55 protein-coding genes, 1 tRNA gene and 1 pseudogene are annotated in these 56,981 nt (G+C 62.1%); 19 read left to right on the top strand and 38 right to left on the bottom strand.

Annotated elements, in window-relative coordinates; genetic code table 11:
- Positions 1-58: 58 nt before the first annotated feature.
- The gene (locus AC1DCM_RS20840) at positions 59-604 is read right to left on the bottom strand and encodes a prepilin peptidase (protein WP_477519548.1); all 546 of its coding nucleotides are present in this window, start codon (positions 602-604) and stop codon (positions 59-61) included.
- 62 nt (positions 605-666) lie between these two features.
- Here AC1DCM_RS20840 and AC1DCM_RS20835 point away from each other — a divergent pair, with 62 nt between their 5' ends.
- Entirely contained in the window at positions 667-1,485 is an 819-nt protein-coding gene (locus AC1DCM_RS20835; RefSeq protein WP_477519547.1) for a hypothetical protein, read from the top strand.
- 75 nt (positions 1,486-1,560) lie between these two features.
- Positions 1,561-2,205, top strand: a complete 645-nt coding sequence (locus tag AC1DCM_RS20830; protein WP_477519546.1) for a GNAT family N-acetyltransferase — start codon at positions 1,561-1,563, stop codon at positions 2,203-2,205.
- A gap of 165 nt (positions 2,206-2,370) precedes the next feature.
- On the opposite strand, the gene AC1DCM_RS20825 is transcribed toward AC1DCM_RS20830, so the two are convergent.
- On the bottom strand, positions 2,371-3,738 hold the full coding sequence (locus AC1DCM_RS20825; RefSeq protein ID WP_442002709.1) for a PhoH family protein: 1,368 nt from the start codon (positions 3,736-3,738) through the stop codon (positions 2,371-2,373).
- Between the two features lie 263 nt (positions 3,739-4,001).
- A complete protein-coding gene (locus AC1DCM_RS20820) occupies positions 4,002-4,763 on the bottom strand; it encodes an isoprenyl transferase (RefSeq protein WP_442002663.1) in 762 nt (253 codons plus the stop codon).
- 152 nt (positions 4,764-4,915) lie between these two features.
- On the opposite strand from AC1DCM_RS20820, the gene trhA reads away from it, so the two are divergent.
- Positions 4,916-5,557, top strand: coding sequence for a PAQR family membrane homeostasis protein TrhA (trhA, locus tag AC1DCM_RS20815; protein ID WP_477519545.1), 642 nt, complete (start codon positions 4,916-4,918; stop codon positions 5,555-5,557).
- On the opposite strand, the gene AC1DCM_RS20810 is transcribed toward trhA, so the two are convergent.
- The 3 genes from AC1DCM_RS20810 to mca form a co-directional block, all read right to left on the bottom strand.
- A complete protein-coding gene (locus AC1DCM_RS20810; protein ID WP_477519544.1) occupies positions 5,550-7,709 on the bottom strand; it encodes a thioredoxin domain-containing protein in 2,160 nt (719 codons plus the stop codon). The genes trhA and AC1DCM_RS20810 overlap by 8 nt on opposite strands.
- On the bottom strand, positions 7,687-7,986 hold the full coding sequence (locus AC1DCM_RS20805) for a hypothetical protein (protein ID WP_477519543.1): 300 nt from the start codon (positions 7,984-7,986) through the stop codon (positions 7,687-7,689). The genes AC1DCM_RS20810 and AC1DCM_RS20805 overlap by 23 nt, the downstream gene beginning before the upstream one ends.
- Positions 7,987-8,090: 104 nt before the next feature.
- Positions 8,091-8,996: a mycothiol conjugate amidase Mca gene (gene mca, locus AC1DCM_RS20800; protein WP_477519542.1), complete on the bottom strand. Its 906-nt coding sequence runs from the start codon at positions 8,994-8,996 to the stop codon at positions 8,091-8,093.
- 76 nt (positions 8,997-9,072) lie between these two features.
- Between mca and AC1DCM_RS20795 the strand changes: the two genes are divergently transcribed.
- Together AC1DCM_RS20795 and greA are read left to right on the top strand one after the other, a co-directional pair.
- Positions 9,073-9,531, top strand: coding sequence for a DUF4307 domain-containing protein (locus AC1DCM_RS20795; RefSeq protein WP_442016742.1), 459 nt, complete (start codon positions 9,073-9,075; stop codon positions 9,529-9,531).
- A 151-nt stretch (positions 9,532-9,682) separates the two neighbouring features.
- Positions 9,683-10,177, top strand: a complete 495-nt coding sequence (gene greA, locus AC1DCM_RS20790; RefSeq protein WP_442002657.1) for a transcription elongation factor GreA — start codon at positions 9,683-9,685, stop codon at positions 10,175-10,177.
- Positions 10,178-10,309: 132 nt separating this feature from the next.
- Here the strand turns inward: greA and AC1DCM_RS20785 are convergent, their stop codons facing one another.
- Genes AC1DCM_RS20785 through AC1DCM_RS20770 form a run of 4 tightly spaced genes read right to left on the bottom strand, consistent with a single transcriptional unit; the run spans position 10,310 to position 14,483 of the window.
- Positions 10,310-10,924: a rhomboid family intramembrane serine protease gene (locus tag AC1DCM_RS20785; protein WP_442016741.1), complete on the bottom strand. Its 615-nt coding sequence runs from the start codon at positions 10,922-10,924 to the stop codon at positions 10,310-10,312.
- A 12-nt stretch (positions 10,925-10,936) separates the two neighbouring features.
- Positions 10,937-12,175: a threonine ammonia-lyase gene (gene ilvA, locus AC1DCM_RS20780; RefSeq protein ID WP_442002655.1), complete on the bottom strand. Its 1,239-nt coding sequence runs from the start codon at positions 12,173-12,175 to the stop codon at positions 10,937-10,939.
- Between the two features lie 3 nt (positions 12,176-12,178).
- The gene (locus AC1DCM_RS20775) at positions 12,179-13,459 is read right to left on the bottom strand and encodes an AI-2E family transporter (protein WP_477519541.1); all 1,281 of its coding nucleotides are present in this window, start codon (positions 13,457-13,459) and stop codon (positions 12,179-12,181) included.
- Positions 13,460-13,514: 55 nt separating this feature from the next.
- Positions 13,515-14,483 (bottom strand): aldose 1-epimerase family protein, encoded by a 969-nt coding sequence (locus tag AC1DCM_RS20770; protein WP_477519540.1) that lies wholly within the window; start codon positions 14,481-14,483, stop codon positions 13,515-13,517.
- 83 nt (positions 14,484-14,566) lie between these two features.
- Between AC1DCM_RS20770 and galT the strand changes: the two genes are divergently transcribed.
- From galT to AC1DCM_RS20755, 3 genes are read left to right on the top strand one after another with little or no spacing between them, the layout of a single operon-like run.
- Positions 14,567-15,727, top strand: coding sequence for a galactose-1-phosphate uridylyltransferase (galT, locus tag AC1DCM_RS20765; protein WP_477519539.1), 1,161 nt, complete (start codon positions 14,567-14,569; stop codon positions 15,725-15,727).
- Positions 15,724-16,884 (top strand): galactokinase, encoded by a 1,161-nt coding sequence (galK, locus tag AC1DCM_RS20760; protein ID WP_477519538.1) that lies wholly within the window; start codon positions 15,724-15,726, stop codon positions 16,882-16,884. Before galT ends, galK begins: the two co-directional genes overlap by 4 nt.
- Positions 16,885-16,937: 53 nt before the next feature.
- The gene (locus AC1DCM_RS20755; protein ID WP_477519537.1) at positions 16,938-18,176 is read left to right on the top strand and encodes an acetyl-CoA C-acetyltransferase; all 1,239 of its coding nucleotides are present in this window, start codon (positions 16,938-16,940) and stop codon (positions 18,174-18,176) included.
- Between the two features lie 97 nt (positions 18,177-18,273).
- On the opposite strand, the gene AC1DCM_RS20750 is transcribed toward AC1DCM_RS20755, so the two are convergent.
- Positions 18,274-19,197, bottom strand: a complete 924-nt coding sequence (locus AC1DCM_RS20750; RefSeq protein WP_477519536.1) for a Bax inhibitor-1/YccA family protein — start codon at positions 19,195-19,197, stop codon at positions 18,274-18,276.
- Between the two features lie 277 nt (positions 19,198-19,474).
- Here AC1DCM_RS20750 and AC1DCM_RS20745 point away from each other — a divergent pair, with 277 nt between their 5' ends.
- The 4 genes from AC1DCM_RS20745 to AC1DCM_RS20730 are packed head-to-tail and all read left to right on the top strand — an operon-like array spanning position 19,475 to position 23,678.
- Entirely contained in the window at positions 19,475-20,872 is a 1,398-nt protein-coding gene (locus AC1DCM_RS20745; RefSeq protein WP_477519535.1) for a branched-chain amino acid ABC transporter permease, read from the top strand.
- A 9-nt stretch (positions 20,873-20,881) separates the two neighbouring features.
- Positions 20,882-21,850, top strand: coding sequence for a branched-chain amino acid ABC transporter permease (locus tag AC1DCM_RS20740; RefSeq protein ID WP_477519534.1), 969 nt, complete (start codon positions 20,882-20,884; stop codon positions 21,848-21,850).
- Positions 21,847-22,911, top strand: a complete 1,065-nt coding sequence (locus AC1DCM_RS20735) for an ABC transporter ATP-binding protein (protein ID WP_477519533.1) — start codon at positions 21,847-21,849, stop codon at positions 22,909-22,911. The genes AC1DCM_RS20740 and AC1DCM_RS20735 overlap by 4 nt, the downstream gene beginning before the upstream one ends.
- The gene (locus AC1DCM_RS20730; RefSeq protein ID WP_431119032.1) at positions 22,908-23,678 is read left to right on the top strand and encodes an ABC transporter ATP-binding protein; all 771 of its coding nucleotides are present in this window, start codon (positions 22,908-22,910) and stop codon (positions 23,676-23,678) included. Before AC1DCM_RS20735 ends, AC1DCM_RS20730 begins: the two co-directional genes overlap by 4 nt.
- Positions 23,679-23,868: 190 nt before the next feature.
- Here AC1DCM_RS20730 and AC1DCM_RS20725 read toward each other — a convergent pair whose 3' ends face one another.
- The gene (locus AC1DCM_RS20725; protein ID WP_477519532.1) at positions 23,869-25,224 is read right to left on the bottom strand and encodes an ABC transporter substrate-binding protein; all 1,356 of its coding nucleotides are present in this window, start codon (positions 25,222-25,224) and stop codon (positions 23,869-23,871) included.
- A 403-nt stretch (positions 25,225-25,627) separates the two neighbouring features.
- Positions 25,628-26,227: a hypothetical protein gene (locus AC1DCM_RS20720; RefSeq protein ID WP_477519531.1), complete on the bottom strand. Its 600-nt coding sequence runs from the start codon at positions 26,225-26,227 to the stop codon at positions 25,628-25,630.
- A gap of 226 nt (positions 26,228-26,453) precedes the next feature.
- Between AC1DCM_RS20720 and AC1DCM_RS20715 the strand changes: the two genes are divergently transcribed.
- A complete protein-coding gene (locus AC1DCM_RS20715; protein ID WP_477519530.1) occupies positions 26,454-27,356 on the top strand; it encodes a hypothetical protein in 903 nt (300 codons plus the stop codon).
- A 165-nt stretch (positions 27,357-27,521) separates the two neighbouring features.
- Here AC1DCM_RS20715 and AC1DCM_RS20710 read toward each other — a convergent pair whose 3' ends face one another.
- Entirely contained in the window at positions 27,522-27,815 is a 294-nt protein-coding gene (locus AC1DCM_RS20710) for a hypothetical protein (protein WP_477519529.1), read from the bottom strand.
- Positions 27,816-27,848: 33 nt separating this feature from the next.
- Between AC1DCM_RS20710 and AC1DCM_RS20705 the strand changes: the two genes are divergently transcribed.
- Entirely contained in the window at positions 27,849-28,166 is a 318-nt protein-coding gene (locus AC1DCM_RS20705; RefSeq protein WP_477519528.1) for a DUF6221 family protein, read from the top strand.
- Positions 28,167-28,622: 456 nt separating this feature from the next.
- Here AC1DCM_RS20705 and AC1DCM_RS20700 read toward each other — a convergent pair.
- From AC1DCM_RS20700 to AC1DCM_RS20590, 23 genes are all read right to left on the bottom strand, one after another.
- A tRNA-Leu gene (locus AC1DCM_RS20700) sits at positions 28,623-28,696 on the bottom strand.
- Between the two features lie 38 nt (positions 28,697-28,734).
- A complete protein-coding gene (locus AC1DCM_RS20695; RefSeq protein ID WP_477519527.1) occupies positions 28,735-29,655 on the bottom strand; it encodes an N-acetyltransferase in 921 nt (306 codons plus the stop codon).
- Between the two features lie 64 nt (positions 29,656-29,719).
- Positions 29,720-31,177, bottom strand: a complete 1,458-nt coding sequence (locus AC1DCM_RS20690; protein ID WP_477519526.1) for an NAD(P)/FAD-dependent oxidoreductase — start codon at positions 31,175-31,177, stop codon at positions 29,720-29,722.
- Between the two features lie 38 nt (positions 31,178-31,215).
- Complete coding sequence (locus AC1DCM_RS20685; RefSeq protein WP_477519525.1) at positions 31,216-32,589, bottom strand: S8 family serine peptidase; 1,374 nt, start codon at positions 32,587-32,589, stop codon at positions 31,216-31,218.
- Positions 32,586-33,542 carry a Ppx/GppA phosphatase family protein gene (locus AC1DCM_RS20680; RefSeq protein WP_477519524.1) on the bottom strand — a complete coding sequence of 319 codons (957 nt, stop codon included), beginning with the start codon at positions 33,540-33,542 and terminating at the stop codon, positions 32,586-32,588. Before AC1DCM_RS20680 ends, AC1DCM_RS20685 begins: the two co-directional genes overlap by 4 nt.
- Complete coding sequence (locus AC1DCM_RS20675) at positions 33,539-34,222, bottom strand: DUF501 domain-containing protein (protein WP_477519523.1); 684 nt, start codon at positions 34,220-34,222, stop codon at positions 33,539-33,541. Before AC1DCM_RS20675 ends, AC1DCM_RS20680 begins: the two co-directional genes overlap by 4 nt.
- Positions 34,223-34,290: 68 nt before the next feature.
- Positions 34,291-35,109 (bottom strand): FtsB family cell division protein, encoded by an 819-nt coding sequence (locus AC1DCM_RS20670; RefSeq protein WP_477519522.1) that lies wholly within the window; start codon positions 35,107-35,109, stop codon positions 34,291-34,293.
- Positions 35,110-35,289: 180 nt separating this feature from the next.
- On the bottom strand, positions 35,290-36,570 hold the full coding sequence (eno, locus tag AC1DCM_RS20665; protein ID WP_477519521.1) for a phosphopyruvate hydratase: 1,281 nt from the start codon (positions 36,568-36,570) through the stop codon (positions 35,290-35,292).
- 116 nt (positions 36,571-36,686) lie between these two features.
- The gene (locus tag AC1DCM_RS20660; RefSeq protein WP_477519520.1) at positions 36,687-37,385 is read right to left on the bottom strand and encodes a MazG nucleotide pyrophosphohydrolase domain-containing protein; all 699 of its coding nucleotides are present in this window, start codon (positions 37,383-37,385) and stop codon (positions 36,687-36,689) included.
- Positions 37,363-38,505 carry an adenosine deaminase gene (locus AC1DCM_RS20655; protein ID WP_442016721.1) on the bottom strand — a complete coding sequence of 381 codons (1,143 nt, stop codon included), beginning with the start codon at positions 38,503-38,505 and terminating at the stop codon, positions 37,363-37,365. Before AC1DCM_RS20655 ends, AC1DCM_RS20660 begins: the two co-directional genes overlap by 23 nt.
- Positions 38,506-38,576: 71 nt before the next feature.
- A complete protein-coding gene (locus AC1DCM_RS20650; protein WP_477519572.1) occupies positions 38,577-39,299 on the bottom strand; it encodes a DedA family protein in 723 nt (240 codons plus the stop codon).
- Between the two features lie 193 nt (positions 39,300-39,492).
- Positions 39,493-40,161, bottom strand: a complete 669-nt coding sequence (locus AC1DCM_RS20645; protein ID WP_477519519.1) for a DedA family protein — start codon at positions 40,159-40,161, stop codon at positions 39,493-39,495.
- An 11-nt stretch (positions 40,162-40,172) separates the two neighbouring features.
- On the bottom strand, positions 40,173-41,483 hold the full coding sequence (locus tag AC1DCM_RS20640) for a thymidine phosphorylase (RefSeq protein ID WP_477519518.1): 1,311 nt from the start codon (positions 41,481-41,483) through the stop codon (positions 40,173-40,175).
- A complete protein-coding gene (locus AC1DCM_RS20635; RefSeq protein WP_442002632.1) occupies positions 41,480-41,884 on the bottom strand; it encodes a cytidine deaminase in 405 nt (134 codons plus the stop codon). Before AC1DCM_RS20635 ends, AC1DCM_RS20640 begins: the two co-directional genes overlap by 4 nt.
- Before the next feature lie 3 nt (positions 41,885-41,887).
- Positions 41,888-43,177: an ABC transporter permease gene (locus AC1DCM_RS20630; RefSeq protein WP_477519517.1), complete on the bottom strand. Its 1,290-nt coding sequence runs from the start codon at positions 43,175-43,177 to the stop codon at positions 41,888-41,890.
- Positions 43,174-44,535 carry an ABC transporter permease gene (locus AC1DCM_RS20625; protein ID WP_477519516.1) on the bottom strand — a complete coding sequence of 454 codons (1,362 nt, stop codon included), beginning with the start codon at positions 44,533-44,535 and terminating at the stop codon, positions 43,174-43,176. The genes AC1DCM_RS20630 and AC1DCM_RS20625 overlap by 4 nt, the downstream gene beginning before the upstream one ends.
- Positions 44,525-46,045, bottom strand: a complete 1,521-nt coding sequence (locus AC1DCM_RS20620) for an ABC transporter ATP-binding protein (RefSeq protein ID WP_477519515.1) — start codon at positions 46,043-46,045, stop codon at positions 44,525-44,527. Before AC1DCM_RS20620 ends, AC1DCM_RS20625 begins: the two co-directional genes overlap by 11 nt.
- Positions 46,046-46,251: 206 nt before the next feature.
- Positions 46,252-47,319, bottom strand: a complete 1,068-nt coding sequence (locus AC1DCM_RS20615) for a BMP family lipoprotein (protein WP_477519571.1) — start codon at positions 47,317-47,319, stop codon at positions 46,252-46,254.
- Positions 47,320-47,621: 302 nt separating this feature from the next.
- Positions 47,622-48,644 carry an NADP-dependent oxidoreductase gene (locus AC1DCM_RS20610; protein WP_477519514.1) on the bottom strand — a complete coding sequence of 341 codons (1,023 nt, stop codon included), beginning with the start codon at positions 48,642-48,644 and terminating at the stop codon, positions 47,622-47,624.
- Positions 48,641-49,072 (bottom strand): organic hydroperoxide resistance protein, encoded by a 432-nt coding sequence (locus AC1DCM_RS20605; RefSeq protein WP_400279360.1) that lies wholly within the window; start codon positions 49,070-49,072, stop codon positions 48,641-48,643. Before AC1DCM_RS20605 ends, AC1DCM_RS20610 begins: the two co-directional genes overlap by 4 nt.
- A gap of 54 nt (positions 49,073-49,126) precedes the next feature.
- The gene (locus AC1DCM_RS20600) at positions 49,127-49,561 is read right to left on the bottom strand and encodes a MarR family winged helix-turn-helix transcriptional regulator (RefSeq protein WP_477519513.1); all 435 of its coding nucleotides are present in this window, start codon (positions 49,559-49,561) and stop codon (positions 49,127-49,129) included.
- 113 nt (positions 49,562-49,674) lie between these two features.
- Positions 49,675-50,880: an amidohydrolase gene (locus AC1DCM_RS20595; RefSeq protein ID WP_442016712.1), complete on the bottom strand. Its 1,206-nt coding sequence runs from the start codon at positions 50,878-50,880 to the stop codon at positions 49,675-49,677.
- Between the two features lie 108 nt (positions 50,881-50,988).
- Positions 50,989-52,122: a mannose-1-phosphate guanylyltransferase gene (locus tag AC1DCM_RS20590; protein WP_442002623.1), complete on the bottom strand. Its 1,134-nt coding sequence runs from the start codon at positions 52,120-52,122 to the stop codon at positions 50,989-50,991.
- 264 nt (positions 52,123-52,386) lie between these two features.
- On the opposite strand from AC1DCM_RS20590, the gene sdhC reads away from it, so the two are divergent.
- The 5 genes from sdhC (at position 52,387) to AC1DCM_RS20565 (ending at position 56,829) form a co-directional block, all read left to right on the top strand.
- Complete coding sequence (sdhC, locus tag AC1DCM_RS20585; RefSeq protein WP_442002622.1) at positions 52,387-52,767, top strand: succinate dehydrogenase, cytochrome b556 subunit; 381 nt, start codon at positions 52,387-52,389, stop codon at positions 52,765-52,767.
- A gap of 3 nt (positions 52,768-52,770) precedes the next feature.
- On the top strand, positions 52,771-53,247 hold the full coding sequence (locus AC1DCM_RS20580) for a succinate dehydrogenase hydrophobic membrane anchor subunit (protein WP_442002621.1): 477 nt from the start codon (positions 52,771-52,773) through the stop codon (positions 53,245-53,247).
- Between the two features lie 98 nt (positions 53,248-53,345).
- Positions 53,346-55,145 carry a succinate dehydrogenase flavoprotein subunit gene (sdhA, locus tag AC1DCM_RS20575; RefSeq protein WP_477519512.1) on the top strand — a complete coding sequence of 600 codons (1,800 nt, stop codon included), beginning with the start codon at positions 53,346-53,348 and terminating at the stop codon, positions 55,143-55,145.
- Positions 55,145-55,927, top strand: coding sequence for a succinate dehydrogenase iron-sulfur subunit (locus AC1DCM_RS20570; protein WP_011773975.1), 783 nt, complete (start codon positions 55,145-55,147; stop codon positions 55,925-55,927). Before sdhA ends, AC1DCM_RS20570 begins: the two co-directional genes overlap by 1 nt.
- Positions 55,928-56,055: 128 nt before the next feature.
- Entirely contained in the window at positions 56,056-56,829 is a 774-nt protein-coding gene (locus tag AC1DCM_RS20565; protein ID WP_442016710.1) for an alpha/beta hydrolase, read from the top strand.
- Positions 56,830-56,857: 28 nt separating this feature from the next.
- On the opposite strand, the pseudogene AC1DCM_RS20560 reads toward AC1DCM_RS20565, so the two are convergent.
- A pseudogene (locus AC1DCM_RS20560) lies at positions 56,858-56,981 on the bottom strand (IS110 family transposase); the annotation flags it as partial.

Here is a 56,981-nt window from a genome sequence, read left to right as displayed (position 1 = left end):
TACGCAGAAGCGTTGCAGTTCGGCCGCAGTTGGCCCCGGCGGCCTCCGCCCGAACGGTTCAAGCAGGTAAAAGCACCATGCTCACCAGGGCTCCTGCCAGCATGAAGGGTCCGAACGGGATGGCTGAACCCAGCGTGCCGCGCCTGGACACGAGGATCACCAGGCTCCACAATCCGCCGAGCAGGAAGGCAGCGAACGTGCCCGCGAAGACATGGGTCCACCCAAGGTAGCCGAGGTAGAGTCCAAGCACCCCGGCCAGCTTCACGTCCCCGAACCCCATACCGGGTGGATAGACCAGGCGAAGCAGGAAGTAGAACAGCCATAGCACGCCGCCACCGGCCAGCACTCCGAGCCCAGGGATACCGAACATCGAGGCATCCAGCCCAGGGTCCGGGCCGCCAACGAACACCAGGACCGCAGCGCCCAGCAATAGGACGCCGCCCACCGCATAGGAGGGAAAGACGATCCGGTTCGGCAGTAGATGGCTCCGGACATCAATGATGGTCAGGCGTACCGCCATCACTACGAAGTACGCGCAGGCAAGAACCACCAGCCAGAAGCCCAGTGGGCTGGCGTTCCAGAGGTCGGCGAGTCGTCGGATCACCCTGCAGATGCTATCCCGAATTCGTCCAGGGGCCGGGTTGAACGCGTAGGTAAACTGTGGATATGGGGCGCTACAGTGCAGGTGGATCAGGTTTCGGACCGGACTTCGGGTCTGGTTTTGCGCCAGCTAACGGGCATGGCGGGCAGGCGCAGGACTTGTCCTCCACATTCCGCAATCTGTCCCGTTCTTCACCATGGAAGTGGACCAGCCTTCGTTTCGAATACCTCGAACGGCCTGGCACTGGCGCCAACATGGTCCGTGCATGGCTCAGGCGGCCCGGCGCGCTTCGTCTGGAGACTCCCGACGGAAAGCTGCTGCACAGCACCACGGGCATCAACGATTCCCGCGACGACTTTTACGTCAGTGCGACGCGACGCTCATGGTTGCTTCCGGCGCACCTCGTCACTCCGGTTTACGACGCCGCTGGCTTGGTCCGTAGGCGCCCTGAGGCGGCCTACGGCGAGCCCTCCTTTGGGAACGGACGGCTGGCCGCAGCACTGGATCCGGTGGAACTTGCCGGTAATGCTCCCGTCCCCCTGGAGTTCCCGGATTCCAATCCCGTGTCTCTTGAAGAGCCTCGGGAAGTTGACCATGAGGGACGGTTGGCCTTGGAAACTGTGGTTACCCGTGGGCGAACCTACGTGCCCTTGGATCCTTCCCAACCTTTGGCCCATCCGGGACGCACGCTCATCAGGGTGGATGCAGGGACCGGAGTCTGCGTCGCCAGCCAAAGCCTGGACGGCGATACCGCAGGCAAGGGTCATTGGCTGAAGATCCTGGCCGTTGACGAATACATGCTGGACGATCTCTTCCTTGCCGAATCGATGAACCTGACCGACGTTCGGCGCCATATCTCCTGGGACATTGGCCCAGCAGCCTGACATCCCCACGCTCCACCAAGACTGTCACCAGCTCTGTGACTCGCATGCCCTCGACGGCCGGGCTAAGCTGCACCGATGACCACGCTCGCGGAAATCTGGCCGCCCTTCGGACTCACGCTCACGACTCCCCGACTGACCCTCCGTCCAGTTCTCGACGCCGATATCCCGGCTGCCGTCGCGGCAGCCCGATCCGGCGTCCACGAACCCGGCAAGAGCCCGTTCAGCACCCCGTGGGCAGAACTCCCGGACGACGAGCTCGCACCCAACATGGCCCAGTGGTACTGGCGCTGCAGGGCCGGATTCACGCCTGAATCCTGGACACTGCTCCTCGGCGTCTGGCACAACGAGGACCTCCTGGGCGTCCAGGACATCGGCGCCAAGAATTTCAACACCCTCAAAACAGTCAGCACGGGCTCTTGGCTCAAGCAGTCCGCGCAAGGGCAAGGCTTCGGCAAGGAGATGCGTGCCGCCGTCGTGAGCTATGCGCTCGACTATCTGGAGGCGGAAGTGGCCGAGTCCGAAGCGGCCTCATGGAACAAGCAATCCCTGGGCGTCTCCCTGAGTCTCGGCTACGAACTCAACGGCCTCGTCCGCGATGGCTGGGGCGACAAAGTAGAAGAAGTCCAAAGAGTCCGCCTCACCCCGGAAACCTTCAACCGCCCCAACTGGACCCTCAAAGCCCAAGGCCACGAAGAGCTGAAAACATACCTCAAGCGCTAACCGCAGCTGAGCGGCTAGCGTGGCCGCGGGCTTCCGGGAAGGAGCGCATCGCGACGCATCGGACCCGAAGGTCGCCCAGCGACCTTCGGGTCCTTTTGCGTTGTGTCTAAGCGACGGCGGGAGGCCGTTGCCGCGCGGCAGTGACCACCGTTCGGGAAGGACCAGTTAGATTTCGGCCCCTTCGAGCAGCTCCGTCACCAAGGCTGCAATCGGCGACCGCTCGGACCTGGTGAGGGTGATGTGGCCAAACAGCGGATGACCTTTGAGGGTTTCGACGACGGCGGCCACGCCGTCGTGCCGACCAACACGGAGGTTGTCGCGCTGGGCGACGTCGTGGGTGAGCACGATCTTGGAGTTCTGGCCGATGCGGCTCATCACGGTCAGGAGGACGTTCTTCTCCAGGGACTGTGCCTCGTCCACGATGACAAAGGCGTCGTGCAGTGAGCGTCCGCGGATGTGGGTGAGCGGCATGACTTCGAGCATGCCGCGGTCCATGACTTCTTCCACGACTTCCTGGCTGACCAACGCACCGAGTGTGTCGAAAACGGCTTGAGCCCAAGGGTTCATCTTTTCCGCTTCAGACCCGGGGAGGTATCCCAGTTCCTGGCCTCCTACGGCGTAGAGGGGCCGGAAGACGATGACCTTGCGGTGTTCGCGCCGCTCCAGGACGGCCTCGAGGCCCGCACAGAGTGCCAGTGCGGATTTGCCCGTGCCAGCGCGCCCGCCGATGGAGACAATGCCCACTGCGGGATCCATGAGGAGATCGATGGCCAGCCGTTGTTCCGCCGAACGGCCATGGAGTCCGAAGACGTCACGGTCACCCTTGACCAGGCGGACCTGCTTGTCCGCCCCTACGCGGCCGAGCGCCGAGCCGCGGTTGGACAAGAGGACAAGCCCGGTGTTCACGGGAAGTTCCGCTGCGGCGGGGATGAAAACGGGCTCATGGCCATACAGAGTCGTGATTTCGTCTTCGCTGGCTTCCACTTCGGCTATGCCGGTCCAGCCTGAATCCTTGACGAGTTCGTTGCGGTATTCATCGGCGTGCAGTCCCATGGCAGAGGCTTTGACGCGCATGGGAAGGTCCTTGGACACCACGGTGACGTTGTGGCCCTCGTTTGCCAGGTTCTTGGCTACGGCCAGAATGCGGCTGTCGTTGTCGCCGCCACGGAAGCCTGCGGGAAGGACCTCTGTGGAAATATGGTTCATCTCGACCCGGAGCATGCCTCCGTCGGCACCAATGGGTATCGCGTGGTCCAGTCCGCCGTGTTCGATTCGGAGGTCATCCAGGAGCCGCAGGGCTTTGCGGGCAAAGTAACCTAGTTCGGGATCGTGGCGTTTGCCTTCGAGTTCGCTGATGACCACGATCGGGACGATCACCTCATGCTCGGCGAAGCGCAGCAGTGCGTGCGGGTCTGAGAGCAAGACGGATGTATCGATCACATAGCTGCGGCCCACTGCAGACGATGCTGTCCGTTCCCCCGATGAAACCCGTTTGGCGCGAGAGGTAGCTGCACTTTCCCCGTCAGAAACCATTGTGGGCAGTTGCTCAGAAATAGCCACATCGACTCCAGCCCCGGGCGGTCGCCCGGCCTAATGGTGAAGCGGCTCGGCCGGAAGGCCGGGCGTGGCCTCCCATGTAACTGGTGCGATAGTTCGCTCCATCTACTGGCCTCCCCGATCAGCGGGCGGTTTTGCCTGCTGATGGGATTAACGTAATCCCACTCACAGAAAATTCCGAAACCTGCGTCGGCAAGTCGCATTGCCAGCTGATTAATTCCTGGTTAACCGAAGCGCACCTAGGAGCCGAAGCGACGCTGGCGTCCGGCGTAGTCCCGGAGCGCCCGCAGAAAATCAACCTTGCGGAACGCCGGCCAGAGGGCTTCGCAGAAGTAGAACTCGCTGTAGGCGCTCTGCCACATCAGGAATCCGGAGAGCCGCTGCTCACCGGAAGTTCGGATGACAAGGTCCGGATCCGGCTGGCCGCGCGTGTAAAGGAACCTTGAGATGTCGTCCACCGAAAGTTCATCTGCGACGTCGGACATAGTCCGCCCTTTGGCGACCGCATCGCGGAGGAGTTCCTTCACGGCGTCGACGATTTCACGCCGCCCGCCATAGCCGACTGCCACGTTCACATGGATTTTTTCATGGACCGGGGTCCGGGCGGTCAGCTTGTTCAGGCGATCGGCCAGGTAGTCCGGGAGAAGCTCTGGTGCGCCCATTGCGTGCACAGAGACGTCCTCGTTTTCATCCAGCCGGTCCATGGTGTTGGCGATGATGCCCATGAGCAGGTCAAGCTCTTCGCCGGAGCGGTTCATGTTGTCCGTGGAGAGCATGTACAGCGTCACTACTTTGACGCCAAGCTCCTGGCACCAGCCAAGGAACTCGTGGATTTTGTCCGCCCCGGCCTGATGTCCCTGGCTGGTCGGCGCGTTGAATTGACGGGCCCATCTGCGGTTGCCGTCCACCATGACACCGATATGCCTGGGGATGCGGTCTTGCTTCAGGGAGCGAAGGAGTTGACGTTCGTAGTAGCCATAGAGGAAACCGGGCAGCTCCACCGGACTCTCACCTGACTTCCTTACTTTTACGACGACGGCGCACCTCCAAGGCTACCTTCCCGAGCTGCCCCACTGGTGCAGCGAGAGTCAAACTCCCATCGCGCGGGAGCTACTGATCAGTAACTTACTGAAGCGTAGGTTATTCTTTAACGATGGCCGAGCTGCTCACTATCAAGCCCGCATGGCGCGGTTGGATCCACGCCGTTGCCGCCCCTTTCGCCCTCGCGGCCGGAATCGTCCTGGTGTCACTTGCCCCCACGCCGGATCGAAAATTCACCTCCGCCATCTATGCGGTAACGGGCGTCCTTCTTTTCGGCGTCAGCGCCGTTTATCACCGCGGAAATTGGTCCCCGAAGACCCGGCTGGTGCTCAAGCGCCTGGACCACACCAACATCATGCTGGTGATCGCCGGAAGCTATACGCCGCTGGCTTGGTCGCTTCTGGAGCGATCCCAAGCCGTCACGTTGCTGTGGATTATCTGGTCCTCGGCCATTGCCGGCGTGCTGTTCCGGGTTCTCTGGACCGACGCCCCGCGTTGGTTATACGTCCCGATCTATATTGCGCTGGGCTGCGGGGCGCTCTTTTACCTTCCGCAGTTCTTCACAGCGAATGCCGCCTCTGCCACGCTCATTTGCGTGGGCGGCGCCCTCTACATAGCAGGCGCGGTCTTCTATGCCATCAAGAAGCCAAATTTCAGCGTTCAACACTTCGGGTTTCACGAACTCTTCCATGCCTTCACCGTCTTGGCGTTCGCGGCCCACTTCATCGCCATCATGATGGCTGTCCTCAGCTAGCGCCGGAGGTCATTCGCGCCAGCATTGATTGCACGTCCGCAACGGTCCCCACCGGTATCTCGCACACCATATCCCGGCACAAATACACTTGGGGCGAGCCATCAGGCGCACCCGTCCGATGAAGCAGCAACGGGACCTCGCCATCAACAGCCGGGGACACGGCGTCGTTCTCTCGCAACGCGACCACCAGCCCGGGGCTGGCAGACTTCAGGAGAGCTCCGTGCAGTTCCTGCCGCAAACGCGACCGGGGACCAACGACGGCGGCCTCCACCGGCCCTGCCAGCGCCGCTTGCGCCGTGGCCAGGAGCCAACCGGCAACACGGGGCGCGCGTGTGGCCAGCGAAGGAAGCAGGCCCAGGATATTCCCGGCCATGAGTCGGTGGGCGTGGGAGCCTGAGTACGCCGAATACGTCAGCAGCACTCCGGCAAATCCAGCAGCCCCGCTCGGCGTGGCATTGTCGAACGGATCAAGGGCAGCCCGCTGCCCTTGGGCGTTGAACACCTGGGCAGATTCCCCGGCCGAATCGGCGAGATGCCCGTCCTCGACAAAACGCGCTTCGGCGGCCCGGATGATGTGTTCCGCCAGTCGGTACCAGCGCTTTTTTCCCGTCACGGCGTACAGCGAGAACAGGCCCTCTGCACAGAATGCGTAGTCTTCCAGGAGTCCCCCGATCCCCCGCGCCCTGGAATCGTGCGAGACCCGGACCAGCAGTCCGTGTTCGGCGTTCCAATGCACCTTCTCGAGATACTCGGCAACGTTCTCAGCTGCAGCGGCGAGGTCCGGGCGATCCAGTATGGCTCCCGCCTCGGCAAGCCCGGCGATCGCGAGCCCGTTCCAACCCGCCACAACTTTCTCGTCCCTGGCAGGCTGGTTCCGGAGATCGCGCGAGGCCAGGAGTGATGGCCTGACGCGGCGCCAAAGCGCGGTTTCGGAAGCCGACAGGGGCCGGCCCGGATGCAGAGGCGAACCCAATTCCGAGACGGTCCCCTGCGCACCAATATTCATCATGCGTGCAACCTCCTCGGCGTCACCAGGGCCGAGGACTTCCAGCAAGGATGCCGGCGTCCAGAGGTACGCTGCGCCTTCATGGTGCACCCCGTCCACCACGGTATCCGCGTCCAGTGATGAAGCCAGTCCACCCCCGGGCAGCCCAAGGGAGGCCAGCATCCAGTCCGCACACCTGGACGCTACCTCCGCCGCTTCCTCAGCGGAGAACACGTCGTTGCCGCCAAGCCGCGACCAGTGCGCGTAGACGCGCAGGAGTTGGGCATTGTCGTAGAGCATCTTCTCGAAGTGCGGCACGGACCAATCCGCCGTGACCGAATACCGGGCAAAACCGCCGTCGATTTGGTCGCATAATGCCGAACGTGCCATTCCGGCCAGCGCGCGTGCGGCCATGTCACGCGCGGCCTCCGATGTCTCCGACCGTGCCGCTGCGTGACGGATGAGGAACTCAAGTACCGCCGACGGCGGGAACTTTGGGGCGCTGCCGAACCCACCGGCGTCGGGGTCTTCTGACCGGGCCAAAACCGTTACTGCATCCGAAAGCAGCTGTGCATCAAGTACCTCGGGCGGGCCGTCAAGCCGAACGGCAGATGACAGCTGGGCGTTTGCTATGTTCGCGGCCAGTCCCCTGGCGTTTTGCTCCACAGCCTCGCGGCGTTCAACCCACGCCTCGTGGACCGCTTCAAGCACGTTCCGGAAGGACGGCCGTCCGGGCAAGGGAACGGGCGGGAAGTATGTGCCCGCATGGAAGGCGAGGCCCTCCGAAGTCAGGAAAACGGACATTGGCCAGCCGCCTTCGCCGCTGATGGCCTGCGTGGCCGTCATATAGACGGAGTCGACGTCCGGTCGTTCTTCGCGGTCCACCTTGACGGGCACGAAGTGGACATTCAGGTAATCCGCAGTTTCCTGGTCCTCAAAGGATTCATGGGCCATGACATGGCACCAATGACATGCCGCATAGCCAATGGAGAGGAAGACGGGGACATCCCGGGCTGCGGCGAAGGCGAAAGCTTCGTCGCCGAAAGGACGCCAGAAGACCGGGTTACCTGCGTGTTGGCGCAAATAGGCAGACGGTTCCGAACCCAGGACGTTCGCAGCCCCGGGCCAGTTGTTTCCGCGTGGGTCAGCGGCTTCCGGGAGCGGCATCGCCGTTCTCATCCGTGGTGCCGGCGTCGCCGCCCGCAGTATCAAGGGTTCCGGCTTCTGCAGCCAAGCGTGCCTCCTCCACCTGCGCACGGTACCGAACCCGGCGGATACGGCGAACCATGTCCACGATGAGGAACGTCGAGAGGATCACGACGAAGGCCGTGAGGACGAAGCCCCAGGTCCCGGGTGTCACCTGGTCCTCGGACAGGCCAGGCCGCAGCGTCCCGGTGGGGTCCGGCGACGGAGTGACGGTCAGGGCGAGGATCAAGTAGTGCACGTTCAAACCTTCTATGGGAGCTGATGCATGTCGGCTGGCTTCAGCGCGAAGCTGTTCGATGGCCGCCGGCGATTTCTACAAACGATAGAAACTGGTGGCAACACCTATCTTATCCCCGCAAACAGGTCCTTTTCCGGCAACTCCGTAGACACCCTGGACTTGATCAGCGTGTAGTCCTCCCAAGGCCACGCCGTACGTTGCAAGTCAGGTGAGACCGCAAAGAAGAAGCCCATGGGATCGATCTGCGTCCGGTGCGCCCGGAGAGCGTCGTCGCGCGCCTCGAAGAAGTCGCCGCAGTCCACCTGCGTGGTGGTCTGGTGCGCGGGAGCGGGAGGAGTGTGGCCCTCGGCATCTGCTTCAAGCCACGCCGCGAGCCGCTCAGCATACGGCGACTGCAGCCCGGCCTCTTCCAGCGCAAAGTGCAGTGCACGGAAGCGTTCGGGGCTGAAGGCGCGATCGTAGTAGAGCTTGCTGGGCGCCCAGGGCTCCCCTGTTCCGGGATAGCGTGAGGCGTCACCCGCTGCCTCGAACGCCTCCACGGCAACCTTGTGGGCCATGATGTGGTCCGGGTGCGGATAGCCACCGTTTTCGTCATAGCTGATGATGACGTGGGGCTTGAAGTCGCGGACCAGACGGACCAGCGGAGCCGTAGCGCGTTCCAATGGCTGCAGGGCAAAGCATCCCGGCGGGAGAGGCGGAAGGGGATCACCCTCGGGCAGGCCAGAGTCAACGAAGCCAAGCCAGCGCTGCCGGATACCAAGCACAGCCGCCGCATTGGCCATTTCCAACCGGCGCGCACCTGCCATGTCGCGTTTGGGGTGCGGAGCGTCCACCATGCCAGGGTTCTGGATGTCGCCCCTGGATCCATCAGTGCAGGTGGCGACCATGACGTCTACTCCTGCAGCTGCGTACATCGCCATGGTCGCTGCACCCTTGCTGGACTCATCGTCCGGATGAGCGTGGACGGCGAGCAGCCGCAGCTGCTGCTCGGAACTGCTGGACGCTGTCACTTGACGGCTCCTCTTTCATGGATGGTGCAAATCAGGACTGTGCAGGAGGTGCCGGGATCCGCACTAAACTGGATAGGTGACTTCAGAGGACCTATCGGCCAACGAACTACCGGCAAGCAACAGCCTAGCCAATCGCTACGGTGGTCAAAAGCGCGGCTTGACCCGCGCATCGAAGCGGAACATCGTCATCGTGGCCCTGATCCTCGGAATTGTGTTCGCAGCATGGGTCGCAACGTCCTCTGCACAGGCTCCGGTGACCTTCAAGGACATCGGCTACAGCACTGTCGATGGCACCCAGGCCGAGGTCGACTACCAAGTCACCAAATACCCGGGAGCCACTGCCAAATGCGCCGTGAAGGCCATGGATTCCAAGTTCGCGGTGGTGGGCTGGAAAGTGGTGGTGATCGGCCCCAATGAGCCCAAGGACGGTGCCGATGGCGGGAGCACAACAGCCCAGCGCACGGTGCTGAGAACCGAGTCCCCCGCCGTCGCCGGCGTAGTGGATAATTGCTGGATCGTGGACAGCGGGAAATAACAATCGTGTGACCCACAACTCAACCAGTTTGGGTTCGTCCAGAGGATTTACTACAATGGATGAAACCTTCACCCCGTTAAGTTGGTTACTGAGTTTCACGAGTGGCCACCTCGGCGGGGTCTTTGCTTTGTCAGATCAAGAGGAGAAATCCGTGTCTACCACCAACAGCGCCACAGCAGCTTGGCTTACCCAGGAAGCTTTCGACCGCTTGAAGGCTGAGCTGGACCACCTTTCCGGCGCTGGCCGGGCGGAAATCGTCCAGAAGATCGAAGCCGCCCGCCAAGAAGGCGACCTCAAGGAAAACGGCGGATACCATGCAGCCAAGGAAGAGCAGGGCAAGATTGAAGCCCGCATCCGTCAGCTCACCGCGCTCCTGCGCGATGCCCAGGTTGGCGAAGCCCCTGCCGATGACGGAATCGTAGAGCCCGGCATGTTGGTTGTTGCCCGCATCGCCGGGGACGAAGAGACATTCCTGCTCGGCTCGCGTGAGATCGCCGGCGACTCCGACCTCGATGTCTTCAGCGAGAAGTCTCCGCTGGGTGCCTCCATCATCGGCCACAAGGAGGGCGACAAGCTCAGCTACACCGCCCCCAACGGCAAGGTAATTCCGGTGGAGATCGTCTCCGCCAAGCCGTACGTCGCCTAGGCAGCGCCAAGAACCCGACGCCGGTCCACCCCTTTGCGGGGTGGGCCGGCGTTTTTCGTGTGCGTGCCCAACTAAGTCGCAGCAGAGCGCGTTTTGAGGGCTCATAACGCGCACAACTGCGACTCACTTGGGTCAGAGTGCAGCCTGGGGTTTGGGACGCAACAGGATGGCCGCGATGATCCCCCCAATGGCCCCGCCCAGATGCGCCTGCCACGAAATAAAGCCCATGACGGTTGGCAGCACCCCGAAGAGGATGCTGCCGTACGCCATGAAGAGCACCACGGATAACAGAATCTGCCACCAGCTCCTGTTGAAGAAGCCCCTGACCAGCAGGAACGCAAAAAATCCGAACACCAGCCCTGACGCCCCCACTGTCACGCCTCCGCCACCGATAAGCCACACGGTCAGGCCCGAACCCAGCCAGCTGAAGGCCAAGGCTGTGAGGAAGACCCTGATACCGGCCAGGAAAACCAGGAAGCCGAAGATGATGAGGGGCAGGGTGTTGGACAGCAAATGGTTGAGGTTCGCGTGCAGCAGCGGAAACGTCAGGATGTCCAGCACGCCGTCCACGCTGCGGGATCGAAGTCCAAAAGTACTGTTAAGGCCGTGCCTCATCAGCGTGTTCAGGAACTCGATCACATACAGCAGGATCACGAAACTGCCCATGAACAGCAGGCCACCCTTGGCTCGGCCCGCGAGTGTCTCCTTGGCCTCGGCCTTGGATCCGTCAGGCGTTTCGAGCACCATATGCAACTCCCGTCAGTGCACCACGATCGGCTGGAAGCCTTCGGCCCTCAAGGCACCGAGGACCTGTTCGCCGTGTTCGTGGCCTTTCGTTTCCAGGTTTATGGTGATGGAGACGTCGCCCATGCTGATGGAGCCGCCCAGGCGCGTGTGGTCAAGGCCCGTGACGTTGGCGTCGTTTTCGGCAATGATGCGGGCAATAGTCGCCAGTGAGCCCGGGCGGTCATCCAGCATCATGCGGACTGTCATGAACCGGCCCGCGGCCGACAGACCACGCTGGATAACTTTGAGCATCAGCATCGGATCGATGTTGCCACCGGAAAGCACGACGGCGGTGTTCCCCGGGTTTTCGATTTTGCCATCCATCAGCGCGGCTACTCCCACGGCCCCTGCCGGCTCCACGACCATCTTGGCCCGTTCCAGCAGGAAGATCAGGGCCCGGGCAAGGGAATCCTCGCTCACAGTCACAACATCGTCCACGAGCTCGCGGATGATGCTGAAGGGGAGCTGCCCTGGGCGTCCCACTGCGATGCCGTCGGCCATGGTGGAGACCTTTTTGAGCGGCACCAAGGCGTCTGCAGCGAGGGACGGAGGGTAGGCAGCAGCGTTTTCCGCCTGTACCCCGATGACCCGGATCTCGCGTCCGAGCTCTTTGGCCCTGGCCTTGATCGCCACCGCGACGCCGGCAAGAAGCCCTCCGCCGCCCACGCCCATGAGGATGGTGTCTACGTCCGGGATCTGTTCCAGGATCTCCAGCCCGATGGTTCCCTGGCCCGCGACGACGTCCACGTTGTCAAAGGGGTGCACAAAGACTGCGCCCGTTTCGTTGGCGTAGCGCTGAGCTTCGGCCAGTGCTTCATCCACGTTGTGGCCGTGCAGGATAACTTCGGCACCATGGCTGCGCGTTGCTGCAAGCTTGGGCAGAGCGACACCGAGCGGCATATAAATGCGGGCGTTGATGCCCAGGCTCTTCGCGGCTACGGCTACGCCCTGAGCGTGGTTGCCTGCAGAGGCAGCCACCACGCCGCGCTTCTTCTCGGCATCAGTCAGGCGGGCCATCCGCACGTACGCGCCGCGGACCTTGAAGGATCCGGCACGCTGCAGGTTCTCGCATTTGAAGAAAACTTTGCCGCCCACGAGGCTGCCCAGCGCACGGGACGACTCCACCGGAGTCTTGGTAATAATGCCCTCGAGCAGCTCCTGCGCCTTGAGGACATCGTCCAGCGTGACGGGCAGGGTATCGAGGGTATTCACTGACTATTCTCCTTTGTTGGTGTCAACTGCAGGCTCCTGGACGGAGGTGTTATCTGCGGTCTTGGTTTTGCCGACGGCGCTGCTGCCGCTGCGGGATCCGGCTCCCGGAAGGTGGACTTCCTTGAAGTTGGAGTCGCCATCAGCTTCCGACGACGCGGCTCCAGGCTGCAGCTCGGCCGCGCCCAATCCTTCATCATGTTCCCACGTCCGGCCGGCAATGTAGCGAACCGCCGTGTTTACTACGGCGAGCAGCGGCACTGCGAACAGCGCTCCGGGGATGCCCGCGAGATATGATCCGGCAGCTACTGAAAGGATGACGGCCACGGGATGAAGCGCTACGGCCTTACCCATAACCAGCGGCTGCAGGATATGACTTTCAAGCTGCTGGACAAGCAGGACGATTGCCAGCATGATCAGCGCATTCACGGGTCCGTTCGCCACAAGGGCCAGCAGGACGGCGATCGCACCGGTAACAAGCGCACCCACCACGGGAATGAACGAACCAATGAACACCAGGACCGCAAGTGGAAGCGCGAGCGGAACCTGGATGATCGCGGCACCGGCTCCGATGCCCACGGCGTCCACGAAGGCAACGAACATCTGGATCCGAACATAGCTGACCATGGAGGTCCAGCCGCGGCGTCCGGCACCATCAGCGGCCCTCCGGGCTGTCTTGGGCAGCAGCCGTACCAGGAACGCCCATATGCGGCTGCCTTCCAGCAGGAAAAAGATCAGGATAAACAGGGCCAGGACCAGGCCGGCGGCAAAGTGTCCGGCCGTGCTGCCAAAGGACAGGGCACCGCTGAGGATGGTGCTGCTGTTGTCCTGCAGGGCCGTGACGCCGTCTGAAATGTACTGGTCAATTTGGTCGGCCGTCAGGTGCAGGGGGCCGGCAGCGAGCCAGTCCTGGATCTGCTGGATTCCCGTCAGCGCCTCCGTCCAAAGCTCCCCGAATCCTGAGACCAACTGCCTCCCGACCAGCGCAAGGGCACCCCCGATGACCCCGATGAAACCCAGCACTGTAATGGCCACAGCCGCACCGTTGGGCAGATTCCGCTGGCGCAGCCAGAGCACCACTGGGTAGAGGAGTCCGGCCAGCAGCGCCGCGACCATGACCGGAATGATGAGGAAGCTGACCTTGCCCAGCAACCAGACCAGGGCCCCGATCATCAGCAGGATCAGGCCCAGCCGCCACGACCACGCAGCCGCAATGCGCACTCCGTAGGGAATGTCTTGGGCAATTTGTCGGTCAGAACGTGATTTGGCGTCAGGTGTTGGCGTCATGAACCCATAATTCCGCAGCCCGCCCCGTATGGGAAACCGGCCCGCCGCGCATCGCCTAGAGGGAGGCCGTAATCCCCCACGTCATGGTCAACGTCTCCCCTGGCGCAAGCCAACGCAAACCATCCCCGCTGTTAAAGGCGTTGGCTGGACCGGTCATGGGCTCTATGGCGACTACTTTTGATCGGCCAGGGAAGGTGTCCGTGACGAACACGTGGACATATTGGCAGTTCTGGTCTTGCTCAAGTGACACGCTGCGTCCATCCGGCGCCGTCAACGTGTGGCGGGCCACGCCGCCGTCGAAAGTCAGGTCCGTCAAGGCGACGTCGATATCCAGGCCGCCCACAGAGCGACCTGAAGAAAGGTCAAAATCTCCCTCCACGGCAGCGGTGCTGCGTGGAATCAATCGTTCGTCCGCGACCAGGCGGGTGGCTGCCTTGACCGTCAGGACCAAATCTTCTGGCGTTACCTCGCCCAGCCGCAGGTAGGGGTGGGCGCCAAGGACGACGGGAGCAGCATCTTGTGAATCGTTGACCATCGTCTGCGAGACGCGAAGGTCCAGGTTTTCGTCGAGCTCATACTGAACGAGGTGACGGACAAGGAAGGGGTAGCCATGCTGTGGGAAGACGGTAGCTTCAAGGGTCACGGAGAACTCAGACTCGTCCACCAGGGCGTAACCGGCATTGCGGAGCAGTCCGTGACTGGCGTTGTTGCGTGAGACCTCCGTGATATCGAGCTGCTGCTTTTTGCCGTTGAGATACCAGACACCATCCTCCACCCGGTTGGCCCACGGGGCGAGGGTGATGCCCGTGGCGCCTGGCGGAATCTCGGCGTCACCGTAAGTTTCGGTGAGTTGGACGCCGCCGCGAGAGTACAGCCGAAGACCTGCCGCGAGTTCAGTGACGATGGCGAGCGCACCGTCCCGGCGAAGCTCGAATTGGCGGCCGGTGGCGAAGCGTCGGGGTGCTGATTCGAGCGGGCTTTGGGCAGATGGGGAAGAGGCAGACATGGCAATACCGTACTGCATGCCGTCCCGCTTGCAGCGAATCAGGGATGTTAGCTTTTGTTTGAAACTATGCGTTTTTGATTGCTTTGTGGGATGATGGACCCATGAGCCGTATGACCCGCACCCGCCTCGCTGACAACCGTGAGTTGATCTACTTTGATGACCCCGGAACTCCTGAGCGCACACCGGACTCGCTGGTGGACCACCGCGAGCTTCCGGCCCGTGGCGAGCCCGGCGAGGTCAGGTACGACGCCGTGTCCGGCGAATGGGTAGCAGTGGCCGCCCACCGCCAAAGCCGCACCCATCTCCCCCCGGCCGACCAGTGCCCTATCTGCCCCACGACAGCGGCGAATCCCTCGGAAATTCCGGCCTCCGACTATGACGTCGTGGTGTTTGAAAACAGATTCCCCTCACTGGGACCTGCGCTGGGCGACATCCCGCAGATCCCGGGTCATGGATTCGCCGGCCACGGCGTCACCGGGCCTGCCTTCGGTCGCTGCGAAGTTGTGGCCTTTACTCCCCAGCACACAGGATCCTTCGCGGAATTGGGAGAGACCCGCGCCCGCACCGTCATAGAAGCCTGGGCACAGCGCACAGAAGCATTGAGCGCCCTGCCCGGCATCAAGCAGGTCTTCCCGTTTGAGAACCGGGGCGCCGATATCGGAGTCACCCTGCACCACCCCCACGGCCAGATTTACGCCTACCCCTACGTCACGCCCCGGGCGGCCACCCTCGGCGCGGTTGCCCGCAAGTACTACGACGACGTCGACGCGAAAGAAACTCTTGGCGCGTCCCTCCTGAAGGCAGAACGCGAGGATGGCAGCCGGATGGTTCTGGAAGCCAAGCACTTCAGCGCCTACGTGCCCTTCGCCGCACGCTGGCCCTTGGAGATCCACCTGGTCCCCCACCGCAGCGTCCGTGACCTCGCGGCCCTGACGGGCGAAGAACGGGACGAGCTCTCGCATGTCTACCTTGACCTGCTGAAGCGGCTTGATGCGCTCTACCCCACCCCCATGCCGTACATCTCCGCGTGGCACCAGGCACCCTTGGACCCGATCCTGCGCCCGGCGGGGCAGTTGCACCTGCAGCTGACCTCACCGCGCCGCGCCGCCGATAAGCTCAAGTACCTGGCAGGCTCTGAAGCAGCCATGGGAGCGTTCATCAATGACACCACCCCGGAAGCTGTGGCGGAGCGACTCCGCGACGTCGCTGCAGCCACCGACGCCACACAGTTGGCCGACACCCTGGAAGGCACCCGAGCATGACCACCACCACTGACACCAGCGTGCTCTCCGCCCGCTTCCAGGAAACTTTTGGTTCGAGTCCCGACGGCGTGTGGCAGGCACCGGGGCGCGTGAACCTGATCGGCGAACACACGGATTACAACGAGGGCTTCGTCCTGCCGTTCGCGATTGATAAGACCGCCAAGGTTGCCATCAGACTCCGTGCAGACTCCAAGGTGCGGCTGCTGTCCCTGTTCGGAGGTCATGGCTTGGTGGAAGCAGACCTTTCAAGCCTGGAACCTGGATCCGGCCAGGGCTGGTCACGCTACCCCCTCGGCGTTGCCTGGGCTTTGAAAGAGCGTGGCATCGACGTGCCCGGCTTCGACCTGCTGCTCGATTCGGACGTTCCGCTGGGCGCTGGCCTCTCCTCCTCCCACGCGATTGAATGTGCCGTTATTTCTGCCCTCAACGACCTCACGGGGGCAGGTCTAGGCGCAGAGGACTTGGTGCTCGCCACCCAGCGTGCTGAGAACGTGTTCGTCGGCGCACCCACCGGCATCATGGATCAATCCGCTTCTCTGCGCGGAGCCAAGGGTCATGCTGTGTTCCTGGATTGCCGGGACCAGCACGTTGACCTTGTCCCCTTCGACGCCGAGGCATCGGGCCTGGTCCTGCTGGTCATCGACACGAAGGTGTCGCATTCACACGCCGACGGCGGTTACGCCTCCAGGCGCGCCTCCTGCGAGTTGGGTGCCGAAATCCTCGGCGTCAAAGCACTGCGCGACGTCGGCGTGGAATCGTTGGAGGAAGCCGCGGGCTTGCTGGATGAGACAACCCTTCGCAGGGTCCGCCACGTGGTCACAGAAAACGACCGCGTACTCCAGACCGTGGAAATCCTCACCAGCCAAGGCCCTGCCAGCATTGGCGCCTTGTTGGACGCCAGCCATGCGTCCATGCGCGACGACTTCGAGATCTCCTGCCCCGAGCTCGACCTCGCCGTGGAGACCTCCCGGGCCAACGGCGCGATTGGTGCCCGCATGACGGGCGGGGGTTTCGGCGGCTCCGCCATCGCCCTGACCCCTGTAGGCCAGGAGCAACAGGTGCGTGACGCCGTCGTGCGTTCCTTCGCCGAGAGCGGTTTCACCGCACCGGACATCTTCACCGTGACTCCAGCAGCAGGCGCACTTCGCTTGGCCTGACCTGTCCGGCTTACGCCCGTCTTCCTTGCAGATGCCGGGCGTAAGCTGGGGCCATGACTGAGGCTGTCATCGTTTCCACTGCCAGAAGTCCAATTGGGCGGGCCTTCAAAGGCTCCCTCAAGGACGAACGCCCCGACGACCTTGCTACCGCCATGGTGCAGGCCGCACTCGCGAAAGTTCCGGGTTTCGATCCTGCCGCCGAAGATGGAGGCGGCCTGGATGACCTCCTTCTGGGCTGTGCCGAACCCAGTGGCGAAGCGGGCTCCAACATGGCCCGCGTCGTTGCTGTCCTTGCAGGCCTGGACCGAGTACCGGCGGCTACCATCAACCGATTCTGCGCGTCCAGCCTGCAAACGCTCCGCATGGCATTCCACGCCATCAAGGCCGGTGAAGCGAACGCGATCATCTCGGGCGGGGTGGAGAGCGTCTCGAGGTATCAGAATTGGGCAGGGGCCGGACAGACCGACGTCGGCAATCACAACCCACTCTTCGAATCAGCAGCCCAGCGGACAGCGGCCCGGGCGGCGTCGAATATTCCCTGGACGGATCCGCGGCTTGGCGGGAGGCTTCCTGACATCTATATCGCCATGGGCCAGACAGCCGAGAATGTTGCCACCAGCTATGGAATCAGTCGGGCAGAGCAGGACGAGTGGGGCGTGCTGAGCCAGAATCGCGCTGAAGCAGCCATTGCCTCGGGTTTCTACGCACGAGAGATTACACCGTACACGCGCAAGGACGGCACCCTAGTTGACCGGGACGACTCTCCGCGGGCGGGAGTGACGTTGGAGGCTGTATCCGCCCTGGACCCCGTCTTCCGGCCCCAAGGCACAGTGACGGCGGGGAATGCGTGCCCACTGAACGATGGCGCCGCCGCCGTCCTGGTCATGAGTGACGCGCGCGCGCGCGAACTTGGACTTCAACCGTTGGCACGAGTTGTCTCCACCGCCGTTTCCGCCCTGTCACCCGAACTCATGGGCATGGGACCAGTTGAGTCAACGCGGCGGGCGTTGGCACTGGCAGGACTGACGATTGACGACATCGACCTCGTGGAGCTCAACGAAGCCTTTGCCGTCCAAGTTGTTGCGAGCGCCCGTGAACTTGGCATCGACCCACAGAAGCTCAACGTGCACGGTGGCGCCATTGCCCTGGGGCACCCCTTCGGTATGACCGGAGCGCGCATGACCACCACGCTCCTCAATGGTTTGAAGGAACGCGACGGAACCCTTGGCCTGGCCACGTTATGCGTTGGAGGCGGCCAGGGAATGGCTGTAGTTTTCGAACGCCTGAGTTGAGGTGTGCTGGGCCACGCCACTGTTTTAGCCAGGTCCCCGTTTAAAGAAAAATGCCCCCGAAGTAATTCGGGGGCATTTTTCTTGAACCTGGGCGGACTTAGTCGTCGCCGCGCAAAATCGCCAGAAGCCGGATGATTTCGACGTAGAGCCAAACCAGCGTGACGGTCAGGCCGAAGGCAGCGATCCAGGAGTAGCGCTCAGGTGCGCCGGCACGGACGCCTGCTTCGATGCTGGTGAAGTCCATGATGAGCGAGAAGGCTGCCAGGCCAATCGCCAGGATGCCAATGAAGACACCCAGCGGGATGCCTGCAATCGTGATACTCGTGCGCAGGCCAAATGGTTCCTGGACCGCGCCGGTCCACATCATGACGAGGTTGATCAGGGCAAAGACCGCGTAGCCGATGGTGGCGATCATGAAGAAGCGCACCATCTTGGGCGTGGCGCGGACCTTGCCGCTCTTGAAGAGCAGCAGCGTGACGCCGAAGACTGCCAAGGTACCGATGACCGCCTGGAGGCCGACGCCGGGGAACATTCCGTCAAGTATCCGGGTCAGGCCACCGAGGAAGAGTCCCTCAAGGCCCGCATATGCCAGAATCAGTGCCGGCGAAGGCTGCTTCTTGAAGGTATTGACCAGGGCAAGGACGAATCCCCCGAGCGCGCCGACGATCATCAGCATGCTCGACAGGGCCGGTGCTACAAAGAGCGTGATGCCCGCGCCGACGACCAAGGCAACAAGGCAGGCGACGGTCTTCATGATGACGTCGTCGTAGGTCATCCGGCCGGTGTCGGCAGGTCCTGCTGCAGGCTGGTTGTACATCTGCTGCAGTTGTTCGTTGGTCATGTTCTGCTGCGAAGCGGACCAAGCGGACCCGGCGTCGAGGACCTGCCCAGGCGCGCGACCAGGTGCTTGGCTAAACTGCTGGCCGTACTGGTTGGAATACGGATTTTGCGGAACAGGCGGTGCCTGTTTGGCTCCACGGAAATTCTTTCCGTTGAAGATAGGGTTTCCGCCAAGTGCCATTGCGGGTGTCCTCCTGAAAAGGGCTAAGTGATAATTCACGGTACCAATTACCACGCGCCCAGGGCAGGGAAAGTTCCCTTGTTCACCCAGACGAAACTCAACCGTGACACGAATGTGGGAGATTCTTGTTGCCTATAGCTTCACAGTTGTTATCCGATCGCTATCTTCCGACCTCTATGCTGTGCATTTTTTAGCCGCACTGAGCGGTAACATAGGCCACACATGGGTGACTTAGATCACAATCGAGGCAGCTAGGCAAGAACTGTTCACAAGCCCCATGACCGTTCGCACCGGCTGCAATGGCGCAGCCGGGACCACCCCCACTGTGGAGGTTTCCATTTTGAGAAGCACACTGCGCGACCCGTCCATGAGACGGTCCAAGGGACTGCAGAGAGCCGTGGGGGCGTTCTTCGCAGCCCTCATTGCCACTCTGTTGATCGCCGCCCCCGCGGCGGAGGCAACCACCCCCTCGCCTTCGCCATCCCCAACGAATTTCCAAGACAATATCAGCGGCTTCCTCCGCGATGATGCCCGTGCTCCCATACCGGGCGTGAAGATCAAGGCCTCGGGCAACGGGTTTGAGGGCGAAGCAACTTCCGGAGCCAACGGCGCCTGGAACATAGGCGTCCCCACACAAGGCACGTACAGAGTTGAGCTGGATACCTCCACCTTGCCCCAAGGCATCAAACTTGCCGATGGTCAGGAGAACCCCCGCGATGTCACCTTCAGCCAGACGTCCAACCTGTCAGTCATCTTCGCCTTCGGTAAGGGCATCGTCGTCCAGCAACAAGACTTCGGCCAAAACCTCCTCAACCGCCTGGTTGCCGGGCTGAGCTTCGGCCTGCTGCTGGCACTTGCCTCCGTCGGCCTGTCCCTTATCTTCGGCACCACAGGCCTTACCAACTTCGCCCACGGCGAGATGGTGACCATGGGTGCCGTGCTCGTCTTCATGCTCAACAGTTTTGGGTTGCCGTTCTGGCTGGCCATCCTGCTGTCGCTGATCGGCGGCGGGCTCTTCGGGTATGTCCAGGATGCCGGGCTCTGGCGGCCTTTGCGGCGGCGCGGCTCGGGCCTGGTGCCCATGATGATTGTCAGCATCGGCCTTGCCCTGGCTATCCGCTACGTCATCCAGTTCTTCTTCGGCGGCGCCACCCAACAGCTGCCCGGAGCCCAAAGCGCCGAGGTCCAGATCGGGCCCATTTCCATCTCTCCGAACAACCTCTGGTCCCTGTTGATCAGTGCCGTGGTGATTGCCATGATCGGCATAGTCCTGCTGAAGACCCGTCTTGGTAAGGCAACCCGTGCGGTGGCCGACAACCCGGCTCTGGCCGCGGCTTCGGGCATCGACGTCGACTCGGTCATCCGGCTCGTATGGATCGTTGGCGGCGTCCTGGCTTCCCTCGGCGGCATCCTGTGGGCCTACTACCGGCCCGGGGTGACGTTCGACATGGGCTCGCAAATCCTGCTGCTCATCTTCGCCGGCGTGACGCTCGGTGGCCTGGGCACCGTCTTCGGCGCCCTGCTCGGCTCCATCGTCGTCGGAATCTTCGTGGAGCTGACCACGGTCTTTGGCCTCCCTGCCGACCTCAAGTACGTTGGCGCTTTGTTCATCATGATTGTTGTTCTTCTGTTCCGACCGCAGGGTATCCTCGGCCGGCGTGAGCGTGTGGGTTAGGAGCGGGCCATGGACTTCGGATTTATTCTTTCCAGCGCCCTTGGCGAATTGTTCAGCCCGACGACGGCGGCCTACGCGCTTGCCGCTTTGGGCCTGGCCGTACACTTCGGCTACTCAGGCCTGTTGAACTTCGGTCAGGCCGGTTTCATGGCAGTGGGCGCCTACGGCTTCGCCATCTCCACGTTGACTTTCAAAACTCCGTTCTTCATCGGCCTGCTTATCGCGGTCCTGTGTTCGGTAATCTTCGCGTTCATCCTGGGTATTCCAACACTGCGCCTGCGGGCGGACTACCTCGCTATCGTCACTATCGCAGCAGCGGAAATTGTGCGCTACGTCGTCACTACCAACCAACTCACCAGCGTCACGGGTTCGGCAAACGGCCTGGCCGCATTCGAGGGTGGCTTCTACTCCATGAATCCCTTCCCTGAGGGGTCCTACATGGGAATGAACAACCGTGACTTCTTTATCCGGGTTGTGGGTTGGGGCCTGGTCATTATCTGCTGCCTGCTGGTCTGGCTGCTGATGCGCAGCCCTTGGGGGCGCGTCCTGAAGGGCATCCGCGAGGATGAGAACGCGGTGCGGTCACTCGGCAAGAATGTCTATTCCTACAAGATGCAGGCCCTCATTATTGGTGGCATCCTGGGCGCCCTCGCCGGCATGATCTTCACCCTCCCCCGCGGCGCCGTCCAGCCCTCCAACTACGGCACTGAGCTCACGTTCTTCCTTTGGACCTGCCTCCTGCTCGGTGGCATGGCCACCGTCCTGGGCCCGGTGATCGGAGCCATGATCTTCTGGGTAGTGCTCTCGCTGACGCAGAGCCTGCTTTATGGGCTCATCGAATCCGGAGTCGTCACCTGGCTGACCACCGTTCAGGCCGGCCAGCTGCGCTACATCCTTGTTGGTGTGGCACTGATGCTCCTGATGATCTTCCGCCCGCAAGGCGTCTTCGGCAATAAGAAGGAGCTTGCTTTCGCATGAGTGAGACCAACGAACCAAGCAGCAACAACCCAACCAACCCGGTTACCCCTTCCGGCACTGGTGGCTCAGCCCACCGCGCCATCCCAAGCGACGAGACAGGCATCGACTACATGACCGATTCGCGCCCCATTGCGGTCGGGGAAAATACCCCTGGCTGCAAGAAGCGCGATCCGATCGTCGTGGCCGAAAACGTCACCCGCTCCTTCGGCGGCATCAACGCCGTGGACGTGGAATACCTGGAGATCCCCCGCCACAAGATCACCGCATTGATCGGGCCAAACGGTGCCGGCAAGACCACCCTGTTCAACTTGCTCACCGGCTTCGACACGCCAAACACGGGCAAGTGGCAGTTCGAAGGAAACAGTATTGCCGGCGTCTCGTCCTACAAAGTGGCCCGCATGGGCATGGTGCGGACATTCCAGCTGACCAAGGTCATGGGCAAGCTGACAGTCATGGAAAACATGCGGCTCGGTGCAGCGGACCAGCCGGGCGAGCGTCTTTCCAAAGCCCTGTTCAAGGGCATGTGGGGTGGCCGGGAGAAGGAGATCACGGCACAGGCACACGTGCTCTTGGAGAAGTTCAAGCTGGACACCAAGAGGGATGACTACGCCGCTTCCCTCTCCGGCGGCCAGCGTAAGCTCCTGGAGATGGCACGATCCCTCATGGTGAAGCCCAAGCTCGTCATGCTCGACGAGCCCATGGCCGGCGTGAACCCCGCACTGACCCAGTCCCTCCTGGACCACATCAAAAACCTCAAGGCTGAAGGCATGACGGTCCTGTTCGTGGAGCACGATATGAACATGGTGCGCCACATCGCAGACTGGGTAGTAGTCATGGCAGAAGGAAAGATCGTGGCCGAAGGCCCTCCCGGGGAAGTCATGAAGAACCCCGCCGTGATCGATGCTTACCTTGGCGCGCACCACGACGTTGACCTCGGCGACGCAGAAGGCATCAAGGTGCTCGAGGCAGAACTTGAGGCCGACGAAGAGTCGGTAGTGGGAACCGAAGACGCAGGCATCCTGTCCGACATCGTAGAAACCAAGAAGGAGGACGGGAAATGAGCAGCACCAGCGCAATGCCCGCCTCGGCAGATGCCCCAGCCAGCGATTCGGTCGTCAAAGTCACCAACCTGGTGGCGGGCTACATTCCTGGCGTCAATATCCTCAACGGTTGCTCCATCGAGGCACGCAAGGGTGAATTGATCGGCATTATTGGACCCAACGGCGCCGGTAAATCCACCCTGCTGAAGGCCATGTTCGGCCTGGTCAAGGTCCACTCCGGCACTGTAATAGTCCGGGGTCAGGATCTCACAGGATTGAAGGCCAACAAGCTTGTCACCCAGGGCGTCGGCTTTGTCCCCCAGACCAACAACGTGTTCGCCACGCTCACCATCGAAGAGAACCTCCAGATGGGCATGTTCCAGCGGCCCAAGGCGTTCGCCGAGCGCTTCGACTTCGTTGCCAGCCTCTTCCCCGAACTGGCCAAGCGACGTGCCCAGCGAGCCGGTTCCCTCTCAGGCGGTGAACGCCAGATGGTCGCCATGGGGCGGGCACTCATGATGGATCCTGCAGTGCTCCTGCTCGATGAGCCTTCGGCGGGTCTCTCCCCCGTCAAGCAGGACGAGACCTTCCTTCGGGTCCACGAGATCAACCGCGCCGGCGTCTCAGTCATCATGGTGGAACAGAACGCCCGCCGTTGCCTGCAGATCTGCGACCGCGGTTACGTCCTGGACCAAGGGAAGGACGCCTACACAGGCACTGGACGCGAGCTCATGAAGGACCCCAAGGTCATCCAGTTGTACTTGGGGACGCTGGCCGACGAGGTCTAGCAGCCGCTTTACACGCACGGAGGGCTCTGGGTATACCCAGGGCCCTCAGCCGTTCCCTGCCCGTTGCGGGCCCACTCTGCTCCCCAAACCCGCCCTCAAGCACGCACACCGAGCCCGACAACACAGAACAGGTCCCCTTCCTGGAGAGGAAGGGGACCTGTTCTGTGTTGCGGTCTAGCCGGGCCTTGGCTTAGAGCTTGCCGAACTCCGCCTTCACGGGCATTAGCTTATTCTCGTTGGTGTATTGATAGATGCCGATATAGGCTTCCGTCGGGTCACCCGCATCCGAGAACGTGATTGGACCCGACTGGCCGTCGTAGTCGATGTCCTTGCCGTTACGAAGCAACGTGACGCAGCTGGCGAAGTTGTTGCACTTCTCGCCACCCTGCGATACGTCCTTGAGCTTGGCTGCGATATCAGCGCCCTTGGTGCTCTTGGCTTCCTCAGCGGCGAGAGCAATCAGGTTTACTGCATCGTAAGACTCACCGCCGTACGTGAAGTCCTTCAAAGCCGGATCCACACTAAGAAGTGACTTGGTGAACGATTCGGCCGCGAAAGTGCCAGGGAATGTTCCGTGAGCGCCAGTGAGCGTGCCCGGTTGGAAGTCCTTGCTGTAGTCGGTGGTGTTGCCATCAACCAGGAACAGCTGTCCGGGCTTTGCCCCCTTGCCTGTGACAAGTGGAATAATGCTCTTGGCTTCATCAAATGTGATCAGGACAATGGCGTCGGGCTTTGCCGCAATGACCTTGTCCACCTGGCTGCTGAATTGGGTGTCGCCGGTATTGAACAGTTCCTCGGCTACCACCTTGCCGCCGGCAGCTTCAAAGGCCGCCTTAACGTTCTTCTGCAAGCCGGTTCCGTACGCGTCGTTGAGGACGATCATGCCGACGGTCTGAGCGCCGCAGGTGGCCATGTAGTTGCCGAGAACCTTGCCCTGCAGGACGTCGGAGGGTGCCGTGCGCCAGTAGAGGCCCTTGTCATCCCATGTTGTGAAGTCGGGCGACGTATTTGCCGGGGAGAACTGAAGCACACCTGCGCCTGTGATCTGGTTGATGACCGTCTTGGAAACACCGGACGAGGCCGCCCCAATAATGGCGCTCACGCCCTGGCCCAGGAGGGCGGTGGTGGACTGGGTTGCGATGTCGGTCTTGGTGTCACCAGAGTCACGGTGCACCACCGAAACGGGAGCGCCGAGAACGCCGCCAGCATCATTGACTTCCTTGATACCGAGGTTGACGCCAGCAACTTCGGGTGGGCCGAGGAACGCGAGCGACCCCGTTGTCGGCAGAAGCGATCCAAGTTTCAGAGGAGTGGAGGTAGCGGTGGTCGAGGGAGGTACGGGTCCCGTGTTGGTAGCAGCCTGGCTGTTGCTGGCTCCCGCCCCTGCACTCGGAGCCGGGCAGGAGATGCCTGCCGCGGCGGCGGAACTGGACCCGGTCTGGCTCGGCGTGGAGGACCCACCACAAGCTGTGGCCAGGAGGGCAACCCCAATGCCAAGCGCTGTAAGCTTGGCGGCTCGGGGCGCCGCTTGGGAAAGATCAAACATTCGTTGTCTCCTCGATCGAAAGGTGCGAACTGCCTTTGATGCGATAACTCAGGTGTTCCTGATTAAGACTCAAACTAGTGCAATTGATCCGGGAAGATAAGTGATTCAGGTCACATCCCTATAACACTCGTTGCCTGTGGGGAATCTACGAGCCTGCTGGGAAAAGTCTCTGAAGAAGGGCCGACAAATGGAAGGGGAGGAAACGTCCTCCCCTTCCGATGTGTGCCCCAGGTGGGACTCGAACCCACAACACGCGGATTTTAAGTCTGAGGCTAGGTGTTGCGAGGGCATGCGAGTAGGTGCAAAAACCCCGGAATCACGCGGAAGCTGAGTGCGGGCAGGTGCGCCTATATACGTCTACGTTTTCGCTAATGGCAACCAAGATGGCAACCAAACCACGCGGTCACTTCCACGTCCAACCGGCTGTCACCTTGTGGACGCCACCGCTGCTATCGACGTAGCTTTCGCACTTGTAAGTGCTGTCATGTTCCTGCCCATCGACGTCCAAGGCGCGCATTTCACCAGTGACCAGATAGAGGAATCCGCCGTTCTTCTGGATCGATGTTTTATTCACCGTCGTGCTCTTGAAGTTTGGCGTCGACCCCGAGGGGAGTTTGTCCTGAATGGCCTCGCGGCAGCTGCTCTGCGCCGCCTCTGGAGCCCTGGCATAGGAGCGGGCGACGAACGTACTGATGCCAGCGATAACGAGTGCCAGCACGGCAAGGACGATGCCTGCCTTCTTCCATTTGGCCGAGGCTGGGATCCGCTCCACGGAAGCCTCGCCATTGGCCCACTCCCCTATCCTTCGGTAGCCGGCGTTGCGGACGTGGTTGTCTGCGGACTTGATGTTGTCAGCGGTGCGCTTCTCGTAGATGACCTTGCCCTCGGCGTCCGTGATCGTGATCGGCCGCGTGGCTGCGACGGTGCTGCCACCAAACCCTTGGGAGTCCCGTTGCCCTGGTTCTCCGAGGACTGCCGTGAGTGGACGTTGCGTTGGTTCCATAGTGACTCCCCCGGGTTTTCGAAATGATGCGAGCGCAGTCATCCTATGATGAGGGGCGTGGAAGTAACACTGACCATTGAGAACAGCGACGGCGAGCGGGGCAGGGCAGCGTTAGCGCCGTCGGGCCTGGCTACGAGAGCGCCTTAGCAAACGCCCGGACTCTCATCCCCGAGGACTGCAGGGCCATCGTGATTCGAACCAACACTGAGAACTAGAGAGGCCCGACTTGGCAACGTCAGCACAGGAAGCGGAAGCGCCAACCCCTAAAGAGGTTTTCGTTATCTCGCCAATTGGGGAAGCCGACTCACCTGAAAGAAAAAACGCGGACCGCTTCCTGAACAACATCGTCCGTCGGGCGCTGCCCGATCCGGAGTACGTCATTCTGCGAGCAGACGAGGAAGTGTCGCCCTATGCAATCACGGAAGCCATGCTGCGGCGCCTCTTGGATTCGCATTTCTGTGTCGCAGACATTACCGGGCTGAATCCCAACGTGATGTACGAGCTCGCCCTCGCGCACGCCGCGGGCAAGATGGTCGTCACCATGACGCGAGACAAGGGCCGCCCGCCTTTCGATATCAAGGACATGCGCGTCATCACCTATGGATTCGACTGGGAGGAAGTCGAAGCCGCGGTCGTGACTCTAGGAAGGATGGCCGAGCACGAGCCCGAAGACTCGAGATTCCGGGACATGTTCAATCCTGTAACCACTGCCTTCAGAGATCTAATGGACCGCCAAAAAGCGGAATCGGAGCTGGGGACCCCCGCAGAAGCCTTCGCCCGCATGGTCGAGAACATCGAACGAAAGCTGGACGTCGTAATCAGAGGACAGTCCGAGGATTCTGGATCGCGGGTGGGGACGCCAACAATAACTCAAACTTACCCGGACGAAGGTGTTGTCCTCCGGATGGAAAACTTGATGGATCTGTTTGCAAGGCGTGTCCTTGAGTCGAACGTGGGTCCTAAGTCGTTCCTCCGATATCGGGGGCATATGAAACTCGGCGAAGCTTTGATTCAGGACCTCGTTGAGGGCCGCGGAAACTTGGCATCCTTGGAAAAATGGGCCCACGAGACTGAACTTCTGATCGCAGCCAAAAACGCTCTTGACAACCGTGAAGCAGAACTCCCGTAAGACAAACACAGGAAGTCCCCCACCCTCACAATGAGGATGGGGGCTTCTCGCTATAGCAGGGTTTTGCCGTCGATGATCTTGGCCGTTCCATCGATGGTGAGATTGCCTTCGCCGTTGATATGGAAACCTGCAGGCGGCGTTCCTGCTTCGTGTCTGCCCTGCTTCTCACCAACCGGGGTGGCTGCCTGAATCGCAGAGGCGACGCCGGTCGGTTTCCACAACAGTTTGTAGCTGTTGCCTGCCGTGACAAAAGATGACCAGGATGGCAACGATGACGCCAGCTGTGGTGAAGATCCCGGCCAGCAATGCTGTGACCGCAGCAACCACCACGTAGAAGCAGAACGCTACGATGGACTGCCGACGAGGAGACCAGCGGGACTGTTGAATGACAGCGATCACCAGCGGGCGAACGAACCCTGCGACAAGCAGCCCGTCATGGCTCTGGTCTACAGGTACCACCCGGACTACGAGAGCGCGTGGGAGATCTAGTCCGTGACCGACATCGCCGAGTTCCTCAGAGCCTGCATCACCGAAGACGGGGAGAACATCCGCAACGCCGAATCGCTGGGCGTGCCCATCGGACACGTCCTGCAGAACCGACTCTTGAAGGAATGTGAAGATAAGCGCGCCATCGTGAGGCTACACCGGTTCGAGGACCCTTGGGACAAGGTCTGCGCGACGTGCACCGACCAGGGAAACGTGCATCTTGGACTAGGGCGGCCTGCGGCCAAATGGCCGTGCCCGACGCTGAGGGCCATGGCATCGGTCTATTCCCGCTATCCCGGCTACGACGCGGAGTGGCGCGCGTAGGCTGATTTGCATGTGTAACGGAAGTGGCTTTGCACTAGCCATTAGTAAAACGACAACGTGTCGTAGGAGAGATCAAGGCCCCGGCAGGATTCATTCCTGCCGGGGCCTTTTTGTCTGCCCGGTCACATACGTTGGAAGTTCTAACCGAGGGGAGTTGGGTGATGGTTGATGAGATCCGATCAGAAACGGTGGATGGTCCTGGGGGGCTGCCAGCTGCGCCCCGTCAGGGGGCAGGGGCAGTGCCAAGTTGGCACCGTCGTGGACAGCGTGATGATTACGGGGGCGAGGTATGGGAAATCAACTGGCCGGACGGCAGCATGGACCTCTGGTTTCACGCTCCAAAAAGCTAATGGCAACCAAAATGGCAACCAAGCCCAACACTTGGCGGCCAACCAGTTAAACGCAAACACCCTCGGTTCCCTTGCAAACAAAGGGAACCGAGGGCCTTTTCGTCAGTGCCCCAAGTGGGACTCGAACCCACAACACGCGGATTTTAAGTCCGCTGCCTCTGCCAATTGGGCTATTGGGGCGCCCGCACCATGGTATCCCAGCTAGACGGGCATCCCAGCTACACGCGCTCGAATGGCGCCGCGTAGCGAAAGGTGCCGTAGACGCCGTCGGGCCATGCTGGCAGGGGCAGCAGCTGGAAGTGATCTCCCCAGGAAGCCTCTGGCGGTTCCACCCCCAAGGAGGTGGCTGGCACGAAGCCAAAGCGCGGGTAGTAGAGGGGGCTGCCCAACAAAGCTATGGCCGGCTCCCCTGCCGCCGTGGCGCGCGCGGCGGACTCACGCATGAGGGCCGAGCCGACGCCGCGTCGCTGAAACTGGGGAAGGACGCCGATGGGACCCAACCCCACAAGTTCCAGGTCGCCGATCCAGCCGCGGGTGCTGATGGCGTGGCCAACGATGTCCCCGCCGATCTCAGCTACGATGCTCAACTCTGGAATGTACTCATCGCACTCGAAGAGCTGCTGCAGCAAACCAACTTCCAGGGGAGTCCCCTCAGCCGGCTGACCGGTCATCGGAGAAATAGAGAAGGCGCGTGCCGTCAGTTCCAGGATTTCAGGGCGGTCTTCTGGCCGCTCAGTCCGCAGTACCACCCCTCGGGCCAGCAAACGCAACACATTCAGCGCGCGGTCGGCGTCCGCTACGGGGACCAGCAAGTGGTCATGGTGAAAGCCGGCGAGGACGTTGCAGCTGATGCCTGCATGCGTCAATGCCGCGCTCACGGCTGCGGTCAGCCCTACCGCTTCCAACGCGGAATGGATCTGCAGCGTGATCCAGGCGGCCACGAAATCGTAGGAAAGGCCAAGCCTGTCCGCCTCACCCCGTCGCAGGACCACAGTCAAACCCTCGGCCTCCCGGACGGCGGCCTCGATGTCGCCTTCCAGCGGCTTGCCATGCGGCCAGAGGGCGTACACGTGGTCACCCTCCCTGATGACAGGATGCAGTGACGCCAGAAGGGTCTTCAGATCAGTTTCGCCGGGCATGGCTACAGCTTAAACGACGACGACGGCCACACCCCTTAGGGGAGCAGCCGTCGTCGGACGTGTACTACTTGGCGTCAGCCGATACCGGAGTCTTGTCCTCGGCAGGCTTTTCCGCAACAACAGGTGCGGGGGCAGGTGCAGCAGCCGGCTTGGGGGCCGGGGTGGCAGCTGCAACGAAAGCGCCACGCGGGTTGTCCAGGTCAATCAGCTGCGTGGTGTCGCGGCCAGCGAAGAAGGCCAGGATCCAGCCGAAGATCACGCGGAACTTACGCTCAACCGTGGGCATCGCCATGCCGTGGTAGCCACGGTGTGCCAGCCAGGCGAGGCCGCCCTTGAGGCCGATGCGGCCCAGCAGGTTGATGTTGGCAACGCCCTTCCACTCGCCGAAGCCGGCCACGGCACCAAGGTTCTTGTGCTTGTAGTCGTGAAGCGGCTTGTCCCAGCGGGAAGCCCAGAGGTTCTTTGCGAGCTTCTTTGCCTGGCGGAGCGCGTGCTGGGCGTTCGGGACGCAAGTACCGTCCGGCAGGCCCTTGCCCGTGAGGTCCGGAACAGCGGCGATATCGCCGGCTGCCCAAGCGTTCTCCACTATGCCTTCGTCGCCGGCAATACGGAGGTCCGGGAGGACGCGGACACGGCCGCGCGGTTCCAGCGGGAAGTCGGTGGAGCGGATCATCGGGTTGGCCTGCACACCGGCAGCCCACACGAGCGTGTCAGCCTCAACTTCACCGGCGGACGTCTTGTCCGGGAGGTTGATCAGCTTGAGGTTGCCCTCTGCGCTGTCCAGGGAGGTGTTAAGGAGGACCTCGATATCGCGGCTGCGCAGGTGCTCTACGACCCACTCTGCCTGGGATGCGGTGACCTCGGGCATGATGCGGCCCATGGCCTCAACGAGGATGAAGCGGACCTCTTCCTGGCGGACACGCGGGTTGTTCTTGACCGCGGCGCGGGCGAGGTCTTCCATTTCGGTGAGGCATTCGATGCCGGCAAAACCGCCACCGACAACCACGAAGGTGAGGGCCTTGGCGCGCTCTGCGGCGTCCGTCATGATGGAAGCGGCTTCAATGCGCTCCAGCACCTTGTTGCGAAGCGCTACGGCTTCCTCGATGGTCTTCAGGCCGATGCCCTTGTCAGCGAGGCCCTTGATCGGGAAGGTGCGCGTGATGGCACCAGCTGCGATGACGACGTCGAAGTACGGAATCTCGAAGGGAGCTTCACCATTGGCAGGCGCCACAACCGCGGTGCGGTTTGCGTGGTCGATGCTGGTGACGCGGCCCTGGATGAGTTCGGTCTGCTTGAGGTGCTGACGGTGGGAGACGACGGCGTGGCGTGCCTCGATGTTGCCTCCAGCGACCTCAGGGAGGAACGGCTGGTAAGTCATGTAGGGCAGTGGATCTACGACGGTGACGATGCCACCTGCATTCGCGATCTTCTTCTGCAATTTAAGGGCTACGTACAGGCCGACGTAGCCGCCGCCGACGACGAGAACCCGGGGACGGTCAATGAGCTCTGGGGTGGTTGCCATGAAACCAGAGTACAGCACTTTGTGAAAATCTTCACTAGCTACTTCCGGGTGGGTGGATCCACCCCTTCCAGCGTTCCCGTTTCGGCCTCTTCCCCTGTAGACGAAGGCCGCCGCGCTACCCTTCGCAGCTGAATGGATGCGCCCACAAGGATCACCGCGAAGATGCCGCCGAAGCCGAGTACGACGGCGGCCGGAAGCGCGTCGTCCACGTGCGCCGGAGTGGCGGCAACTGGAACAGTCGGATCTGCCAAGGTAGGTGGCGCGCTGGTAGGACTGGCCACGGGCGCCTGGGACGGGGTGCTGAAGTCGCCCCGCCGGTGGACACGAATCCAATCCGCGATCGAACCGAGCGGGTTGGTGCTTGTGGTCTCTACCTCATCCTTTAGAGCTGCCTCTGCGTTGAGCACACCGTAGCCGTAAAGCGGGTCCTTGCCAGGGGCGCCGGCGTCCTTGGCCGTGCTCACAATCCTGTTGATGACCTGCTTTGCACTCATCTCCGGCCACTTGGACCTGATGAGTGCCGCCACGCCGGAAACAATGGGCGCGGACCCGGAAGTTCCAGCCCATTCGGCGTATCCGCCTCCGGGCATCCCGCCAAGGAGGTTTTCTGCCGGTGCTGCAACGCCGATGCTGATCCCCTGCGAGGAGGAGTCGACGCTGGCCCGGCCATCGCCGTCGAGCCCTGCCACGGTGAGCACACCGGGGATGGTGGCGGGAGCTCCGACTTGAACGTTGCCACCCACCCGGTTGCCCGCGGCGGCGACGATCACCACATCCTTTTGCTCGGCATACAGGAAGGCCGCATCCCAACTTTGCGGCCAGACCGGCGAGGTGCTGCCCAGGGAAATATTGATGACCTTTGCTCCATTGTCCACGGCCCAGCGCACCGCATCGGGAATCTGCTCCTGGTCCGTCTTGCCTCCGGGGTTCGGTGAACCCAGCCAGGTGGACACCGCCAGGATCTCAGCTTCAGGCGCGACGCCGACAATTCCGTCCGGTCCCCCAGCGGGAGGAACGGTGGGCGAGGCTGAGGGCGAAGGGGAAGCTGTGGGCGTGGTGTGTCCGCGCCCGGCCAGCATGGTGGCCACGAGTGTCCCGTGCTCCGTTTTGGCGCCGATGCTCTTCTGTCCGTTGGGCGCGCCAGCTCCGGAAACGTCCGTTCCACCCACCACGACGCCCTTGAGGTCAGGGTGGTTCCCGTCAATGCCGCTATCGATGATGGCTACCTTGACGCCGGCTCCCTTGGAGACCTGCCAGGCATTCGTGATTCCCGATTCCTTGAGCCAGAACTCCTTGTCCCGCCAGGCGTCCGCCATCGCTGCCGGCGCAGTCAACAGTGCACCGGCCAGCGCTCCCCCGGCCAGCATCGTGGCCAGGGCAGCAGAAAGCAGGCGGTGGCATCGCAGGGTCATGCGGAGTCCCGGATACTCAGGGCAATCCCATCCAGGATGTCGTGTTCGCTTGAAATGGCACCGCTGATGGCGCCGTTGCCCACGGCGGCAAGCCTTTCCAGGATGCGCCGCCACACCAGGGCTCCAGCCCCAATGACGTCCACGCGGCCTGGATGCATGTAGGGAAGAACCGCCCGTTCGTCGCGGGTCATTTCCAGCAGGCTGGTGCACGCATCGCTGATGGTTTCAATGTCCAGGTAGGCACCGTGGATCCGGTCAGGCTGGTACTCGCTCAGGCCCAGGGCGTGCGCAGTGATGGTGGTGATGGAACCCGCAACGCCAACCACGGCTGTGGCACGGTCCAGCGGAACGGTCTGCGCGGCAAGGTCAAGTGCGGCGTCGACGTCGGCCTCTGCTGCTGCAATCTGCGCCGCAGTAGGCGGGTCGCTGCGAAGGTGGCGTTCCGTCAGCCGAACACAGCCGATGTCCACAGAACGCGCGGCAATCACGCCGCTGGCGTCGCCGAGGACGAATTCGGTGCTGCCGCCACCAAGGTCAACCACCAGCACCGCGTCATCGCCGGTAACGGGCAAAACGCTGCTTGCACCTGCGAAGGACAGCGCAGCTTCCTCATCACCCGAGATAACTTCAGGCTCCACGCCAAGAAGCTCCCGGATTCCATCAACGAAAACCTGGCGGTTCCGGGCGTCGCGGGTGGCCGAGGTGGCGGCAAAGCGCACGCGCGCGGCACCGTGTTCACGGATAAGTCCTGCATAGTCCGCTGTGGCTGAGAAGGTGCGTTCCAAGGCCTCGGGAGCAAGTTCTCCGGTAGCATCCACACCTTGTCCCAGCCGCACCACGCGCATTTCACGCACGACGTCGGTCAGCGGCCCGGGCGCCCCGTCCGCCGAGGCGTCGGCAATGAGGAGGCGGATGGAGTTGGTTCCGCAGTCAATGGCGGCGACGCGGCTCATGCGTCCTCCACCAATTCGCTGCCGGACTCGGCCTTGGGCTTACGGACCGGCGCCGGGCGACCCACGATGTCAGGCAGACCTTGAGGACCGTGACGGCTCAGATCCCTGGAAGGAGCCTCGCCTGCAGTGTCCCAGGCGCCATCGCAGTAGCAACGGTCCTTGGTCCACCACTCTGCGATGGCGTCCAACGCTTCATCACCCAGCGGGTTGACCCCGGGACCAGCAGCCAGGGAGTGTCCAACCAGGACGTGCAAGCACTTGACGCGGGTGGGCATGCCGCCAGCGGAGATCCCATCGATTTCCGGCACGGCCCCCGTCCCGGAGCGTCCAGCGATCTCGTTGCGTGCCTGCAGGTAGGCCTCGTGGGCGCCGTGATACGCCACCGCAAGTTCCTGATCCGCAGTGAGCCTGTCATTCATCTCGTTCATCAACCCGCCCGCTTCCAGCCGCGACACCGCGGACGTAATGACCGGGTGGGTCAGGTAGAACGTGGTGGGAAACGGAGTCCCGTTGCTGAGCCGGGGCGCAGTGGCCGCGACGAGCGGATTCCCGCATACACAGCGCGCGGGAATCTCCACGACGTCCCGCACCGGCCTGCCGAGCTGGCGGCTAAGGACATCGAGATCGTGTGCTGATGGCTGGCGGGATTCCTGCGGCACGGCTGCCGTGTTCTCTTCCACTTGCGCTGCCAACCTTCCTGCCCTTTTGGCCATGTCCCAGTAGGACACGACGGCGGCGGGCACCGCGTCTAGTCTGTTGCCGATCGTCTGATTGACTCCCAGAGCGCATCCACCCAGGGCAGGTTTGCCGGGTTCGCGGATGATCCGGAGCCGGTGCGGCCCCCAGGGGTACCGGCGGCTTCTTCCCCGCCAAATACCCAGTAACCCGTTTCACCCGGCATAACCATGTTAATGCGGTCGCGGGCCTGCTGTTTCACGTAGTTGGGATCCTGCCACCGCGAAAGCTGCTTGTTCAGCTCCGCTTGCTCTGCCTGCTTGCTGGCGATCTCGGCCTCCAGGGCGGAGATTTCAGCCCGCTTCTCCAGGAAAATCCGGACCGTGGGCGCAAGCATGATGGTGATGGCAATCATGACCACGGCCAGCGCCAGCATCCTGCCCGAGAACGCCTTCGCCGGTACGGGATCGAGGTCCTGGGCTTCACGGGTGCTGTTGCCGGAGGGTTTGTCCGAAGCTTTCGTGGACGAAGCTTTCGTGGACGAAGCTTTCATGGACGCGGCGGGGCTGGTCTTGGTTGCCGGGCTCCTGGTGCTCGCTGGGCTCTTGGTGGTGCCCGCAGTCTTGGGACTGCTTGCGGTCCTGGTGCTGGCTGCCGTCTTGGCACTGCCGGAGGGTTTGGGAGCCGTGGGCTTCCTGGTGGCCGGTGCCGGCGTCGAAGATTCCGCAGAGCTGCGGGAGGCACCGAACTCAGCCGCAATGACCTCTCCGCCGGCCGAGGCTGCGCTGTTGGGCCTGCCTGCAGCATTTGGCCTGCCTGCGCCGACAGTGTCTGCGCTGTTTGGCCTTCCGAGGGCATCGGCCCTGGGAACCTTTGGACGACGGGTGGCCATGACACTCCTGTAATGCCCGGTGCTTGCCTGGCGGGTTGCTGCGCTTGCCCTGCGCGTAACGTACGTGTGCGGGACTTGCGTAGGTCCTGCTGTGCCCGCGGTTCCGCAGGCAAGCGTTAAACAGAACCGGTGGCTATGGTCTTTCCACCATAGCCACCGGTCAGCTGTTTTCGCGGAATGCTAGCCCTTGAAACGCGGGAACGCGCTGCGGCCGGCGTAGCGTGCGGCGTCGTCGAGTTCTTCTTCGATGCGCAGGAGCTGGTTGTACTTGGCGACGCGCTCGGAGCGGGCCGGGGCACCGGTCTTGATCTGGCCCGCGTTGGTAGCAACGGCGATGTCAGCAATGGTGGTGTCCTCGGTTTCGCCGGAGCGGTGCGAGGTGATGGTGGTGTAACCGGAACGCTGGGCCAGGGAAACGGCGTCCAGGGTCTCGGTCAGGGAACCGATCTGGTTGACCTTGACCAGGAGGGAGTTGGCCGTGGCGGCGCTGATTCCCTGCTGTAGGCGGACCGGGTTGGTGACGAAGAGGTCATCGCCAACCAGCTGGACCTTGTCACCGATGGCGTCGGTGAGGGTCTTCCAGCCTTCCCAGTCGTTCTCGTCCAGCGGGTCTTCAATGGAGACCAGCGGGTAGTCGGCAACGAGCTCGGCGTAGTAGGCGCTCATTTCCGCGGCGGTCAGTGCCTTGCCTTCGAACTGGTAAGCACCGTCCTTGTAGAACTCGGAGGATGCGACGTCCAGGGCAAGGGCGATGTCCGTACCCGGGGTGTAGCCGGCGTTCTTGATGGCTTCCTGGATCAGGTCCAGTGCTGCGCGGTTGGAGGGCAGGTTGGGAGCGAAGCCACCCTCGTCACCGAGGCCCGTGGAGAGGCCCTTTTCCTGGAGGACAGCCTTGAGGTTGTGGTAGACCTCAACGCCCCAGCGCAGGCCTTCGGAGAAGGTCTCGGCACCGATCGGGGCGATCATGAATTCCTGGATGTCAACATCGGAGTCGGCGTGCGAGCCACCGTTGAGGATGTTCATCAGCGGAACCGGCAGGACGTGTGCGTTCGGGCCACCGAGGTACTTGTACAGCGGCAGGTCCGAGGAAGCAGCAGCTGCGTTGGCAACGGCCAGGGAAACACCCAGGATGGCGTTGGCGCCGAGCTTGCTCTTGTTCGGGGTGCCGTCGAGGTCGATCATGGCCTGGTCGATGCTGCGCTGGTCCGTTGCGTCGAAACCAATGAGTGCCGGCGAGATCTCGTCGATGACCGCGTCAACGGCCTTCTGGACACCCTTGCCGAGGTAACGGCCTTTGTCGCCGTCGCGGAGTTCAACAGCTTCGTGCTCGCCGGTGGAGGCGCCGGAGGGAACTGCTGCGCGGCCGATCTGGCCGTCGGAAAGCAGGACCTCAACTTCTACGGTCGGGTTTCCGCGGGAATCAAGGATTTCGCGGGCGTGGATGGCATCGATAAGCGCCATGGATGTGCTCCTTATGGGCAAATTACAGGAATGTGGAGGGAAATTCTCAACGTCCTCGTCGCTACTAGCGTAGTCGAGAGTGGCTTAGGTTACGGAACGGGTTCAAACTCCTCACGTCATGAAGGCTGGGCCTTCCCGTTCTGAAACGATCGAACTGCTGCGCGGAGGGCACGCTCGGCGTCGAGCCCTTGCTCCCGCGCACTGGCAACGGCGGCGAGCAACAGCTCACCGAGCGCCTCTTCCGAGTCTGGAATTGCAGGAAGCCCGACGGCGGTTGCCTGGCTTTGGGCGTCGATCGACAGACCCGCACGGGCAGCACGGTCCAGGGACTTTTGCGCCCCTGCCAAAGCAGGCAGGTGCGGTGGAATTCCCTCGAACGGATCGGCACGCCCGCCCTTCTCGGCACGCTTCACGGCATCCCATTTCAGGACGATTTCCTCGACCGTCGCCGGGAACGTGGCCTGCAGTGAACCGTCCGGCTTGAAGACGTGCGGATTGCGGCGGACCATCTTCGCGTTGATGCCGCGGGCTACGGCATCAAAATCAAAGCTGCCACGCTCCTCGGCAAGCCGGGCGTGAAGCACCACTTGAAGCAGTACGTCGCCCAGCTCGCCGCGAAGCTCCTCGTCCCTGGCAGGCGAATCCCCGGCCTCGATCGAGTCCACAACTTCATAGGCTTCCTCGATCAAGTACTCCACCAGGGACTCATGGGTCAGCGCACCCATCCAAGGGCAGTGCTCCCGCAATGAGGCGATAGTCCGGATCAGCTCCGTAATCCCGGTCCCCGACTCGTTAGCCGAGGTTGGCGTAGGCATCGTTGATGTACTCGACCAAAGCTTCACGCTCGTCCAGCGGCAGGAAGGCGGCCTCTGCGGCGTTGAGCGTCAGTTCGAGCAAATCATCGAGGTCGTAGTCGAAGGTTTCCACCAGCAGCTCAAACTCGTCCGTCAGGGTGACACCGCTCATGAGCCTGTTGTCCGTGTTGATGGTGACGTTGAACCCGAGCTGGAAAAGCATGTCCAACGGGTGGCTCTCGATGCCTTCGCCGAAGCTGGAGATAGCGCCGGTCTGGAGGTTCGATGACGGGCAGATTTCCAGTGCAATTCCGCGGTCGCGAACCCAAGCGGCCACGCCGCCGAGGGTCACCATGCCGATGGTGTCCTCGCCGTCGTCGTCGGAGTTGTCTTCAAACTCGACCGTGATGTCCTCGGCAATACGCACCCCATGCCCAAGCCGCAGAGCGCGTCCGTCCACGAGCGCCGACTGGATGCTGTCCAGGCCTGCGGCCTCACCGGCGTGGACCGTGGCCGGGAAGTTGTTCTCGGCAAGGTACGTGAACGCGTCCTTGAAGCGGGAGGGCAGGAAGCCGTCCTCGGCGCCTGCGATGTCGAAGCCCACAGCGCCGTTGGCGCGGTGTCGAACAGCGAGCTCCGCGATTTCCTGGCCGCGGTCGGCGTGGCGCATCGCAGTGATGAGTTGCCCTACCTGGATCTGCTGGCCGCGTTCTTCCGCCGCGTCCACGCCGGCTTCGAGGCCATCCTGGACCGCTTCCACTACTTCATCCAGGGTCAGGCCCTTCTGCAGGTGCTGCTCGGGGGCCCACCGGACTTCACCGTAAACGACCCCGTCCTCGGCAAGGTCTTCCACGAATTCCTTGGCGACCCGGAACAGGCCTTCCTTGGTCTGCATCACAGCAACCGTGTGGTCGAACGTTTCCAGGTAGCGCACCAGCGAACCGGAATCGGCGGATTCGCGGAACCATTCGCCCAGGGCAACCGGATCAGTGGAGGGCAGCGTGTGGCCGACGGCCTGCGCCAGTTCGATGATGGTTGCAGGCCGCAGTCCTCCGTCCAAATGGTCGTGGAGGGAAACCTTGGGAAGGCTCTTCAAATCGAAGTCGAGGGCAGGGGCAGCGTCAACAATGGGCTCAGTCACGTACTAAGAGTAATCCCCACCGCCGCCATGGACTCGACTCGCGGCGCGGTGGGCGCCCGGGATCCGGGAACTTAGCCAGCAGGCTTGGAGAGGTCGACGCCGGCAACTGCCTTCTGGGTCAACTCCTGGGGGTCCGGCGTTGGCGCCTTCGCAGTTGTAGCGGCAGCAGCGGCCTGATCCTTCTTAGCCAAATCCTTCTTAGCCAGATCCTTCTTTTCCAGGTGCTTGTGCCACCAGCGAAGGACGTGGTCCACAACAATGCCCAGGATCACCGCGAACGCCACGGCAATGCCTACGCCAAGCAGCGGGTTGTTGTGCACCCATTGGCCAGCGAGAAGGCCGATGCCGATGGAGTAGCAAACCCAGGTGACGCAGGCGAAGGCATCCAAGAAGAAGAATGTCCTGTGGCGGAAACCCGTCTGGCCGGCAACGTAGTTAACAGCCACACGTCCCCAGGGAATGTAGCGGGCAGTAAAGATCAGGACTGCCCCACGTTTGTCGAGCTCATACTGAGCCCACGCGAACATCTTCTGGACCTTGGGGCGGCGCATCCACTTCCAGCGCGTCAAACCGATCTTGCGGCCCAGCATGTACGCCATATTGTCACCGGCCATTGCACCAACCAAGGCCGTGGCTCCCAGAATCCAAAGGTTCGGCTGACCGTTGTGAAGGGACAGCGCCGAGAGCCCAACAATGGCTGTTTCACTGGGAAGAATGGTGGCAAATCCGTCAATGAAGAAAAAGACGAGGAGTACCGGGTAAATCCAAGGCTGCCCGGCTGCATGCTCGAGCATTTGGTTCAAAAACTCCACGCGGCGGTAGCTCCTAGGCGAATATGACTTGACACTGTGACAGAAGTCGCTCTTAGTGTCCCACGGCCGGGACGTCGTTCGCTACGTCCCAGCCTCGGGATCACCCACTTAACGCTACGCGTGGAGTACTCGTTCCGTCGTCAACCGCCGGGCTGATCTCCCGGCGTCGTTCATGTCATACCGTGGGTGGAGGCGGCGCTTCTTCCTCAGCAATACTCGTGGCGTCTTCGACGTTGCTGCGGTCCAGCGGCGCCGATCCCCTGACCTTGCTGATGATGCGGTCAATGATGATGCCCAGAATCACAGCCACAACAATGGCAATCACTGCGCCCAACAGGTGGTTGTGCTCGAACCAGACCCCAAAGAAGTACCCCAGGACCACCGAATAGCTTGCCCACAGGATGGCCGATATTGCAGTGAGTCCAACAAAGCGGCGGTGATGGAAGTGCGTGGCACCGGCCGTGAGGTTCACTGCCACCCGGCCGATGGGAATGAAGCGCGCCACCATGATGAGCGAGGCTGACCGCCGTCGGAGTTCCTTACCGGCCCAGCGGAAGGCTCCTTGCATGCGCTGCGTACGCATCCAACGCCAACGCTGGATCCCGATACGGTGCCCTATCAGGTAAGCAATGTTGTCGCCTGAGAAAGCGCCGATTGCAGCCATGACCCCGAGCAGCCACACGTTGGGTGAGCCTGCGCCGCCGGAGACAGCACTCAAGCCCACCACGACGGATTCGCTGGGGATTGGTGGGAAGAAACCGTCGATCAGGCAGCAGGCCAACACAAGGAACAACACCCACGGCTGCTCGGCCGCGGCCAGGATGAAATCGTTGATGGCCTGCACGGGATCTAAGCCTAGGCGATCCTGTCGATGATCAGCTGATGGGCCGGTCGTGAGCCCTCAGGTGCAATCACCACGGCGTCCTGCAACGCTTCCTTGGCCCGCTCAAACTTCTCAGGAGTATCGGTCAGGAGCGTCATCAATGGTTCGCCGGCCCTGACCAGCGCGCCCGGTTTGGCATGAAGCCGCACACCGGCTCCGGCCTGGACTTTGTCCTCCTTGCGGGCGCGGCCAGCTCCGAGGCGCCACGCGGCAACGCCGACGGACAGGGCATCCAGTTCAACCAGGACGCCATCAGCCGGGGCGTAGACAACCTCGGATTCTCTGGCCACCGGCAACGCGGCGCGCGGATTGCCACCCTGCGCTTCGATCATCCGGTTCCAGACGTCCATGGCGCGCCCATCCTTGAGAGCAGCGGCGGGGTCGGCATCGTGAATGCCGGCACCGGCCAACATCTCCTCGGCCAAGCGGACAGTCAGTTCGACCACGTCTTCCGGACCACCGCCCGCAAGGACCTCCACAGACTCCTCCACCTCGATCGCATTACCGGCTGTCAGGCCCAGGGGCGTGGACATATCTGTCATCAAAGCCACCGTGTGAACGCCCGCGTCCTTACCCAAGGCCACCATGGTCTCCGCCAACTCACGAGCCCGAGCCTCATCCTTCATGAAGGCGCCGGAACCCACCTTTACGTCCAGTACCAACGATCCGGTGCCTTCTGCGATCTTCTTACTCATGATCGAGGAAGCAATCAACGGGATCGCTTCAACCGTTCCCGTGACGTCACGCAATGCATAGAGCTTCTTGTCAGCCGGTGCCAGACCGGATCCGGCAGCGCAAATGACCGCTCCGACGTCCTGGAGTTGGGCCATGATTTCCTCATTACTCAGGTTCGCGCGCCATCCGGGGATTGCTTCGAGCTTGTCCAAAGTGCCGCCGGTGTGGCCGAGCCCGCGGCCGGACAGCTGCGGCACTGCCACGCCAAAGACCGCCACCAGCGGGGCCAACGGGAGGGTGATCTTATCCCCCACCCCGCCGGTGGAGTGTTTGTCGCTGGTAGGCTTCCGGCCGCCGTCGGGCGTTRTCAGCGAGGAAAAGTCCATCCGCTCCCCGGAGGCGATCATCGCCGAAGTCCACTGTGAGATTTCCTCGCGGTTCATGCCGTTGAGCAGGATGGCCATATTCAGCGCCGCCATCTGCTCCTCGGCGATCACACCCCGCGTATAGGCGTCAATGGTCCAATCGATCTGTTCCGGAGTGAGCGTGCCTTTGTCGCGTTTGATGGAGATGATCTGAACGGCGTCGAAAGCTTCAGGGCTTCTCACGTGGTTTCCTCCAGGTTTTCGGGACCAAAGGCGTCAGGCAGCACTTGGTCCATGGATTTGATTCCCTGCGTTGTCATGAGCTGCATTCCGGGTGCCCGGAACTCGTAGAGCAGCTGACGGCAGCGCCCGCAGGGCATGAGGACGTTTCCCAGGCTATCGACGCAGTAGAAAGCCGCGATCCGGCCCCCACCGGTCATGTGGAGCTGCCCCACCAAGGCGCATTCAGCGCAGAGGGTCAGGCCGTAGCTGGCGTTCTCCACGTTGCAGCCACTAATGATTCTGCCGTCCTCGGTGAGGGCCGCAGCCCCCACCGGGAACTTGGAGTACGGGGCATAGGCCCGTTCCATGGCCTGTACAGCAGCTTCTTCCAGGGCCTGCCAATCGACGTCATCCGAAGGCATGCGTCAACCTTTCACGTACGGTATGCCGCTCGCGGCAGGTGGCCGTGACCTGCCCACCAAACCAGCGACGGCGAAGATGGTTACCAGGTACGGCAGCATGGCCATGAACTGGCTTGGCACCGGGGTACCAATGATGCCCAGAATCGATTGCAGGTTGTACGCAAAGCCGAACAGCAGCGAGGCGAGGAAGGCACCGATCGGGTTCCACCGTCCAAAGATCAAGGCAGCGAGGGCGATGAAGCCACGGCCACCGGAGATTTCCTTGGTGAAGGAGTCGATGGTCACCAGCGTGAACACGGCACCACCGATACCGGCGATCGCACCGCCCAGCGTCACGTTCCAGAAGCGGGTGGCATTGACGTTGATGCCCAGGGTGTCCGCAGCCTGTGGATGCTCGCCGACAGCGCGGACGCGCAGGCCCCAACGCGTCTTGAACAGGCCGAACCAGACTACGGCTACAGCCACATACATGAGGTAGCCGGCAATGGACTGCTTGAACAGGATGGGCCCGATGATGGGAATGTCCGAAAGGAATGGAATCGGCAGGATATCCAGGCGGCCAGGGGTGTTGAACTGCTCCTTGTTGGTCACCATGACTGTGCCAAACAGGAAGCCGGTGAGACCGGAGACCAGCACATTGAGCACAACGCCCACAATGATCTGGTTGACGAGGTATTTGATGCTGAAGACCGCGAGGACCATGGACACGACGGCGCCGGCGGCTGCGGCAGCAATCAATCCGACATAGGGGCTGCCGGTCACCGTTGCCACCAAGGCTGCGGTGAAAGCTCCGCCCAGCAACTGGCCTTCAATGGCAATGTTCACCACGCCCACCCGCTCGCACAGGACGCCGGAAAGGGAGCCAAAAACCAAGGGAACAGCCAAGGTAACCGAACCCGCAATGAGGCCGGCAAGGGAGATGGACGGCTGCCGTGCGCCGGCAACAATCCACACCAGCAAGGCGAAGACGAAGACCACCGCGAAGGCGATCGGCAGCCACTTCGGGGATCGCTCACCCCGTGTCCACAAGTAGATCGAGTAAGCGGCCATGGCCAGGAGCACGATGGCCAGGACGATGCCACCTACCTGGCCTGGAATCGCCAGCGCTGGGACGGCAAAGGCGTCGCCGGGATCGCTGATCTTCATTTCTGCTGTCTGGTCCGGACCCAAGAGACCGAAGAACACGAGGGCAATGAGTGCCAGGACGCCAAGCGAAACCGGGACCTTCAAGGATGGCCGCAGCCCGGGTAATGCTGTTGCTCCCGCTAGGGGCGCGGTGGATGTTGCGCTCACTTGGCACCTCCGGTGGCGTTGGCAAGGGCAGCTTTCCGAGCGGCCTTCGGCGTCTTGTTCTTCTTTTTGGGCTCAAGCCGGAAAACCGACCTGATCAGTGGCGGCGCCGCGATGAACAGGACGATCAGGGACTGGACCACCAGCACGATGTCGATCGGCGTTCCCGTTTGGATCTGCATCTGAACTGCGCCGGCCCGGAAAGCACCGAAGAGCAGGCCCGCGAAGAACGTTCCCCATGGAGTGCTTCGGCCAAGCAGTGCAACAGTGATGGAGTCGAAGCCAATCTGGGCTGCAACACCGCCCGTCAATACCTTTTCGGTGCCGGCCACCTGGGCAACGCCACCGAAGGCAGCGAGGGCACCGGCAAAAGCCATCACCAGGATGGTGGCGCGGGGTACCTTGACGCCCGCCGTGCGCGCAGCCACTGGGTTGGCACCAACTGCGCGGAACTCAAAGCCAATGGTGGAGCGGTTCAGCATCCACCACACGCCGTATGTCAGCAGGACGGCCACCAGGAAACCCAGATGGAGCCGGGAGCCTGGAATGAGCACAGGGTAAGTGGCAGTCTCATCCAGCCGGGGTGAGATAGGGCTGTTGTCCCCCGGGCGCCGGAAGGCCGCGGTGTTCAGGAGGAAGTCCAAAAGGAACAACGCGACGTAGTTCAGCATGATCGTCACGATGACCTCGTGCGCGCCTGTCCGGGCTTTGAGGATACCAACTATCGCACCCCAGGCAGCGCCGCCGAGGACGCCCATGATGATGACCAGCAGCAGGTGGAGCCCGAATGGCAAGTGCCAGGTGAAACCAACATAGGCAGCCAGCGTTGCGCTGATGATGATCTGGCCTTGGGCGCCGATGTTGAACAGGCCGGCGCGGAAGGCCAAGGCAACGCCGAGGCCTGCACAGATCAGTGGCGTGGCCACCGTCATTGTTTCAAGCAGGGGCATGAAACCTTCGCGGGGGTTGAACACCGAGCCCTGGAACAACGCGACGTAGCTCTTGGTCATGGCATTCCACAGCGCCAGCAGGAAATCGCTGGGCCGCGCGAAGAAATAACCCGCGCTCTCGGAAACCTTCTTGTCCGTGCTGGCAATGAGCAAACCGCCCAGGAACAGCGCCACGATAACCGCCAGAACGGACACGAAGCCGTTGCCCATGACGATCCTGCGCATCGTGCTGGCTTGCCGGTGACCGGTGTCCCCACTCTGAGAGGACACGGGAACGATGGACGGTTCCAAGGTGCCGCCAGCGGTGTCCAGCGCGACGTCCGCCGCACGTACTTCCGAGGCAGATTCCTCGGGGGTCTGGTCCTTGCTGGGAGTCTGGTCCTTACTGGGGGTCTGGTCCTTACTCGTCATGGGAGCCTCCTTCCGGGCCGACGCCAGCCATCATCAGGCCGAGGGTGTCACGGGGAGTTCCGGCAGGGACAATGCCCACCAGTTTCCCCTTGTAAAGCACGGCGATCCTGTCCGCGAGTTCGATCACTTCATCGAGTTCCGTGGAAATGATCATCACGGGTGTTCCAACGTCCCGCTCCGCAACTATGCGCTTATGCAGGAACTCGATGGAGCCAACATCCACGCCGCGCGTGGGCTGGCTTGCGATGAACAGCCGCAACGGCCTGGACAACTCGCGGGCCATAACCACCTTTTGCTGGTTGCCACCGGAGAGGGTTCCTGCCGCAGCTCCCGCCGACGGCGTCCTGATATCGAACTCCTGGATCTTGGCTTCGGCATTTTCTGCCACTTTGGCGGGCTTCATGCTGATGCCGCTAGCGAACGGTGCTTGGTCGTAAAGGTCCAGCACCAGGTTCTCGGCAACGGAAAAGGGGCCTACCAGCCCGTCCACTGTGCGGTCTTCCGGGACAAAGCCGACGCCGGAGCGCAGCACGTCCTTGACCGGCAGGCCCAGGAGCTGCCTGCCGTCCAGCGTCACGGATCCCGTGACGTGCGGCTGGATACCGAGGATGGCTTCCGTAAGTTCCGTCTGGCCGTTGCCTTGGACACCCGCGACGGCGAGGATCTCACCTTGGGCRATGTCGAAGCTGATGCCGTCCACCACGTTGGTTCCATTGGGGGCGCGGACTGTCAGGTCCTTCACAACGAAGGTTGTTTCCTTTGGCTGGGCTGCGGCTTTGTCCAAGGTCAGGCTCACGGGGCGGCCCACCATCATGGAGGCAAGTTCCGTGGCCGAGGCCGTGGGTGGAGCATCGCCTACTACTTTGCCGCGGCGGATTACCGTGATGACGTCGGAGACGGCCTTCACTTCGCGAAGCTTGTGCGAAATGAACACGACCGATGTGCCGGCCGCCTTGAGCTGGCGCATGATGTCCAGCAACTCATCCGTTTCCTGCGGCGTCAGGACTGCCGTTGGTTCGTCCAGGATGAGCACCTTGGCCTCCCGGACCAACGCCTTGATGATCTCGACGCGTTGCTGGACGCCCACGGGGAGGTCCTCCACCAGGGCGTCGGGATCGACGTCGAAGCCGTACTTCTTTGAAATGTCCCGGATTTTCTTCCGGGTTTCATCAATGCTGAGGACGCCGCCAAAGGACGTTGGCTCTGCACCGAGGGCCACGTTTTCGGCGACAGTGAAGACGGGAACCAGCATGAAATGCTGGTGGACCATGCCAATACCGGCGGCCATGGCGTCGCCCGGGCCCCGGAAGTTGACCGTCTTGTCGTCAACGAGGATTTGTCCGGCCGTCGGTTCATAGAGTCCGTACAGCACGTTCATGAGGGTTGATTTTCCGGCGCCATTTTCGCCGAGGAGGCAATGGATCTGGCCGGATTCGACCACGAGGTCGATGTCTTGGTTGGCGTAGAAGGTCCCGAAAGCTTTCGAGATCCCCTTCAATTCGAGTTTCACAACTCCCACCGTTCTTTGAGTCCGAGGGACGGCTGTACTGCTCAAAGCCATTGGCTTTGAGCAGAAGCCTATTCTTGCGAGGGCCAGCAAGATAGGCGCTGCGGCCCGCAATATAGGCGCTGGGGCCCCGCAATATAGGCGCTGGTCAGGGCAAAAACGAGCCGCCAGTACCGGCACTCGGTACTGGCGGCGCGTCCAGGAAATTGTTACTTCTTGGGGCTTGCCGCTGATTCAACAACCAGCTTGCCGGACACGATGTCCGCCTTCAGGGCATCGAGCTCGGACTTCGTCTCCGCGGGGACTGCGGAATCGAGGTCGTGGAACGGTGCAATGGCAACACCCTTGTTGGCAAGGGTGCCAACATAGGCTTCGTTGCTGAACTTGCCTTCCTTGTCGTCCTTCACCACCGTTTCGACGGCCTCATCCATTTGCTTGACCACGGAGGTCAGCATGAGGTCCTTGTACTCAGGAGCAGTGAGGTAGCCATCGGAGTCAACCCAGATGAGCTTGACGTCCTTGCCGGCGGCCTTGGCTTCCTTGAGGGCTGCGCCTGCACCCTTACCCACCGGACCTGCCACGGGCATGATGATGTCCGCACCCTGGTCCAGGAGGTTCTTGGTGATTTGCTTGCCGGTGTCCTGCTTCTCGAAGTCGCCCGTGAACGAGCCATCCTGGGTGGCCTTGTCCCAGCCGACTACCTGGACGGACTTGCCCTTGGCCTTGTTGTAGGCCTGGACGCCGTCATAGAACCCGTCCATGAAGATGGTGACCGTAGGGAGCTTGATGCCGCCGAAGGTCCCCACCTTGCCGGTCTTGCTTGCGGATGCAGCAGCGTAGCCTGCGAGGTACGCAGCCTGGGCGGTGTCATAGACCACTGGCTTCACGTTGGCGATGGGGTCCTGGTACGAGAAGTCAATGATCGCGAAGTGCTTGTCGGTGTTCTTCTGCGCTGCTGCCTTGGTGGCGTCGCCCAGGAGGAAGCCCACCGTGACGGTCAGATTGCAGCCAGCGGAAACCATGCCGTTGAGGTTGGTCTCGAAGTCGCTGTTGGCCTTGGACTCAGCCGACTTCATGGTAATGCCAAGGTCCTTTTCGGCCTTCTGCATACCCTCGAAGGAGGACTGGTTAAAGGACTGGTCATCGAATCCGCCGGAGTCGGACACAATGCAGCCGATGTAGTCGCTCTTGGTCGGGCTGGCCGAACCGGCGTCGGGAGCCTGTCCGCAACCGCTGAGCAGGAGCGCTGCCGCTCCTGCAGTTGCAATACCGGCCATTGAACCGCGCTTAATAGAACCGCGCTTAAGGGTGGCACGCAGTGGGTTCTTCAATTTTCCTCCAGGAAGAAAGTGAGTCGCGCTACGACGGATGGTCAATGAGTGTCCGTTTCGAATACCCGAGGCAGAAATTCTGTTTTCACTGAAGTTCGCAGCACTGCGCCGAAGCGCCTTGATACCCCCAACACTAGTGGCGTGGACCACACGCAGGTAGCACAATCGAGTCCCCAAGGGCAGATTGTTGACCTTTTGTTACCAAGCAGTAGCCGGGTGCGCAAGTCACACCCGGCCCAGCCCCAACGTCAGAGCCTGACGAGCATCTTTCCGGTGTTGGCGCCGTCCAGCAGATCAATGAATGCCTGCGGTGCGTTCTCCAGGCCGTCCACGATCGTTTCGTCGTAGCGGACGGTCCCGTCGGCCAGCCAACCGGCCATCTTTTCGGCAAACTCGGCCGCGTGCTGACGCTGGCCGCCCACCAGGAATCCGCGCAGGGTCAGCTGCTTGCCAATCGCCAGGGCCAGGTTCCTTGGTGCGGCCGGCGGCTCGGTGGAGTTGTACTGCGCAATGGCACCGCACATGGCAACGCGCCCGCCCACAGTGAGCGTGGCCAGAGCGGCTTCGAGGTGCTTGCCGCCCACGTTGTCGAAGTACGCATCGATGCCGCGCTCCCCCGCCGCCTCACGCAACTGATCAAGAACCGGGCCATCGTTGTAATTGAAGGCGGCGTCGAAACCGAGCTCCAGCAACCTGACGACCTTTTCGGCTGAACCGGCACTGCCGATCACCTTGCTGGCTCCGGATGCCTTGGCAATCTGGCCCACCATGGATCCCACAGCGCCGGCCGCACCGGATACGAAGACGACATCGCCTTCTTTGAACTCGGCCACCTTGAGCAGGCCCGCATAAGCGGTCAGGCCCGTCATGCCCAAGGCACCAAGGAACGCCGATGTTGGAGCAAGGCCGCTTGGAACCGTGGTTGTCGCAGCCGCGTCCACCACCGCGTGCTCGCGCCATCCCAGTTGATGCACGACGACGTCACCCACCTTGTGCGCGTCGGACCTGGACGCGATCACCTCACCTACCGCACCGCCGTCGAGCGCTGCATCCAGGCGGAAAGGCGCCGAGTAGGACTTGACGTCATTCATACGTCCCCGCATGTAGGGATCCACGGACATGAACTGGTTCCGGACCAGGATCTGGCCGTCCTGAAGGTCCGGCAGGCCGGAGGCCGCCAGCCGGAAGTTCTCCGGTGACGGGCGGCCGACCGGGCGGGACGCGAGCTGGATTTCGCGGGTTTCCACTGGCGTGCCGATAGTGGTGCTCATGCTGCGAACTCCACGAGCTTGAGGTCTACGGCCATGTTGCCGCGGGTGGCGTTGGAGTAGGGGCAGATCTGGTGCGCCTTGGCCATCAGTTCCTCGGCCGTTCCGCGATCCAGGGCGGGCAGGGCGATCTCCAGTTCGGCGGCCAAGCCGTAGCCCTCGCGGTCAGTGAGTGCGCCGAAGTGGACCTTGGCGGCAACGGCAGAGTCGCTGAGGTCAACGCGTTCCTTGCGGCCCACCAGGCGCAGGGCGGAGTGGAAGCATGCCGCGTAGCCGGCGGCGAACAACTGCTCGGGGTTGGTGCCCTGGCCGTTGCCTCCGAGCTCAACCGGGCTGGCGAGGGCTACGTCAAGCTTGCCGTCGTTGGTACGGGCGTTGCCATCGCGGCCTTCGCCGGAGGCCAAAGCCTCGGCAGTGTAGAGAGTCTTCACGAATCTTCCTTTATCTCTTGGACATCAGTGGGCTTGTGTGTGGCTTGAAAATTCTCAGAGTGACTTCTGCAGTGCCGCGGTGAGTTTGCCGAGCGTCGCGTGCAACTGCTCAATCTCCTCCGTGGAGAGGCCGGCGGCATCAGCGAGGCGCTTGGGGACGGCCTGGGCGCGGGTGCTCAACTCCCTGCCGGCGTCGGTCAGGACGACATCCACCCGTCGTTCGTCATCAACGGAACGATGGCGCTCAACGAGCGCAAGCCCTTCAAGGCGCTTCAGGAGAGGCGACAACGTGCCGGAGTCGAGCCCGAGCTCCGCGCCAAGTTCCCGCACGCTGCGCGGTTCCTGCTCCCAGAGGACCAACATCACCAGGTACTGCGGATATGTAAGACCCAGCTCGTCCAGCACGGGGCGGTAGACCGCCGTCGCGGCCTTGGACGCCGAATACAGCGCAAAGCAGACCTGGTGGCGGAGGCGGGGTGCATCACTCATGGATAAAACGATAGTGCACAATTCAATTGTGCACAACTTAACTTGGCCCAACTAGGGGACAATACATGTCCCAGTGAGTGCTCAGTGGAACACGTGCTGTCCCTTAGTTGGGTTTAGTCCTGGAGGTCGCGGATCGTTCGAAGTGCAGCTGCAGTGAGGACGCGGATGGCGTAGCCGAGGGCGCGTTCATCCACGATGAAGTCGCCACGGTGAAGGTCATATTCTTCGCCGCCAGGCGTGTGCGTGCCGAGCCGCATCATGGCTCCCGGAAGGTCGGCCAGGAACCAGGCAAAGTCTTCGCCACCCATCGACTGGGGCGTCAGGACTACGGCGTTCTCGCCAAGTTCGGCACGCGCCGCAGCTTCAATCAAGGCCGTCTCGTGTTCCGAGTTGACCACGGGAGGAACGCCGCGCGTGTGCTCCAGGTGCACATCCACGCCGTAAGGAGCGGCAACCTGCTTTACGACGTCGTCCAGCAACTCCCCCGCGCTGTGCCAGGCGTCCCGGTCAAGGCAGCGCATGGTGCCCGCCATGTAGCCAGTGCCGGGAATGGCGTTGGGTGCGGAACCTGCCGAGATCTGGCCCCACACCACTGACACTCCGCTTCGGACGTCCACGCGGCGTGAGAGCACGGCGGGCACGTTGACCGCAATTTGCGCCAGGGCAAAGACGAGGTCTTCCGTCAGGTGCGGCCTGGATGTGTGGCCACCGCGGCCCGTGAGCTCGATCTTAATAGTGTCCGATGCCGAGGTGATGGCCCCGATCCGGGTGCCGATCTTGCCGACGTTGATCCTGGGATCACAGTGCAACGCAAGGATACGGGGAACGCCTTCCAGCACGCCCTGCTCGATGCAGGACAAAGCACCGCCGGGCATGGTCTCCTCGGCCGGCTGGAAGATAATGCGGACAGTGCCGCCCAGCGGGGTGTTCTTATGCATCCGCTGCAGCACCAAGGCAATGCCGAGCATGGTGGTGGTATGGACGTCATGTCCGCAGGCATGGGTGACGCCGTGGTTCTTCGAAGCGAACGGCAGACCCGTTTCCTCGATGATGGGCAAGGCGTCGATGTCACCACGCAGTGCAGTGGCAATGGGACCTTCTCCGATGTCCACCGTGAGCCCGGTGCCTTCAAGGCGACGCGGCTGCAATCCGGCAGCTTCGAGCCGCTCCACGAGTTTGTCCGTGGTGCGGAATTCCTTGAAGGAGAGTTCAGGGTGCGCATGGAGGTCCCGCCTGAAATCGATGAGTCCAGGCAGCAGCTCATCCACCCACGGACTTACGACGGGGGTGGGCTCGGTTTCAGTGGTGTAATTGCGCACGTCACAACTCTAGCCATCCACGGCCTCCGAAGAACGAAAGCCACCTCTTGGTTACGCTGCGTTCAGGCGCAGGACAACCAAAGAGGTGGCTCACGGTATAAGGGATTGCTACAGGACGTCCGTATCGCCACTGGCTTTGAGGGCATCAACAGTGCCCTTGACCAACTGGGCATGTTCCTTTGTAGTGACCAGGAGTGCGTCGGGCGTGTCCACGATGACCACGTCCTTGATGCCGATGAGGGCGATCACGCGCTTGGTATCGGAAACCACTACGCCGCTCGCATTCTCGGCAAACACGCGGGCACCTTCGCCAAGAACGGTAACTTCATCGACGTCGCCTGCGTTGTTCAGTCGGCCGATTGCGGCAAAGTCGCCAACGTCGTCCCAGCGGAAAGTACCAGGCACGACGGCGACATCGCCGGCTGCCGCTGCCGGCTCGGCAACCGCGTAGTCGATCGCAATCTTGGGCAGTGTGGGCCAGACACGCGCGGTAACTTCAGCGCGCTGGGGCGTGTCCCAGGCTTCGGCGATTTCCTGAAGGCCCTTGAACAGCTCCGGCTGGTTCGCTTCGAGGTGCTGGAGCATGAGCGCTACGGGAGCAACGAACATGCCTGCGTTCCAGACGTAGTCCCCTGCCTCTACATATTTGTTGGCAACTTCCTGGCTGGGCTTCTCAACAAACTCAGCCACAGCAAGGGCGTTCGGAGCACCTTCCACGTTCAGTGCTGCACCGGAGCGGATGTAGCCGAAGCCGGTGGAGGGGTGCGTGGGCTTGATGCCAATGGTAACGATCTTGCCCGTGGCAGCGGTGTAAATTGCCTCACGCACGGTGTCCTGGAACAGATCGTCGGGGCTGATCACCTGGTCTGCGGCGAACGAACCCATGATGGTCTCCGGGTCGCGGCGGTGGAGAATTGCGGCGGCCAAGCCGATGGCAGCACCGGAGTCCTTGGGCTCGCTTTCGAGCACCAGCTCGTCATCGCCCACTTCGGGGAGCTGCCGGCATACAGCGGCACGGTGTGCCTCGCCGGTCACAACGAGCACCCGCTCACCGGCCAGCGGCTCAAGGCGGTCATAGGTGGCCCTCAACAACGTGCTGCCGGAGCCGGTCAGGTCATGGAGGAACTTGGGCGCAGCGGCACGCGAGAGTGGCCACAGCCGGGTCCCCACACCGCCCGCCGGAATAACCGCGTGGAAGCGGTTCAATGGAGATTCCGGGAATGTCGCGTCTTCTGTACTCACCGCAACACTTTATCGGACGCGGCTGCAAAGCCCCGCAGTCCGCCACACATGTGGCCTTCGTCTCATGAAGCAGGGGAAATTTCCCAAATATCGCGTAAATACGGGCAGGAAACATGGAATTAACAACCAGAGAAGCGCGTCCTAAATTGAATAAGCTGGTAGCGAAGCCTAGATTTAGGCGTGAGCTACGAGTGCTCTCGCAGCAGGCGTTCCCCCCGCATGGATCCCATGCCAGCGCCGCTGTGTTGCAGGAAGGTTTAATCAGTGCCGACAAAACCAGCTGGCACCTTGTACCGCGGCCGTGAAGGCATGTGGTCCTGGGTTGGACACCGTATTACCGGTGTAGTGATCTTTTTCTTCTTGTTGGTCCATGTGTTGGACACCTCATTGGTGCGCGTGTCCCCTGAGGCCTACACGGCCGTCATTGGTGCTTACAAGAACCCCGTCATGGCCCTGGGTGAAACGGGCCTGGTCGCCGCGATCATCTTCCACGCCTTCAACGGCCTGCGTGTGATCGCCATCGACTTCTGGAAGAAGGGCGCGAAGTACCAGCGCCAAATGCTGTGGATCGTGCTTGCGCTGTGGCTGGTCACGTTCGCCGGCTTCGCTATCCGCCACCTTTCCCTCGCGCTGGGAGGCCACTAGACCATGACCACGATCGAATCCCCCCGCAGCGGAAAAATCGGTGCAGGCAAGATTGCTCCGAAATACAACCGCACCGGCCCCAGCCGTGGCAACTTCGAGATGATCGCCTGGCTCTTCATGCGCCTCTCCGGCATCGTCCTGGTGGTGCTGATCTTCGGCCACCTCTTCGTGAACCTGCTGGTGGGTGAGGGTATCCACGCCATCGACTTCGGTTTCGTCGCCGGTAAGTGGGCGGACCCCTTCTGGCAGTTCTGGGACCTCGCCATGCTCTGGCTTGCCATGCTGCACGGAACCAACGGCGTCCGCACCATCATCAACGACTACGCTGAAAAGGACGCCACGCGCTTCTGGCTCAAGGTAGTCCTCTATGCAGCCACGGCTGTCATCATCATTCTCGGCACCCTGGTGATCTTCACGTTCAACCCGTGCCCCGTCGTCGACGGCGTTCAGCTGCCTGGCGGCTTCTGCCCGGCCCCGTAACGGCGCTTCCGGTGACTCCTTTGAGTCCACCGGTTCGCCTGACGTAGCGGAGCAGCCTCCGCCGACCATCTGAATTTTTGAAAGAGAGAGCATCTGGTATGCAGGTCCATAAGTACGACGTCGTCATTGTCGGTGCAGGTGGCGCCGGCATGCGCGCCGCGATCGAATCCGGTCAGCGCGCACGCACAGCGGTACTGACCAAGCTCTACCCCACCCGCTCGCACACCGGTGCAGCACAGGGCGGTATGTGTGCAGCACTGGCCAACGTCGAAGAAGACAACTGGGAGTGGCACACCTTTGACACGATCAAGGGTGGCGACTACCTGGTTGACCAGGACGCAGCCGAGGTCATGGCGAAGGAAGCCATTGACGCCGTGCTGGACCTGGAAAAGATGGGTCTGCCGTTCAACCGCACGCCCGAGGGCCGGATTGACCAGCGACGCTTCGGTGGCCACACCCGTGACCACGGCAAGGCTCCCGTCCGCCGTGCTTGCTATGCAGCCGACCGTACGGGCCACATGATCCTGCAGACGTTGTACCAAAACTGCGTCAAGCACAACGTTGAGTTCTACAACGAGTACTACGTCCTTGACCTGCTGATCGTCGAAGAAGACGCGGTGCGCGAAGACGGTACCCCGTACAAGCAGAAGCGTGTAGCGGGCGTAGTCTCCTACGATCTTGCTTCCGGTGAACTGCACGTTTTCCAGGCCAAGTCCGTGGTGTTCGCCTCCGGTGGTGCCGGCAAGGTCTTCAAGACGACCTCCAACGCCCACACCCTCACGGGCGACGGCATGGGCATCGCCTTCCGCCGTGGCATCCCGCTGGAAGACATGGAGTTCTTCCAGTTCCACCCGACCGGCCTCGCCGGCCTGGGCATCCTCCTCACCGAGGGCGCTCGTGGTGAAGGTGCCATCCTGCGTAACTCCGAGGGTGAGCGCTTCATGGAGCGCTACGCCCCCACCATCAAGGACCTTGCACCCCGTGACATCGTGGCCCGCGCCATGGCGAACGAAGTGCGCGAGGGCCGTGGTTGTGGTCCAAACAAGGATTACGTCCTTCTGGACCTGACGCACCTTGAGCCTGCCCACATCGAGGCCAAGCTTCCGGACATCACGGAGTTCGCGCGCACCTACCTGGGTGTGGAGCCGTTCACCGATCCTGTCCCCGTGTTCCCCACCGCGCACTACGCCATGGGCGGCATCCCCACCAACATCACCACCGAAGTGCTCCAGGACAACGACACGATTGTGCCGGGCCTCTACGCAGCCGGTGAAGTTGCCTGTGTTTCCGTGCACGGCTCGAACCGCCTCGGCACCAACTCGCTCCTGGACATCAACGTCTTCGGCAAGCGCGCCGGTATTGCCGCTGCGGAGTACTCCAAGACAGCCGACTACGTCGAGCTGCCCGAGGACCCTGAGGCAATGACCCGCGGCATCCTCAACGGCCTGCTGACCGGCAACGGCACCGAACGTGTTGCCCAGATCCGCAAGGAACTGCAGGACACCATGGATGCGAACATGCAGGTGTTCCGTACCAAGGAATCCCTGGAGCAGGTCCTTAGCGACATCGCTTCCTTCGAAGAGCGGTACAAGAACGTCACCGTCCAGGACAAGGGCAAGCGCTTCAACCTGGATCTCCTGGAAGCAGTGGAGCTGGGCTTCCTGCTGGACATGGCCAAGGTCATGACAGTCGGTGCGCTGCACCGTGAAGAGTCCCGCGGTGGCCACTACCGCGAAGACTTCCCGGACCGCAATGACGAGAAGTTCATGAAGCACTCCATGGCCTACCTTGACACTTCCGTCACCGTCGACTCCTCGGCGGAATCTGTTGCGGGCATCCGTCTTGAGACCAAGCCCGTCATCTTCACCCGTTACGAGCCGATGGAGCGTAAGTACTAATGACGACCGAAATGGCAGAGCCCGCTTCCAAGATCGAGCTCCCGGCAAGCGTTGCCGGCGACGGTGAAATTCCCACCTTCCACATCACGCTCCGCGTACGCCGCTACGATCCGGAGATCTCGGACGAAGCACGCTGGGATGACTACAAACTGACCATGTACGGCACGGACCGCGTTCTGGATGCCCTGCACAAGGTCAAGTGGGAGATCGACGGCAGCGTTTCCTTCCGCCGCTCCTGCGCCCACGGTGTCTGTGGTTCGGATGCCATGCGCATCAACGGCCGCAACCGTCTCGCCTGCAAGACGCTGCTGAAGGACCTGGACACCACCAAGCCCATCACCGTCGAGCCGATCAAGGGCCTCCCTGTGGAGAAGGACCTGATTGTGGACATGGAACCCTTCTTCCAGTCCTTCCGCGAAGTCATGCCGTTCCTGATCAACAAGGGCCACGAGCCCACCAAGGAGCGACTGCAGTCCGTTGAGGACCGTGAGCGCTTTGACGACACCACCAAGTGCATCCTGTGTGCTGCCTGCACCTCGTCCTGCCCGGTCTTCTGGACCGACGGCCAGTACTTTGGTCCGGCCGCAATCGTCAACGCACACCGCTTCATCTTCGATTCCCGCGATGACGCAGGCGACATGCGCCTGGAGATCCTGAACGACAAAGAAGGCGTGTGGCGTTGCCGCACCACCTTCAACTGCTCGGAAGCATGCCCCCGCGGCATCCAGGTGACCCAGGCAATCGCCGAGGTCAAGCAGGCCATCCTCGCCCGCAAGATCTAGTTCGCCGGTCCCGCTAAGGAACCACACGACGACGGCGCCGCCCACCACTTTTGGTGCGTGGCGCCGTCGTCGTTAATCATTTGGCCTACCTCGCCCCGGCCGGTAGCCGCAAAAGCAAGGAGACCAGCGTGCCACGCTCTGAGAAGATCACTTTCACCGGAAGCACGGGTGATGCCCTCGCCGGCATCGTGGACGTGCCTGAGGGCCCTGTCCGCGGCTGGGGCGTGTACTCGCACGGCCTGACCCTGGGCAAGGACAGCCCTGCTGCCTCCCGGATCTGCAAAGGGCTCGCGGAGCAAGGTGTTGGCATGCTCCGGTTCGACAACCTTGGCCTGGGTGGCTCCGCCGGGGAATGGTCCGCGGGATCTTTCAGCGTCAAGGTGGCTGACACCATCCTCGCCGCCGCCTTCATGCGGGAGCAGGACAGGCCGGTCTCCTTGCTGGTGGGCCACTCCTTTGGCGGCGCCGCTGTGCTGGCCGCTGCGCGCGATATCCCTGACCTCAACGCCGTGGTGACCGTGGGCGCACCTTACGAGCCAAAGCATGTTGAGCACATGTTCGACGCCGAGATTGACTCCATCCTGCGTGACGGCAGCGCCGTGGTTGACCTCGGCGGCCGCCCCATGGAGGTCCGCAGGCACTTTGTGGAGGACGTAGAACGCGCTGACCTGCGCGATTGCATCCGCACCCTCCACAAGCCGTTGATGGTGATGCACTCCCCCACCGACAACACCGTGGGCATCGACAACGCCAGCGAGATCTTCCGTACGGCGCGGCATCCGCGGAGCTTCATTTCGCTTGAGGGCAGTGAGCACCTTCTGACGGGCAAGGGACAGGCCGCCCGGGTGGCACGCATTATCAGCGCCTGGGCGGATCCCTATCTGGAAGTCCGCGACGCCTAAGACCAACGCGGGGATCCTTCTATGGTTGTCAAGCGTGGCAAGGGCCGGGGTTTGGGGCGTTGAGGGTTCGGTAGATCCGCCGGGCGAGGTAGCGTTTCACGCACCGGCGGATCTCCTTTGTGGTTCGTCCCTCGGCTTTGCGTTTGCGGACG

The sequence above is a fragment of the Paenarthrobacter sp. 10N417 genome (assembly GCF_056394745.1).
This window is presented reverse-complemented; position numbering and strand designations above follow the sequence as displayed.

Excerpts from the sequence above, each read along its gene's own strand:
- AC1DCM_RS20770 (WP_477519540.1), bottom strand. The coding sequence starts at position 14,483 with ATGCAGTACGGTATTGCCATGTCTGCCTCTTCCCCATCTGCCCAAAGC.
- AC1DCM_RS20735 (WP_477519533.1), top strand. The coding sequence starts at position 21,847 with ATGAGTGAGACCAACGAACCAAGCAGCAACAACCCAACCAACCCGGTT.
- AC1DCM_RS20750 (WP_477519536.1), bottom strand. The coding sequence starts at position 19,197 with ATGGCACTTGGCGGAAACCCTATCTTCAACGGAAAGAATTTCCGTGGA.
- AC1DCM_RS20670 (WP_477519522.1), bottom strand. The coding sequence starts at position 35,109 with ATGGCCACCCGTCGTCCAAAGGTTCCCAGGGCCGATGCCCTCGGAAGG.
- AC1DCM_RS20725 (WP_477519532.1), bottom strand. The coding sequence starts at position 25,224 with ATGTTTGATCTTTCCCAAGCGGCGCCCCGAGCCGCCAAGCTTACAGCG.
- sdhA (WP_477519512.1), top strand. The coding sequence starts at position 53,346 with ATGCAGGTCCATAAGTACGACGTCGTCATTGTCGGTGCAGGTGGCGCC.
- galK (WP_477519538.1), top strand. The coding sequence starts at position 15,724 with ATGACCACCACCACTGACACCAGCGTGCTCTCCGCCCGCTTCCAGGAA.
- AC1DCM_RS20720 (WP_477519531.1), bottom strand. The coding sequence starts at position 26,227 with ATGGAACCAACGCAACGTCCACTCACGGCAGTCCTCGGAGAACCAGGG.
- AC1DCM_RS20695 (WP_477519527.1), bottom strand. The coding sequence starts at position 29,655 with ATGCCCGGCGAAACTGATCTGAAGACCCTTCTGGCGTCACTGCATCCT.
- AC1DCM_RS20660 (WP_477519520.1), bottom strand. The coding sequence starts at position 37,385 with ATGCCTACGCCAACCTCGGCTAACGAGTCGGGGACCGGGATTACGGAG.
- AC1DCM_RS20615 (WP_477519571.1), bottom strand. The coding sequence starts at position 47,319 with ATGGCCGGTATTGCAACTGCAGGAGCGGCAGCGCTCCTGCTCAGCGGT.
- trhA (WP_477519545.1), top strand. The coding sequence starts at position 4,916 with ATGGCCGAGCTGCTCACTATCAAGCCCGCATGGCGCGGTTGGATCCAC.
- AC1DCM_RS20785 (WP_442016741.1), bottom strand. The coding sequence starts at position 10,924 with ATGGTGCTCGAAACGCCTGACGGATCCAAGGCCGAGGCCAAGGAGACA.
- AC1DCM_RS20740 (WP_477519534.1), top strand. The coding sequence starts at position 20,882 with ATGGACTTCGGATTTATTCTTTCCAGCGCCCTTGGCGAATTGTTCAGC.
- AC1DCM_RS20685 (WP_477519525.1), bottom strand. The coding sequence starts at position 32,589 with ATGACCCTGCGATGCCACCGCCTGCTTTCTGCTGCCCTGGCCACGATG.
- AC1DCM_RS20825 (WP_442002709.1), bottom strand. The coding sequence starts at position 3,738 with ATGGTTTCTGACGGGGAAAGTGCAGCTACCTCTCGCGCCAAACGGGTT.
- AC1DCM_RS20570 (WP_011773975.1), top strand. The coding sequence starts at position 55,145 with ATGACGACCGAAATGGCAGAGCCCGCTTCCAAGATCGAGCTCCCGGCA.
- AC1DCM_RS20835 (WP_477519547.1), top strand. The coding sequence starts at position 667 with ATGGGGCGCTACAGTGCAGGTGGATCAGGTTTCGGACCGGACTTCGGG.
- AC1DCM_RS20680 (WP_477519524.1), bottom strand. The coding sequence starts at position 33,542 with ATGAGCCGCGTCGCCGCCATTGACTGCGGAACCAACTCCATCCGCCTC.
- AC1DCM_RS20650 (WP_477519572.1), bottom strand. The coding sequence starts at position 39,299 with ATGCTCGAGCATGCAGCCGGGCAGCCTTGGATTTACCCGGTACTCCTC.
- AC1DCM_RS20625 (WP_477519516.1), bottom strand. The coding sequence starts at position 44,535 with ATGACGAGTAAGGACCAGACCCCCAGTAAGGACCAGACTCCCAGCAAG.
- galT (WP_477519539.1), top strand. The coding sequence starts at position 14,567 with ATGAGCCGTATGACCCGCACCCGCCTCGCTGACAACCGTGAGTTGATC.
- AC1DCM_RS20635 (WP_442002632.1), bottom strand. The coding sequence starts at position 41,884 with ATGCCTTCGGATGACGTCGATTGGCAGGCCCTGGAAGAAGCTGCTGTA.
- AC1DCM_RS20755 (WP_477519537.1), top strand. The coding sequence starts at position 16,938 with ATGACTGAGGCTGTCATCGTTTCCACTGCCAGAAGTCCAATTGGGCGG.
- AC1DCM_RS20610 (WP_477519514.1), bottom strand. The coding sequence starts at position 48,644 with ATGAGCACCACTATCGGCACGCCAGTGGAAACCCGCGAAATCCAGCTC.
- AC1DCM_RS20580 (WP_442002621.1), top strand. The coding sequence starts at position 52,771 with ATGACCACGATCGAATCCCCCCGCAGCGGAAAAATCGGTGCAGGCAAG.
- AC1DCM_RS20810 (WP_477519544.1), bottom strand. The coding sequence starts at position 7,709 with ATGCCGCTCCCGGAAGCCGCTGACCCACGCGGAAACAACTGGCCCGGG.
- AC1DCM_RS20730 (WP_431119032.1), top strand. The coding sequence starts at position 22,908 with ATGAGCAGCACCAGCGCAATGCCCGCCTCGGCAGATGCCCCAGCCAGC.
- AC1DCM_RS20775 (WP_477519541.1), bottom strand. The coding sequence starts at position 13,459 with ATGACGCCAACACCTGACGCCAAATCACGTTCTGACCGACAAATTGCC.
- AC1DCM_RS20745 (WP_477519535.1), top strand. The coding sequence starts at position 19,475 with ATGACCGTTCGCACCGGCTGCAATGGCGCAGCCGGGACCACCCCCACT.
- eno (WP_477519521.1), bottom strand. The coding sequence starts at position 36,570 with ATGGCGCTTATCGATGCCATCCACGCCCGCGAAATCCTTGATTCCCGC.
- AC1DCM_RS20600 (WP_477519513.1), bottom strand. The coding sequence starts at position 49,561 with ATGAGTGATGCACCCCGCCTCCGCCACCAGGTCTGCTTTGCGCTGTAT.
- AC1DCM_RS20690 (WP_477519526.1), bottom strand. The coding sequence starts at position 31,177 with ATGGCAACCACCCCAGAGCTCATTGACCGTCCCCGGGTTCTCGTCGTC.
- AC1DCM_RS20830 (WP_477519546.1), top strand. The coding sequence starts at position 1,561 with ATGACCACGCTCGCGGAAATCTGGCCGCCCTTCGGACTCACGCTCACG.